Genomic DNA, 55,952 nt, shown 5'->3' with positions numbered 1-55,952 from the left:
GGACCGCGTCGGACGGTACGGCGGCCAGCACCTGGCCGCAGCCCCAGCCGCGCAGCACCTCCTCGGCGGCGAGCACCGCGACGGTGCCCCGGCCGCGTCTGCGGTCCGGTTCGTCGACGCGGAGGGCCTGGATGATCCCGGCCCTGTGCCCGAAGCCGGGGTCCGTGGCGAGTGCGATCGTGCCGACGGGACGGCTGTTCACGCAGACCTCGTAGGAGCGTGTTTTCCCGCCGTCGTCGGCCTGCTGAAGCGGCCCGGTCGGCCGCAGAGTGGTGGTCATCAGGGGAGTTGTACCCAACGCGTGGCGCGGAGTCATCCGCTTTACGGACCGGCCGCGCCGGTCACCGGGTCTCAGGGGTCCAGGTCGGCGCCGGCCCGCTCCTCGAAGACGCGCATCGCCTTGGTGGTCACCGGCCCCGGGGCGGCGGGCAGTTGACGGTCGTCGAGACGGTGGACGGCCTGGACGTCGCGCAGCGTGGACGTCAGGAAGATCTCGTCCGCACGCTCCAGGACGTCCAGCGGCAGATCCGTCTCATGGGCACCGCACCACTCGGCCGTCAGGGCCCGGGTGATGCCGGCGAGGCAGCCGGACGCGAGCGGCGGGGTGTGCAACTCGCCGTCGAGGACGACGAAGACGTTGGAGCCCGTGCCCTCGCAGAGGGCGCCGACCGTATTGGCGAAGAGCGCCTCGCTCGCGTCGCCCTCGCGCGCCCGCGCGAGGGCGACGACGTTCTCCGCGTACGAGGTGGTCTTGAGGCCGGTCACCGCGCCGCGCTCGTTGCGCGTCCACGGAACGGTGATGGCGGCGGTGGTGTCGGGGCGGCGCTTCGTCCCGCCGACGGCGACCACCAGGGTCGGCCCCGCCTCGCCCCGGTCGGAGCCGAGCGGGGAGAGCCCGCCGGTGTAGGTGATCCGCAGCCGCCCCAGCTCCACCGGGTTGGCGTCGAGAACGGCCGCGCAGGCGCGGCGTACCTCGTCGAGATCCGGCTCCGGCAGCCCGAGCCCTCGGGCGGAGCGGCTCAGCCGGTCCAGATGCCGGGTGAGGGCGAAGGGCCGGCCCTGGACGGTCTTGACCGTCTCGAAGATGCCGTCCCCCACGGTCAGTCCATGATCCAGCACGGACACGAGGGCACCCTCGGCCGTGTGGAGTGCGCCGTTGACCCAGATCTTCATCTACCCGGTCCTTCCACTCGCTTCGTACGCACCCGACGCTATCGCGAGCAGCCGGGCGGCCTTCAGCTCGGTCTCCGCCCACTCCCCCTCGGGGTCGGATCCCCAGGTGATGCCCGCACCGGCGCCGAAGCGCAGGACGGGTCCCGGGGCCGTGTCGCGGTCGATCCAGAAGGTACGGATCCCGACGGCCAGCGCGGCGGTGCCGCGGTCGGCGTCGACCCAGCCGATACCGCCGCAGTAGGGGCCGCGCGGGGCGGTCTCCAGCTCTTCGATGATCCGCAGGGCGCTGGACTTGGGGGCGCCGGTGACCGAGCCGGGCGGGAACGTGGCGGGCAGCAGCTCCGGCCAGCCCGCCTTCTCGGCGAGCTCGCCCCGTACGGTCGAGACGAGATGGACGAGTCCGGGGTGCGGCTCGACCGCGCAGAGCGCGGGGACCGTCACGGATCCGGTGGCGCAGACACGGCCCAGGTCGTTGCGGACGAGGTCCACGATCATCACGTTCTCGGCGTGGTCCTTCTCCAGCATCTCCTCCGCGCTTCGGGCGGTGCCCTTGATCGGACCGGACTCGACGGTACGGCCGGCCGTACTCAGATACAGCTCGGGCGAGGCGGTCGCGATCTCCACGCCGTGCGCGGGCAGCCGGATCGTTCCGGCGTACGGGGCGGGGTTGTCGCGCGCGAGCAGAGCCGTCAGCGCGTCGACATCGGCCGTGTCGGGAGCGGGCAGCGGCGCGGAGAGCACCCGGCAGAGGTTGACCTGGTACACGTCGCCCGCGGCGATGTACTCGCGGATCCGGCGGACGCCCTTGGTGTACGCGTCGCGGTCGAGCGACGACGTCCAGTCACCGGCGGCGGGCCCGCGCCACTGTCCCGGCACCGGTGCGGGCACGGGATCTGCTCGTACGTCGTCGAAGCGCGCGCAGGTGAGACGGCCCTCGAAGTCCGCGGCGACGGCCCAGAACCCGGCGGAGTCGAGCGCTTCCGGATCATGGGTGACGTCCCGCAGACCGGAGGCCAGAAGGCCGCCGAAGCGGGCCAAAGGAGCGAGGTCGTGCACGCTTGCGAGTCTAGAACAGCCCCCGTTGGGCCGCTCCGGGCTGAACGTACGGCGAACGCACCCCAGCACGCTGCGGAAACGCGTTTTTGTGCTGGCCCCGGAATCCGCTAGAGTTCAACACGTCGCCGGGCCGTACGAGGGTCCGGAAACGATACGCGGACGTAGCTCAGTTGGTAGAGCGCAACCTTGCCAAGGTTGAGGTCGCCAGTTCGAACCTGGTCGTCCGCTCGAATATGGGGGATCCTTCCCGAACCCCCGTACTCCTGGTGGAGTGGCCGAGAGGCGAGGCAACGGCCTGCAAAGCCGTCTACACGGGTTCAAATCCCGTCTCCACCTCCAAGGACGATTAGCTCAGCGGGAGAGCGCTTCCCTGACACGGAAGAGGTCACTGGTTCAATCCCAGTATCGTCCACTGGATCCACTTGGATTCGCGCGCGATTAGCTCAGCGGGAGAGCGCTTCCCTGACACGGAAGAGGTCACTGGTTCAATCCCAGTATCGCGCACGCAGCACGCACCACATGAGGTCCCACCCGCGCGATTAGCTCAGCGGGAGAGCGCTTCCCTGACACGGAAGAGGTCACTGGTTCAATCCCAGTATCGCGCACAGTCCGAAGCCCCCGGCCGTCTCCATGGCCGGGGGCTTCGTCGTCTGCCCTCGCGTCAGGCGGGTCTCAGAGGATCTCAGGAGGAGAAGAGCATCCGCCCGAAGCTCTTCTGACGGTGGTGCCCCCCGTGATGGCCCCCGTAGTGGCCGCCGCCGTGCTGCGGCGCACCCCAGGCGGGGGCGGGGGCGGCGGGGTACGCCTGCGGGGGCGGGGGCGGCGCCTGCTGTACGGGCGGCGCCTGCTGCGACCACTGCGACTCCAGGCGGGTCAGGGACTCCAGCTCGCCGTAGTCGAGGAAGATCCCCCGGCAGCCGCTGCACTGCTCTATCTGGACACCGTTGCGGTTGTATGTGTGCATCGCCGCGTGACACTTGGGACACTGCATGGTCTGCTCGCTCCTCGCCGTTCGTCCGGCCTCGCCGTAACACGCTCCCGGCGGCCGTGGGTTCATCTGTGGCCCCACCCTACGACGACGCCTCCGGCGACAACTCGGTTGCGACGTCCGCGATCCGGGCGCAGGCGTCGATCATCAGCAGCTCGACATCGTCCGGATCCCGGCCTTCGGCGGCCGACTTGGCGACGGCCAGCGCGGCGGTCTGCACGGTGAGGGCGCGGGCCGCGACGTCCAGCCGGGGCCAGGGATCCGCGTCGGGGGCGGCGGGCACGGCGGGGCCGTGCGCGGACCGGTAGGCGCCGAGGAAGCGCAGCCAGGCCTCGGGGGGCAGCAGTCCGGCGGCGTACCAGGCGGCCGGGCGGGCCAAGTCCCAGGCCGGGTCGCCGAGTCCGAGGTCGTCGATGTCGATGAGCAGCCAGGGGCCGTCGGGGGCCGGGTGGCGTACGAGCTGGCCCAGGTGCAGATCGCCGTGGCACAGGGCGTACGGCCCCGGAGCGCGCGCCTCACCACGGGCACAGGCGGGCAGGCACTGCCAGGCGCGCTGTACGGGAAGGGCGGCGGGGTGAGGTCCGGCGGCGCGCATCCGCGCGACGGCGCGGGCGGCCTTGGCGGGTCCCCGCATGTCCGGCAGCCCCGGACGGCCGCCCGCTTCCACGAGGGCTCCCGCCACGGCTCCGGTCCCGGCCACCGCTTCGGAGAGCGCCGCGAGCGGCAGGGTGTGCAGCCGGGCGAGGAGCGTGCCGGCCTGCTCCCAGGGGGCCGCGTCGGGGTCGGCGGGGTCGACCGGGGCGCCGTACGGCCACGCGGTCACCGGACGGCCGCCCACCTCCGCGGTGGCGGCCGGAAGCGGCGGCAGCAGTACGCCGGCGAGCAGGGGATGCGCGGCGACGGCCAGCCTGGCGCGGTGCCCGGCCCGGTCCGTACCGTCGGCATGGGCCTTGGCGACGACCTCGCCGTGCCGTACGACGATCCCGTCCGGCCGGTCGGCGAGGACGGTGCTCCCCCGGCCGCAGGCCCGGCAGCCCGCCGGGTCCGCCGCGCGCAGCGCCGGATGGGCGGTGTCACGGGCGACGCGGCCCAGCGCGCGTACGACGGAAGCGGTCACGGAGGCCCCTCTGATGCGTGGTGTTCCGTGGCGAGCGTACGGCGACGGAGCCCGGGGCGTGCCGCGCGGATCGGTCCGGACAGCGCGATGGCCGGTCAGCTCCCCAGCTGACCGGCCAAACGCTGCCGTCCGCCGCACCCCCGTCCCCACGGGGTTGTTGGCCGGATGTCCCCGATCCGGGCCGCTCTCCCGGATCCGAAGCGCCGCTCAGCGCCCCAGCATCACGCCCACGGACGACGCTTGTGTCACCACTGCGTCCCAGCCGCCGAAGGCGACTACCAGCAGGGCTGCCAGAGGAAGGACCATGGCGGTCGCCACCAGGGGGTGACGCGTACCGGACCGGCGCCCGCCGAACACGGCGAACGCCTTGCGTCCCTGCGTGCGGATCATCGCCCGCGATGCCGTGTCCGCCATGGTCCTTCTCCTGTCCTGTTCCAAGAGCGGCGAGTGTCCGACCTCGGGGGACGAGCACCGCACCCGCCGCTTGACCTCAACATTAGGGAGCGGGCGCGCCCCGGTCGTCATGCCCGCGTACCCATTGCCGGGCCTCCCGGAGGATGAGCCGGACGCCGGTACGTACTCCCCTGGGTGGAGAGCCCCCTAGTACCCGGGGTCGTCCCGGACGGGACGCTCTTCGGAGCGCTCCGAGGACTCCACCCGGGGCACCGGCTGCTCGACCAACGCGAGGACCCGCGTGGCCATGAAACGCGCCGTTCTGACCACCCCTCCGCCGCGGGTGACTTCGCTCACTTCCACCACTCCCCGGCGCACCGCGGTCTCCACTCTGCGGCCCGCCCGGCTCGCCACCACTTCGTAGGTCCGTGTCGTGTCCCCCGCGTCCACGACTATCTCCACCCGGTCACCCTTCACGATCCAATCCCCCTTCTGCGTCGGACCTTTGAGATCACGCACCGGCCGGAGGACCTGGGCTCCGCCACTCCCCTGACCACTGCTCAAGTTTCCCACCCGGCACTGACAATCGGTCCGTGCGCGAGGGCGCGGCCTATGAGCGCGCCGGGGCGCGGGTACGTAAGCTGTGCCACGTCACACGGACGACCGGGCAGCGGGGATGGACATGGCGATGATGCGGCTCCGGCGCGAGGACCCGCGTGTCGTCGGTTCGTTCAGGATTCACCGGCGGCTGGGGGCCGGCGGTATGGGGGTCGTGTATCTGGGCTCCGACCGGCGCGGTCAGCGGGTCGCGCTGAAGGTGATCCGGCCGGATCTGGCCGAGGATCAGGAGTTCCGGTCGCGGTTCGCCCGCGAGGTCTCCGCGGCGCGGCGGATCCGGGGCGGCTGTACGGCACGGCTGGTGGCCGCGGATCTCGACGCGGACCGTCCGTGGTTCGCCACCCAGTACGTGCCGGGCCCCTCACTGCACGACAAGATCAACGAGGAGGGGCCGCTCTCGGCGGCCGAGGTCGCCTCCGTGGGCGCCGCGCTCTCCGAGGGGCTGGTGGCCGTGCACGAGGCGGGCGTCGTCCACCGCGATCTCAAGCCGTCGAACATCCTGCTCTCCCCCAAGGGCCCGCGCATCATCGACTTCGGCATCGCCTGGGCGACCGGCGCGAGCACGCTGACCCATGTCGGTACGGCCGTCGGGTCGCCGGGCTTCCTCGCCCCGGAACAGGTGCGCGGCGCGGCGGTCACCCCGGCCACGGACGTGTTCTCGCTGGGCGCCACGCTGGCGTACGCGGCGACCGCCGACTCCCCGTTCGGACACGGCAGTTCCGAGGTCATGCTCTACCGGGTGGTGCATGAGGAGGCGCATCTCGACGGGATGCCGGACGCGCTCGCTCCGCTGGTGCGGGCCTGTCTGGCCAAGGATCCGGAGGAACGTCCCAGCACGCTCCAGCTCTCGATGCGGCTCAAGGAGATCGCGGCGCGCGAGGCCCAGGGGCTCTCGGACAGCCGGCCGCCCGTACAGCGGACGCGGAACGGGCAGGAGCTGCCGACCGGCCGGCTGACCGAGCGTTACACGGAGCGGAGCGCCGGACTCGGCGCGCCTGGCCGTGCGCCGGGAGCGTCCGGTGGCCAGGTGTCGCGTCCCGGGCCTTCCCGGAGTACGGGGGCCTCCCCCCGTACCGGCGGTTCCTCCCCCCGCAACGGCTCGCCGCGCCCGCCGCGGTCCCGGGGCGCCGCGCGTACGGGCGGCGGCCGTCCGAAGCCCGGCCCCCGGACGGGCTCGGGCAAGCTGCGGCCCGCCAACCCGCGCCTGCTGCGGCAGCGGCTGATCGTCTTCGTCGTCGTGACCCTGATCGTCGCGCTGGGCATCGCCGCGGCCCAGCAGCTCTGAGCCGTACGGCCTCCGCCGTACGGCCCGGTCGTCAGCTCTCCGGCCGGCCCGTCGTGACCGCGTAGAAGGCGACCGCCGCCGCCGCGCCGACGTTCAGCGAGTCCACTCCGTGCGCCATGGGGATACGCACCCAGGTGTCGGCCGCGCCCAGCGCCCGCCCGGACAGCCCGGCGCCCTCCGCGCCGAGCATCAGCGCGACACGCTCCAGCCGGTGCGGAGCGACCTCGTCCATCGGGACCGCCCGCTCGTCGGGGGTGAGCGCCAACAGCCGGAAACCGGCCTCCCGTACGGTGTCCAGCGCCCGTGGCCAGCCTTCGAGCCGGGCGTACGGCACGGAGAACACCGCGCCCATCGAGACCTTCACCGAACGGCGGTAGAGCGGATCGGCGCAGTCCGGGGAGAGCAGTACGGCGTCCATCCCGAGCGCGGCGGCGCTGCGGAAGATCGCGCCGATGTTGGTGTGGTCGTTGACCGCCTCCATGACGGCGACGCGGCGGGCCTTACGGAGCACCTCGTCCACCATGGGCAGCGGTTTACGGGCCATGGAGGCGAGGGCGCCGCGGTGCACGTGGTAGCCGGTCACGTGCTCGGCCAGCTCGGGGCTGACCGCGTACACCGGGGCCGTGACCTCGTCGATGATGTCCCGCATGGTGTCGACCCACTTGGCCGACAGCAGCATCGACCGCATCGGGTAGCCGGCCTGCCCGGCCCGGCGGATGACCTTCTCGCCCTCCGCGATGAACAGCCCTTCGGCCGGCTCGCGCCTGCGGCGCAGCTCGACATCGGTCAGACCGGTGTAGTCGCGCAGACGGGGGTCGTCGGGGTCGTCGACGGTGATGAGTTCAGCCACGGGGTGACACTGCCTTGTCGGTGAGTGGTGTGCGGGGCGGACGGCCAGGGCCTGTCCGACGGATCATCGCGGATCGGCCGCGGCGGTCCGGTGCAGGGGGTACCCCCGCGCTGTTCCGGCTGCGGGGAGCATCGCACGGTGGATCACCCACGCTGCACACACGTACTGCATAGATATGGACGATTCCGGCACTGCGGACGGCGGCTGGGGTTTCAGGCGGAGGTGCCGGGCCACGGAGCGGGAGCGGGACGAGTCCGTGAACGTGGGGGGCTCTGGCAGTACCCGCAACCACAGGAACTCCCTGGTGAGAGGCCATGAGCCGCAGCCCGTGCCACGGTGGGGAGTGTGAAGGCGACCGCCTTCACGGAGCACGTGCACACGTCCACATCACCGGGCAGGAGCAGGCCATGGAGTACACGCGCTTGGGAACGTCAGGGCTCAGGATCAGCCGGATCGCCCTGGGCTGTATGAGCTTCGGCGACCCCGCCAAGAGGGACCCCTGGGTGCTCGACGACAGCGCGGCCGAGCCGGTCTTCCGCCAGGCCGTCGAGCTCGGCATCACGTTCTGGGACACCGCGAACATCTACGGCCTGGGCACCTCGGAGGAGATCGTCGGGCGGGCGCTGCGCACGTACACCCGGCGCGAGGACATCGTTCTGGCCACCAAGTTGTGGGCGCCGATGCACCAAGGCCCGGGCGGGGCGGGTCTGTCCCGCAAGGCCATCATGGAGCAGATCGACGCCTCGCTGCGGCGCCTCGGCACCGACTTCGTCGACCTCTACCAGATCCACCGCTTCGACCCGCAGACGCCGGTCGAGGAGACGATGGAGGCGCTGCACGATGTCGTCAAGGCGGGCAAGGCCCGCTATATCGGTGCTTCGTCGATGTGGGCCTGGCAGTTCGCCGCGATGCAGCAGGCCGCGCAGGCCCACGGGTGGACCCGGTTCATCTCCATGCAGGACCAGTACAGCCTGATCCACCGCGAGGAGGAACGCGAGATGTTCGGCCTGCTCGCCCACCAGGGCGTGGGAAGCATCCCGTGGAGCCCGCTGGCCGGGGGACTGGTCACCCGCCCCTGGGGCGAACGCTCCACGCGGCGCGCGGAGATCAACCGGAGAGTCGACCAGCAGGGCCGGCCGATTTTCCTCGACAGCGACCGGGCCGTCGTCGAGGCCGTCCAGCGCATCGCCCTGGCCCGCGGCGTGTCGATGGCGCAGGTCGCGATGGCCTGGGTGCTGAAGAACCCGGTGGTCTCCGCCCCGATCGTGGGCGCGACCAAACCGAACCATCTCCCCGACGCCGTCGCCGCGCTCGACATCGAGCTCACCGCTGAGGAGATCGACTCCCTCGAAGAGCGCTACGTCACGCGCCTGCCCACGTTCTTCTGACCCGTCCCCGCTTTGATCGCACAGCACGTGTGACACGGCGGATCGCGTCACTCCGTGCCGGTCCCTCCACGACTCGACCGGGGCCCGGCCGACGGGATCACGAGGTGCCGTCCCCCAGGGCGACGACATCGCCGACGACGATGACGGCCGGAGGCCGGATCTCCTCGGTCCGCACGACCTCCGCGACCGTCGCGAGCGTGGCGTCCACCCTCCGCTGGGCGGCCGTGGTGCCTTCCTGCACCAGCGCGACCGGGGTCCCGGGAGCCCTGCCGTGCTCGACGAGCGCCTGGGCGATCGCGCCGATCTTGTCCACGGCCATCAGCAGGACGAGGGTGCCACGGAGCCGGGCGAGCGCCGCCCAGTCGACGAGCGAACGGTCGTCGTCCGGGGCGACATGGCCACTGACGACGGTGAACTCATGGGCGACGCCCCGGTGTGTGACGGGGATTCCGACCGCGCCCGGCACACTGATCGAGCTGGAGATACCCGGTACGACAGTGCACGGGATACCGGCCGCGGCCAGCGCGTGCGCCTCCTCCATGCCCCGCCCGAAGACGAACGGATCGCCCCCCTTGAGCCGGACCACGGCCTTGCCCGCCTTGGCATGCTCGATCAGCGCGTCGTTGATCGCCTCCTGGGCCATGGCACGGCCGTACGGGATCTTCGCCGCGTCGATCACCTCGACGTGCGGCGGCAGTTCGTCCAGCAGATCGCGCGGGCCGAGACGGTCGGCGATCACGACATCCGCCTCGGCGAGGAGCCTGCGGCCGCGCACCGTGATCAGGTCCGGGTCGCCGGGACCACCGCCGACGAGGGAGACGCCGGGGGTACGGCTGCGACGGTGCGGGGCGGCGAGCGTGCCGTCGCGCAGCCCCTCCACGATGGCGTCCCGCACGGCGGCGGAGCGACGCGGGTCGCGCCCGGTGAGCACGGCGACGGTGAGGCCCTCGCTGCGGCCGGTGGCGGGCGTCCAGGCGGTGGCGGCCTCCGCGTCGTCGCTGCGTACGCACCAGACGCGGCAGCGCTCGGCCTCGGCGGACGCGGTGCGGTTGGCGTCCTCGTCGCTGGACGCGACGAGGACGTACCAGGCGTCGGCGAGGTCGCCCTCTTCGTAGCGGCGGCGCTCCCAGCGGATCTCGCCGGCCGCCGCCATGGCCTCGACGGAGGGCTTCGCGGACGGCGACACCAGCACGATGTCCGCGCCGGCCGCGATGAGCGCGGGCAGCCGGCGCTGCGCGACCTGCCCGCCACCGACGACGACGACGCGCCGCCCGGCGAGGCGGAGTCCGACGGGGTAGGCGGGATGCGGGTGCGCTTGCTGGTTCGCGTGCTCGTGCGCGTGCGCCTGCTCGTCGTGCGCGTGCTCGTCGTGCTCGGGCATGTGGGTGGGGGCTCCTCGGGCGGGCGGGGTGTGAAGTGGCTGGTGGGGTGCCGTGCGGTGGGGCGCGTCCAGCTTACGGCGGGGCGGTGCGGCTCCGGCGGGGGCGGTGTGCGGTGCGGGTTGCGGGGTTGCGGTTTCGTACTGCTGGTGCCGGGGGCCGGGGCCTCCGGAGGCACATGTCCGGGAGCGCCACCCGGCGACAACCCGCCCCCAGACCCACCGGCCCCCGCCGAAACGCACCCTTGACGGCGCACCGCCGGAGGCTACTTCTCCGTTACGCCCGCCGAGTCGAACGTCGCCACCTCATGCATCGCCCGCGCCGCGCTCTGTACCACCGGCAGCGCCAGCAGCGCGCCCGTGCCCTCGCCCAGGCGGAGGTCCAGGTCCACCAGCGGGCGCAGGCCGAGTTTGTTGAGGGCCGCGACATGGCCCGGCTCCGCGCTGCGGTGGCCCGCGATGCAGGCCGCCAGCGCCTCCGGGGCGATCGCCCGTGCGACCAGCGCCGCCGCGCCGGCGCTCACGCCGTCCAGGATGACCGGCGTACGCAGCGACGCGCCGCCCAGCAGGAATCCGACCAGCGCCGCGTGCTCCAGGCCGCCGATCGCCGCGAGGACGCCGACCGGGTCGGACGGGTCGGGCTGGTGGAGGTCGAGACCCCGGCGGACGACGTCGACCTTGCGGGCGTGCATCTCGTCGTTGATGCCGGTCCCCCGGCCGGTGACCTCCGCCGGGTCCTGGCCGGTGTAGACGCAGATCAGCGCGGCCGACACGGTCGTGTTGGCGATGCCCATCTCGCCGGTGAGCAGGGCCTTGTTGCCCGCGGCCACCAGATCGCGCGCCGTCTCGATGCCGACCTCGATCGCGGCGAGGACTTCCTCGCGGCTCAGCGCGGGGCCCGTCGTGAAGTCGGCCGTACCGGCGCGGACCTTGCGGGGCACCAGGCCGGGTGTCGCCGTGAGTTCGCCCGCGACGCCCACGTCGATGACGCAGACCTCCGCGCCCACCTGGTTCGCGAACGCGTTGCACACCGCGCCGCCGCCGAGGAAGTTGGCGACCATCTGGCCGGTCACCTCCTGCGGCCACGGGGTCACCCCCTGCGCGTGTACGCCGTGGTCGCCGGCGAAGATCGCGACGGCCGCCGGTTCCGGGATGGGTGGCGGGCAGAGCCGGGACAATCCGCTGAGCTGGGCGGAGATGATCTCCAGCATGCCGAGCGCGCCGGCGGGCTTGGTCATCCGCTTCTGCCGCTCCCACGCCTCGCCCAGCGCCTTGGCGTCCAGCGGGCGGATACCGGCGATGGTCTCCTGGAGGAGGTCGTGCGGCTCCCCGCCCGGCAGGGCGCGACGGCCGTAGGTCTCCTCGTGGACGACCCAGGAGAGCGGCCGGCGCTTGGACCAGCCGGCCTGCATCAGCTCGGGCTCGACGGGGAATTCGTCCACGTATCCGACGCAGAGATACGCCACGACGTCGAGATGTTCCGGCAGCCCCAGCGCGCGTACCATCTCGCTCTCGTCGAAGAAGCTGACCCAGCCGACGCCGAGGCCCTCGGCGCGGGCGGCGAGCCACAGGTTCTCCACGGCGAGCGCCGAGGAGTACGGGGCCATCTGCGGCTGGGTGTGCCGGCCGAGGGTGTGCCGGCCGCCGCGCGTGGGGTCCGCGGTGACGACGATGTTCACCGGGGTGTCGAGGATGGCCTCGATCTTCAGTTCCTTGAACTGCTTGGCCCGGCCCTTGGGCAGTGCCTTGGCGTACGCGTCACGCTGACGCTGCGCCAGCTCGTGCATGGACCGCCGGGTCTCGGCGGAGCGGATGACGACGAAGTCCCAGGGCTGGGAGTGGCCGACGCTGGGCGCGGTGTGCGCGGCTTCCAGGACGCGCAGCAGGACCTCGTGCGGGATGGGGTCGGAGCGGAAGCCGTTGCGGATGTCCCGGCGCTCGCGCATCACACGGAGCACGGCGTCGCGTTCGGCGTCGTCGTAGCCGGACGGGGCCGCGGTGCCTTCCTGCGCGACGGGCGCGGGCTCGGGCGCGGCTTCGGCCTCGGCCTGCGGCTCGGGCTCCGGTACGGCGGCGGGCTCCGGCGCCGACTCGGGGGCGGGGTCCGGGGCGGACTCCGCGAGGGGTTCCGGCTGCGGCTCGGGGGCAGGCTCGGGCGCCGGTTCGGGCGTGGATTCCTGGACGGGTGCGGGCTCCGGCTCGGCCTCGGGGGCGGACTCCTGGACCGGCTCGGGTTCCGGCGCGGCGGCTTCCGGTTCCGGGGCCGGTACAGGTACGGGCTCTTCCGCCGGCTGCTCGGCGGCGGGAGCCGGTTCCTCCTGCGCTTCGGCCGGCTCGGCCACGACGGCGGCCGGGGCCTCGGCCACGGGCTCGGCCTCGGCCACGGCCACGGCCTCGGGCTGCGGTTCCGGGGCGGGCGCCGGCTCAGGGGCGGGCTCCGGCTGGTACTCCGCGGCGGGCGGTTCGGGTGCGATCGGCTCGGGTCGCGGTTCCGGCTCGACGGCCGCCTCCGCCTCGGGCTCCGGCTCCGGCTCGGCCGGAACCGGGACGGGTACGGCGACGGGCTCGGCGTGGGCCTCCGGCTCCGGGACGACCGTTTCTGCTGCCGCCTCCGGCGCCGCCGCCACGGGCTCGGCGGCCGGCGGCTCGGCCGACCACGGGGCCCCGGCCTGCGGCGGGATCTCGCTCAGCTGCGGCCCCGCGAGGAGGGCGGACTCCTCACGCGGGACGTCCAGATACTCCGGACCCGTGGTGGCAGGTCCCTGCGCCTGGGCGCGTACCCGGACGGCCTGCGTCGGCGAGCCCGCGGGCCCCCGGTCGGCGAGCGAACGCACCACGCCGCCCGTCGGGTCGGGCACCGGCGGGCCCATGTGCAGCGGGCGGCGCATCGGCGCCTGGGCAGGGGCGGGCGCGGGAGCCGGTACGGGCGGTGGCATGCGTACGCCGGTGAGATCCACCGAACCGGAGTCCCGGCCCCCGGCCTCATGGGCACCCGGCTGGTGCGATGTCCGCGCAGGCTGCGCGAGGTCCGTCGCCTCTTCGGGCACGACCGGGGCAACGGGCTCCACGGGGGCGGCGGGCGGTGCGAACTCGGCCTCCGCGGCCAGGGCCTGCTCCGGCTGCGCAGGCTCGGCGGCGAACTCCTGCTGCGGCTGGTACCCGTCCGGCGCCTCGGCCTGGACCTGCGCCACCGGCTCCTGGATCGGCGCCGGCTGTTCTATGGGCGGCATCTGCTGCTGGATCAGAGCCTGCTCGGGAACGGCGTACCCCTCGGGCGCCGCCGGGGCGTAGCTCTCCGGCGCGGCGGCGTACCCGTCGGGCGTGGCGTACCCCTCGGGCGCGGCATAGGCGACGGGCACCTCGCCCGGCACCACCTGGGGGTCGTTCCAGCCGCCCTGGGCGCTCGGCATGAGGAGGAGGTCTTCGTCCTCGGTGACGGGTGCGGAGGGGTCGAGGTAGGTGTACGCGCCGGGAACGGGGATGCCCGGCTGCTCCACCATGCCTGCGTTCTCCGGCAGTCCCTCGACCGGGACCTGGCCGGTGTCAGTCATGTGCGTACCCCTCGCCCATTGGTTCTGCTCCTTCAGCCCTTCCACCGGGGCGCCCGATCCGCGGCGCTTCCGGCGCCCGTCATGCACAACGAGCGTGGGCGCCGGGCGGCACGAAAGCCCGCGTCGGCCCTGATGTCCGGGCTCCCGCGGTCTTTCAGGGCCCTGGCGGTGGTGTCCGCCACGGCCCGCTGTGGACTGCGCCACGTCGCGCGTCCCCCGGTTGTCGCCGTACCACATCAGGGCTCAAAACGGGCCCCTTTTCCGGACATTGACGAACGAAGTGACGAACGCCCGGCTGCTGTACAACGATCGGCCAGCCTACCTCGCGCGGCGCGGAAGCAGGGTCAGGGGCCGCTTTCCGGACGCCGGCCGGAGACGAGGAAGACGACGGAGCGCTCGCGCTCGGACCAGTCGCCGGTGTCGAGGCCGACGGACTGGAGCAGTGCGCACTCCACCTCATATCCGCCTGCCGCCAAGGCCGTTCCGACCGCCTCGGCCTCGTCCCGGGTGGCCGCGTGGGTGACGATGCGCTCGGGCCTGCGGTCGGCGCAGGCGGTGACCACATCGACACCGCCGCCGCCGATCCGTACGACATCGGGCTCGGGCAGCCGCTCCAGTGCGTGCGGCGCCCGTCCCTGGACGACCTGGAGCTGTACGCCGGCGCGGCGGGCGGCGGCGGCCGTGCTGGCGCAGGCTCCCGGCTCGTCGTCGACGGCGATGACGGCCGCGCCGAAGCGGGCCGCCTCGGCGGCGAGGGCTCCGCTGCCGCAGCCGATGTCCCAGACGAGATCGCCGGTACGGGCGCCGAGCCTGGCCAGCTGGGCGGCGCGCAGCCAGGTCGACTCGCCCTCGTCCAGCTCGATGCCGTACTCCTCGGTGGGCAGCGCCCAGCCGCGTGCGGCCGGCGGGTATCCGGGGTCGCGGCCGGCGATCCAGCCGCTGCCCGGGGAGACCGCGGTGCCGACTCCGCCGATGACGATCACCACGTTCGGGTCGCGCCAGACGTGGTCGGCGGCCTTGTCGGAGGTGAGGACGGTGACCTGTTCCCGTTCGGTGCCGAGCTCCTCGCAGATGACGAAGGTGCGGTGGACCCCGTCGAGGAGCAGCGCGAGTTCGGCGGGGCCGGCGCCCGGGGAGGTGAGGACGGCGACCTTGGTGTGCGCCCGGCAGACGTTGACGGCGCGGCGGAGCGTACGGCGTTGGGCGACGACGACTTGGGCGTCGTCCCAGGCCATCCCGGCCCGCGCGAAGGCGCCGGCCACGGCGGAGACCGCGGGGACGACTTCGACCTCCAGGCCGTGTTCCGGGGCGCGCAGGGTGCGTACGACTCCGAAGAAGCCGGGGTCGCCGTCGGCGAGGACCACGGCGCTGCCGCGGTGTCCGGCGATTCTGCGGGCCGCGAGGTCTATCGACCCGAGGCGGATGCGCTCGGCGCCTTGCGGCACCTCGGGGAGCGCCAGATGGTGGGCGGCTCCGGCCACCAGAGTGGCGGCGGAGAGCGCGGACTTGGCCGCGGCGGTGAGGGGCGAGCCGTCCCAGCCGATCACCGTGACGCGGTCGGCCATCGTCGTCAGTCTCCGTAATGTCGTCAAGCGGGCGGAAGCGGGGCAGAGGGGGAGATCGCTGCCGGTGGTCGTCGATCGCGGCCGCCGCACGGAGCACTGCCCGTACGGTCGCGAGCGCACGGTGAGAGTACCTGGCCGGGTCGGGAGGCGGCCGGGCGGTGCGGGTGGCGGCCGGGTGATGGCCGGGCGGTGCGGGTGGCGGCGGTCAGTTCCAGTCGGTGAAGGACGCGTAGCCCGTCGCGTCCGCCATCTGTTCGGCGACGCCTTCGAGGTCCTCGGGCAGCAGGCTCCAGACGATCAGGTCGGTGCGGATGTCGGTCCAGCCGCCGTCCTCGGTCTGGGTGCGCGCTATCCAGGCGTTGCGCAGGACGCCCTCGCTGATACAGCCGATCTTCTGCGCGACCTGCTGGGAGGCGGTGTTGCCGGCGGGGGTGCGCACCTCGATGCGTTCGAACTTCTGGTCGCGGAAGAGCCACTGGGCGACCGCGAGCACCGATTCGGTGGCGTATCCCTCACCTCGCGCCCAGGGCGCGGTCACATAGGCGGCCTCGGTGGCGAGTGCGTGCCAGTTGGTGTTCCGCAGCCGTACGACGCCGACGAGCCGCTGGGTGAGGAACTCGGTGACGGCGAACGCGATCCCGCGCCCTTCCAGGCGTTCGGCGGGGGCGATCCCGCCGATCCACTTCTCGGCGTCTCTTCTCGTATACGGATGGGGGACGGAGGTCCAGGCCGTGACCATCTCGTCATTCATCATCTCGATGTGTGCCGGGATGTCCGCCGGCTCGAAGGGGCGCAGCACCAACCGCTCCGTGCTGATGGAAACGTCCGGAAAGGTGGTAGTCATGCACAGCTCCATGCCTCAGTCCGTCGTAAATGCACAGCATGCAGCATCGGGTGGAGGATGCGCATGGCCGGGTCCGTACGGATGCGGAAGCCCCGTACACGACGGGCGTGTACGGGGCTCTCGCCGACAAGAACGTTACTGCGGTGACTACTTGACCGCACCGAAAGCGGGCACGATCGAGCCCTGGTAGGTGTCCTCGATGTACTTCTTCACCTCGGGCGAGTTCAGGAGCTTCGCGAGCTTCTCCACCCGCGGGTCCTTCTCGTTGCCGCGCTTGACGGCGAGGAAGTTGGCGTACGGGTTGCCGTCGGGCTTCTCCAGGGCCAGCGCGTCCTCGGCGGGCTTGAGGTCGGCCTCGATGGCGTAGTTGCCGTTGATGACGGCGGCGTCGACATCGTTCAGGGCGCGGGGCAGCGTGGCGGCCTCCAGCTCCTTGAACTTCAGGCCCTTGGCGTCCTTGACGTCGGCGAGGTTGGCGTCGGTGCCCGCGCCGTCCTTCAGCGTGATCAGGCCGTTGTCCGCGAGCAGCTTGAGCGCGCGGCCCTCGTTGGTGGTGTCGTTGGGGAGGGCGACGCTCTGGCCGGACTTCAGCTCCTTGAGGTCCTTGACCTTCTTGGAGTAGAGGCCGAGGGGCTCCAGCTCGACATTGACGACGGGCACGATGTCGGTGCCCTTCTTCTTGTTGAAGTCGTCCAGATAGGGCTTGTGCTGGAAGAAGTTGGCGTCGACCTCGCCGCTCTGGGTGGCGGTGTTCGGCAGGACGTAGTCCGTGAACTCCTTGACCTCCAGCTTGAGGCCCTCCTTGTCCGCCAGGTTCTTCTTGACGAAGTTCAGGATGTCGGCGTGCGGCGTCGGGGACGCGGCGACGACGAGCGGCTCGGAGCTGTCGGCGGAGGCTCCGGCGGCGGACGAGGCGCCCGGGTCGGAGGAGGTGCCGCAGGCGCTGAGGGCGAGAGCGGCGGTGGCGGCGGCTGCCGCGCTGAACTTGATGGTGGTACGCACGAAGAGTGCCTCTTTCCGGTGATGCGGGTGACGTGGCCCGGACAAGGAGTGCGGGCCGGAGGGTGGAATCGGGTCAGGTGGCGGTACGGCCGCGGCGGGCCAGCAGCCGTACGACGCCGTCCCCGAGCAGCTGGACCACGGTGACGATCGCGATCAGGAGGACGACCGTGGCGATCATGAAGCCGTTCTCGAAGCGCTGGAATCCATAGGTGACGGCCTTGGATCCGAGCCCCTCACCGCCGACCGCCCCGGCCATGGCGGAGTAGCCGATGAGCACGATGACGGTGGTGGTGACGGCGGACACCAGCGACGGCAGGGCCTGCGGCAGCAGCACCTTGCGGACGATGGTGGGGATCGAGCCGCCCATCGCCTGGACGGCCTCGACCAGTCCGTGGTCGACCTCGCGGATCGCCGTCTCGACGAGCCGCGCGAAGAACGGGATGGCGCCGATCGCCAGCGGCACGATCATCGCGGTGGGGCCGATGAAGGTGCCGACGATCAGGGTGGTGAACGGGATCAGCGCGATCAGCAGGATCATGAACGGCAGCGAGCGGCCGATGTTCACGATCACTCCGACGGCCTTGTTGACCGCGGCGTTCCGGAGCAGTCCGCCCTTGTCGGTGAGGACCAGCAGGATGCCGAGGGGCAGTCCGCCGGCGAGGGTGACGAGCGCGGACCACAGCACCATATAGAGGGTGTCGATGGTCCCCTGGGACAGCAGCGGCTGCATCTCCGACCAGGTCATTTGGCATCTTCCTTCACCGGTGCGGGGCTCTGCGCGGGGACGGTGGCCGCGGCGGAACGTGTGTCTGTGGCTGCGTCGGCGCCTGCGTCTGCGTCTGCGTCGTCCACGATCTCGGCCTGGAGTCCCTGCTCTCGCAGGAAGCCGATCGGTACGACGTTGTCCTCGTAGGCGCCGGGCAGTTCGATCCGCATCCGGCCGATCTGCCGGCCCCCGACGGTGTCCATCGCGGCACCCAGGATCGATATGTCGATGTTGTAGGTCCTGGCGAGCTGCGAGATCACCGGCTGGGTGGCCGCGGCGCCGTGGAAGGTGACGTCGAGGACCGTACGGCCGGGGCCCGTGGCCGTGCCGCCCACCGGGAACAGCTCCTGCGCCAGCTGCGAGCCGGGGGTGGCGAGCAGTTCGCCGACCGTGCCCGACTCGACGATCCGGCCCTCGCGCATCAGCGCCGCCGAGTCACAGATCGTCTTCACGACCTCCATCTCGTGCGTGATGAGCAGCACCGTCAGACCGAGCTGCCGGTTGAGGTCGCGCAGCAACTGGAGGATCGAGCGGGTGGTCTCCGGGTCCAGGGCGCTCGTCGCCTCGTCCGAGAGCAGCACCTTGGGGTTGCCCGCCAGCGCGCGGGCGATACCGACCCGCTGCTTCTGGCCGCCGGAGAGCTGGGCCGGATACGCCTTGGCCTTGTCGCCGAGACCGACCAGATCCAGCAGTTCCAGGGCGCGGCGCGTACGTTCCCGGCCCGCCACGCCGAGGATCTCCAGCGGCAGTTCGACGTTGTCCCTGACCGTGCGGGAGGACAGCAGGTTGAAGTGCTGGAAGACCATGCCGATCGAACTGCGCGCCCGGCGCAGATCCTTGCCTGCCCGCCGCCCGCGGCCGGCGAGTGCGGTGAGGTCCTGGCCGTCGACGGTGACCGTGCCGGCGGTGGGGCGTTCGAGGAGATTGACGCAGCGGATGAGCGAGGACTTCCCGGCGCCGCTCTGTCCCACGACTCCGAAGACCTCGCCCTCGCGGACATGCAGGTCGACGCCGTCGAGTGCGGTGACGTCGCGGCCGTGCGACTGGGCGGACCGGTAGATCTTCGTCAGGCCCGTAGTGGTGATCACAGGGGTTTCCATCACTGTCGAGTGCGCGGCGAGGAGTCCGCCGGGCACGGGGCATTCGTCATTCCGACATGGCGCGCTGACGCGGTGGGTGACCGGGAGGCGGCGCACGCGGGGGCGGGCACGATGCGCCGGCGGATCTTCGGGCCATGGCTCTCATGGCCTTCACAGGTCCGGACGCGGCTCGGCCGTCGGGTCTCGCTTCGGGGCGCGAGGCTCAGGCAGGGGCCCTCAGCCGGCGCACATTCGACACAGACAACGAGCACCGGGCGTGTGGTTCGCCTCGGTCGCGGGGACGCGGTAGCTCGTTGTGGTCATGTCGTCAGTAAAACAGACGTGCCTTCGGACCTCCGGGAGTTGTCCGTATAGCGGACAGTGCCGTCGCAGCATACGGACACGCCGTCGAGGTCCACGAGGCTGCGCGGAGTCGGTCACGGCCGGTCCCTATACCCACCGTACCCGCCGTGACCTGCACGGATGCCCCGGAGTGGAGAACGAAGGCAGCAGCCGGGTACCGGCCGGAGCGGTCGCCCTCTGTGGCCAAGGCCACCGTCCCCGGGGCGGTGCCCACCGCCCCGGGGACCGCCCGCGCGGGGCGGTGGCGCCGGCCCCACGGGGGCGGGCGCGGCGGGTCTTTCGCCCCGTAATACGCTCGGCCCATGCTTGTCGCCCTGACGGTCGCGGTCTCCGTGACCGCGCTCGCCCTCGCCGCCTGGTGCGGCTTCGCCGCCTACCGCGACCAGCCCACCAAGGACTGGCACTTCATCGGCATGGCCGTGGTGTCGGTGCTCGCGCTGGCGCAGCTCGTCGTCGGGATCGTCCAGCTGGCGCGCGGCGAGCAGGCCGACGAGGGCTCGGTGATCTTCGTCTCGTATCTGCTGGGCGCGCTGTTCGCGGTGCCCGCGGCCGGGTTCCTGTCGCTGAGCGAGCGGACCCGCTGGGGCTCGGTCACGGTCGCCGCCGGAGCGGTCGTCCTGGCCGTGCTGGAAGTACGGCTGCATGACATCTGGGAAGGCTGACGACATGACCACCGAAGGCGCCGACGGGGCTCCGGTCAGGCTGGTCCGGGGGCCCGGACTGCTGCTGGTCTGGCTGTACGGCGTGATGTCGGTCGGCGCGGTCTCCCGGTCCGCCTACCAGATCGCCACGGAATTCGACCGCGCGCCGCTGGCCTACGCGCTCTCCAGTGTCGCCGCCGTGGTCTACGCGTTCATCACCTACACGCTCGTACGCGGCGGGGAGACGGCGCGGAAGGCCGCTCTGATCTGCTGCGCCGCGGAGCTGGTGGGCGTACTGACCGTGGGGACGTGGACGCTGGCCGATCCGTCGGCCTTCCCGGACGCCACCGTCTGGTCGGACTACGGGATGGGCTATCTCTTCATTCCGGTGCTGCTGCCGGTCACCGGCATTCTGTGGCTGCGCACGTCCCGCCGCCAGGCGACCGCGCCGCCGCCCGCGCCGGGCGACCGAGCGGCGGAACACCGTCCCGGGTGATCGAGAAGCGGAACCCCCTTCGTACCCCTGAGGCCGTGCCACTGGAGTCGTGCCGCCGGGGATTCCGCCCTCACGTCAGGCGCTGGCGGCGTACGCCCCCACGGCCGCGGCTTCCTTCGCGGCGTCCTTCTCCAGGGTGACGAGCCTCAGGCGCGGACCCGCCTGCTCCGTCGACACCGGGGCGTAGCCACGGCTGCGGTAGAGCCGCAGATTGCCTTCGCTGCGGTGGCCGGTGAAGAGCTGGAAGCGCTGGGCGGCCGGCTGGGCCGCGAAGTGCGTCTCGATGGCGTCGAGCAGCCGTCCGCCGAGGCCGTGGCGCCGCATCCGGGGATGGACGATGAGCTTGGCTATCCGTGCGGTGCCCGTCGCGTCGATACTGCCGCGCACCGACGCCACCACTTCGTCGCCGAGCCTGGCCACCAGGCCGTGGCCCTCGGCGAGTTCGGCCCTCAGGTCGTCGAGCGTCTGGGTCAGGGGCTCGATGGTGTAGTCGCCGTACAGCTCGGCCTCGTTCTGGTAGCACAGGTACTGCAGCTTCAGGATCTGTTCAGCGTCCTGCGCTCTCGCCGCTGAGATGGTCACGCTCATGCCCATGTGTGCATGCCTCCCGCTCACTTGGTCCGCCGGTGGTCTACCGCTCCTTTCCCCCGAGTTCAGGAGCCGCAACCTCGGCGGCCAGCATTCTGCGCAGGCATCCCAGGCATCTGGAACGTAACGGTCCCAAACTGCCCTGTGACATACCCAACTCCCCCGCGATCTCGCGGTAGGTGAGATCCTCCGGCGACAGCATCGCGGTCAGGACCAGCGGACAGCGGCCGGGCGTACGGCCGATCGCCGCGTGGAGCGTCTGCCTCCGGTCGGTGCGCAGCGCGGCACCCTCGGGGTCGGACTCGGGTCCTGCGGCGGGTTCGTTGCGGTACGGGAGTTCGCGGACGGCGGTGCGCCGGGCTCGGCGGGCCTCCGCCCGTACGACGTCCCGTACCCAGCGCGCGGTGTCGCCGGGCCAGGGCTCGCCGGACGGCCGCTCCAGCAGCCGTACCCAGGTGGCCTGTTCGAGATCTCCCGGCTCGGCCCCGGCGCCCGGCGCCTCCGCCGCCGCCTCCGCGCGCACCAGCGGAAGCAGCGCGTGGACGAGAGCTGACGACCGCGCGGACTCCGACAGCCGTACGGACTCCGACGAGCGCGTGCCCGCCGGCGGGTACGTGCCCGCCGGCGGGCGGTGCGCCACGGGCAGGGGCGGTCGGGGAGCGGGGAGGGGCCGGGCGGCCCGGACTGACGTCATGCCCGCCGTGACGTCCGTGCGACGGCGGGCGGTTGCTCCCCGGCCGGGCGGTCACCCGACCGGGGCACGCGCGGTCAGCGGCTGACGAAGTCCGCCCGCGCCAGCAGACCGGTGTCCGGGTTGTCGGTGAAGATGCCGTCGATGCCCTGCTCGAAGTAGGCCCGGAACGCGCCGAAGGCGTCGCCGTACGCGTTCGGGTCCGTACCGCGCCGGAAGTCGGCCGGCAGGAAGGAGTTCTCGTCGCGCAGCGTGTACGGGTGGAGGATCAGCCCCTTGGCGTGCGCGTCCCGTACGAGCGTGGTGGGCGTGCCCAGCTTGCCCGCGGCGTCCTTCGGGATGATCAGGTCGAGCGTCGGGCCGATGCCCTGCGCGAAGGACGCGATCCACTTCAGGCCCTCGGGCTTGACCAGATCGGCGACGGTACGCGGGTCGTTCGCGACCTTGAAGTCCCACGGGCGGGTGCCGGCGGCGTCGAGCAGGACGACGCGCGGCGAGGAGACCAGCTTCGCCATCCGCTGCATGCTGCTCGGCTCGAAGGACTGGAGGAATATGGCGGAGTCCTTGCGGTCGCGCCCGTAGCGGCGCAGCAGCTTCGCGAGGGGCTCCTCCAGGCCGAGGCCGAGACCGCGGAAGTAGGTGGGGTGCTTGGTCTCGGTGTACAGCCAGATCTTGCGGCCGAGGCGGCGGCCCTGCTCGTCCGCCCAGCGCAGCACCTCCTCGAAGGTGGGGATCTCCCAGCGGCCGTCGTAGAGGGTGTTGCGCTGCCGGACGCCGGGGATGCGCTCCTTGGCGCGCAGCGTCTTCAGCTCGGCGAGCGTGAAGTCCTCGGTGAACCAGCCGGTGAGGCTGACGCCGTCGACGCTCTTGGTGGTCTTGCGGCCCGCGAACTCCGGGTGGTCCGCGACATCGGTCGTGGCCGTGATGTCGTTCTCGTGACGGCACACCAGATGGCCGTCCTTGGTGGGCACCAGGTCCTGCTCGATCACATGCGCGCCGAGGTCGAGGGCGAGCTGGTACGAGCCGAGGGTGTGCTCGGGACGGTAGCCGCTGGCGCCGCGGTGGCCGATGATCGTGGGTACGGGCAGGGCCGGCCTCGCCGGTCCGTGGCCGCCTCGTCCGCGTTCGGCGGCTTGCTCGGCCGCCTGCGCCGAGGCGGGCAGCGCCACGGCCGCCGAGCCGAGCACCGCCGCTCCCAGTACGGTCCGCCGTCCGGGCGTATTCCGCGCACCCTGTGTCATGAACGCTCCTCGATGTGATGTCCCGCACCTGTCAACGACTGCCAAACGAGGGCCGAGCGTAGGCGGCCTCGCCTTCCGTACGGGAGACCCTGGGCGAACGTGGCGAAAACTCACGTCAACAGCGCGTATCGGGTCGGTGAACCCGATGTGCGCTCGTGTGGAGTTGCGAGTACCGTCCTCACCTGCAGAGATTTACTCGGCCGTCCAACAACATCGCACGACACCGGAGGACCCGTTGTCCCGCTTCGCGCTCATCAAGGCAGCGCTCGGACCGATCATGCGCCTGATGTTCCGCACCCGTGTGGAAGGCGCCGAGAACATTCCGGGGAGCGGGCCGGTGATCCTCGCAGGCAACCATCTCACCTTCATCGACTCGATGATCCTGCCGCTGGTCTGCGACCGTCAGGTCTTCTTCATCGGCAAGGACGAGTACGTCACGGGCAAGGGCCTCAAGGGCCGGCTGATGGCCTGGTTCTTCACCGGTGTGGGCATGATCCCGGTGGACCGCGACGGCGGCCGGGGCGGGGTGGCGGCGCTGATGACGGGCCGTCGGATCCTGGAGGGGGGCAATATCTTCGGTATCTACCCGGAGGGCACCCGCTCCCCCGACGGCCGGCTGTACCGGGGCCGTACGGGCATCGCGCGGCTGACGCTGATGACGGGCGCCCCGGTGGTGCCCTTCGCGATGATCGGTACGGACAAGCTCCAGCCGAACGGCTCGGGCATGCCCAGGACGGGCAAGGTGACCGTGCGCTTCGGCAAGCCGATGGAGTTCTCGCGGTACGAGGGCATGGACCGCGACCGCTATGTGCTGCGGGCGGTGACGGACTCGGTGATGACCGAGGTCATGGGGCTGTCGGGGCAGGAGTACGTGGACATGTACGCCACGAAGGCGAAGGCGGCGTAACCCGCCGGGCGCGGCGGGAGAGCTCTCCCGCCGCGCCCGACACCCCGACACCCCGTCAGCGCTCCGCGTCTTCGCGGTGACCTCGCTGGTGCTCCACGCCTTCCTCCAGCTTCTGGCCGCGCAGCAGGAACCAGGCCGCCACCGACGTGGCCAGCAGCACCACCGCGCCCGCCCCCGCCGCGAAGCGCAGGCCGTCCACGAACGCCTCCTGCGCCGCCGCCACCAGCGCCGCGCCGGAGTGCCCGGGGAGTCCGGCGGCCGCCTCGACGGCGCCGCCCAGGGACTCGTGCGCGGCCGAGGCCGCGTCGGCCGGGATACCTGACGGAGTGGGGAAGCCCCGGTAGACGCCGGTGACGATCGAGCCGAGCACCGCGATGCCGAGCGCCGCGCCCAGTTCGTACGCCGTCTCCGACACGGCGGAGGCGGAACCGGCGTGCTCCTTGGGGACGCTGGAGAGGATGACATCGGCGGTGACGGTGAACGAGAAGCCCGCGCCTACGCCGACGACCAGCAGGACGGCGCCGAGGAGCGGATAGCCGGTGGACTGGCTGATCGTGACCAGCGCGGCGAGGGACAGCCCGATCGCCGCGAGCCCGCCGGCCACCACGGACCGTACGGAGTAACGGCGTGCGACGTTCCCCGCGAGGAGTCCGGCCACCACCGCGCCGACGGCGGCGGGCAGTTCGGCGAGCCCCGCCTCCAGCGGCCGGCGGCCCTGCACGAGCTGGAGATACTGCGACAGGAAGAAGACCAGCCCGGAGAGGCCGAGGATGGTCAGCAGGTCGGCCAGTACCGCGCCGGAGAAGCCCCGGTGGTGGAAGAGCCGTATGTCGAGCAGCGGGGCGGGCAGCGTGAGCTGGCGCCGTACGAACCAGTAGAGCGCGCCCGCGCCCAGCAGGCCCACGACGAGGACGTTCCAGCCGGGCCCGTGCGCCGCCCCTTCCTTGATCGCGTAGACCACGCCGACGATGCCGACCAGCGAGAGCAGCACGCTGGTCAGGTCCCAGGGACCCGGCGCGGGGTTCTTCGACTCGGGCAGCGTCTTGATGCCGACGATCACCAGGACGGCCATCACGGGCAGGTTGATCAGGAAGACCGAGCCCCACCAGAAGTGCTCCAGCAGGAAGCCGCCGACGACCGGACCGACCGCCGCGCCCGCCGAGGCCATCGCGCCCCAGATACCGATGGCGAGGCTGCGTTCCTTGGGGTCGTGGAAGATGTTGCGGATCAGGGCGAGGGTGGCGGGCATCAGCGTCGCGCCCGCGACACCCAGCAGGGCCCTGGCCACGATCATCATTTCGGGGGTGGTCGCGTAGGCGTTGAGTACGGAGACCCCGCCGAACGCGACCGCGCCCGTCAGCAGCAGCTTCTTGCGGCCGATCCGGTCGCCGAGGCTGCCCATGGAGACCAGCAGACCGGCGATGACGAAGGAGTAGATGTCGCCGATCCAGAGGAGCTGGGTACCGGTCGGCTTCAGGTCCTCGCTGAGGAACGGGGTGGCGAGGCCCAGTACGGTGGCGTCGACGGCCACCAGGAGCACGGCCAGGACGAGCACGGAGAGCGCGATCCAGCGGCCGGGACGGGGCGTCTGATCGCTCTCCGTCACGGTGAGATGGCTGCTGGTCATGACGTCACACTCCGTCGCGCTCCGCCGAGCAGCAACTCGGCGATCATGTACTGGAAATCCTTGGGTGCGGCCCGGCCGTCGTGCACGGTCCAGGCACCGGCGCTGATCAGTCCGTAGAAGGCGTCCGTCAGCCAGGCGTGGCTGAGGTCGATCCGGAACGCGCCCTCCTCCTGCCCGCGCCGGAACACGGCGGAGATCCGGGCGTCGGCGCGGTTCCAGCCGTCATAGACGTCGCCCTCGAAGAGCTGGTTCTCGGTGAGAAGGAAGGCGAGCAGTCCGGCGGAGGGCTCGACGCAGGCGATGAGCCGGCGCAGCGCCTCGTCCGCCGGGCCCTCGTCGAGCCGGGCGCCGTCGAGGGCCGTCTCCAGTTCCCTGAGGCCCAGCTCCTCCAGCGCCTTGATCAGCGCGTCGCGCCCGGCGAAGTGCCGGTGCAGGGTGGCTCGGCCTATCCCCACGGAGCGGGCGACCTCGTCCATGGTGGCGGTTGCCCTGCGCGTGAGAAGGGCGGCAGCGGTGCGCAGCACCTGTTCACGATCGACCGTCATGAGACGACCATAACCCATATGAGACATGAATGTCTCATTCGATACAGCGCTGAACCACTGCCAGGACGCCCCGGGGGCACTACCCAGAGGGAGAGAACCCGCGTATGAAGTCGCGTATGGACTCGCGTGAGCGCTCGCGTACGAAACCGCTGCTGCTGATCGATGTCGACGGTCCGCTGAACCCGTATCTCGCCCTCACGGCCGAGCGGGCGCCGGAGGGATACACCCGGCACTGGATGCGGCCCTCGGGCTGGCCCGAGGACCAGCCGCTGGCCGTGCTGCTCAACCCGGAGCACGGGGCGGAGCTGCTGGCGCTCGCCGACCGGTACGAGCTGGTCTGGGCCACCACGTGGGAGGACGACGCCAACGCGTGGATCGGGCCGGTCCTCGGGCTGCCGGAGCTGCCGTACGTCGAGTGGTCCGGCCCGGAACGCAGGGGCGCCCCTCTCGGAACCTTCTGGAAGACGCCGTACGTACTGGAGTACGCGGCAGGACGGCCCTTCGCCTGGGTCGACGACGAGATCACCTCGTACGACCGCGCGTGGGCGGACCAACGCCACCTCGCCGCCGCCCTGTTGCTGTGTGTCGATCCCGGGATCGGGCTGACCCGTCCGGACTTCGACACGCTCGCGGAGTGGGCGGCGGCGTTGTAGTGGCTGGTGGCCCGCGGCACGTGGCCGGCGGCCGGGGAGGTTCCGGAGGAGCCGGTTACTTCTTGGCGTCGGCCCAGGCGTGCTGTATCACCAGATCGGCCTTGACCTCGGAGAGCTGGACGGCGACGGCCGACGGGGCCGTGCCGCCCCGGCCGTTGCGGGAGGCCAGCGAGCCCGCCACATCGAGCACCGTCCGCACGTCGGGGGTGAGGTGCTCGGAGATCTTCGCGAACTGCTCGTCCGTCAGCTCGGCCAGCTCGATACCGAGCGTCTCGCACTCCTTGACGCACTCCCCCGCGACCTCGTGCGCCACCCGGAACGGCACGCCCTGCCTGACCAGCCACTCGGCGATGTCCGTGGCGAGCGAGAAGCCGGCCGGTGCCAGCTCCGCCATCCGCTCCCGGTTGACGGTGAGCGTCGCCATCATGCCGGTGAAGGCGGGCAGCAGGACCTCCAGCTGGTCGCAGGAGTCGAAGACCGGCTCCTTGTCCTCCTGGAGATCGCGGTTGTACGCGAGCGGCAGCGCCTTCAGCGTGGCCAGCAGCCCGGTCAGATTGCCGATCAGCCGGCCGGACTTGCCCCGCGCCAGCTCGGCGATGTCCGGGTTCTTCTTCTGCGGCATGATCGAGGAGCCGGTGGAGAAGGCGTCGTGGAGGGTGACGAAGGAGAACTCCTTCGTGTTCCAGAGAATGATCTCCTCGGCGATCCGCGACAGGTTGACGCCGATCATCGCGGTGACGAAGGCGAACTCCGCGACGAAGTCACGGGAGGCCGTGCCGTCGATGGAGTTCCCCACCGAGCCGCGCTCGAAGCCGAGATCGGCGGCGACCGCCTCGGGATCGAGCCCGAGCGAGGACCCCGCCAGCGCGCCGGAGCCGTACGGGGAGACCGCCGTGCGCTTGTCCCACTGCCGCAGCCGCTCCGCGTCCCGCGACAGCGACTGCGCGTGCGCCAGCACATGGTGGGCGAAGAGGACGGGCTGGGCGTGCTGGAGATGCGTACGGCCGGGCATCGCCACGTCCGGGTGCGCTTCGGCGAGACCGACCAGCGCGTCCTGGAGGTCCGCGATCAGTGCGCCGATGATCCGGGCGTGGTCGCGGAGGTACATCCGGAAGAGCGTGGCGATCTGGTCGTTACGGGACCGCCCGGCGCGCAGCTTGCCGCCAAGGTCGGCGCCGAGCCGCTCCAGCAGCCCGCGCTCCAGCGCGGTGTGGACGTCCTCGTCGGCGACGGTGCCGGTGAACGAGCCGTCGGCGACATCGGCCTCCAGCCGGTCCAGACCGGCCAGCATGCGGGTCAGCTCATCGGCGGTGAGCAGCCCGGCCTTGTGCAGCACACGGGCGTGGGCGCGGGAGCCGGCGATGTCGTACGGCGCGAGCCGCCAGTCGAAGTGGACGGACGCGGACAGGGCTGCCAGCGCTTCCGACGGCCCGTCGGCGAACCGGCCGCCCCAGAGCCGGACATCACCGTTGCTGCTGCTCACTGCTGCTCCTCAGAAGGGATCGGGAAGTGCGACCGCCTCCCCGCCGCGGAGGAACGGGGAGGCGGACTGTCAAACGGCTCGGATCAGGCGAGGTCACGCCGGGCGGCGATCTTCGACGAGAGGCCGAAGATCTCGATGAAGCCCTGCGCCTTGGACTGGTCGAAGGTGTCGCCCGAGTCGTAGGTGGCGAGGTTGAAGTCGTACAGCGACTCGTCCGACTTACGGCCGGTGACGACGGCCCGGCCGCCGTGCAGGGTCATCCGGATGTCGCCGGTGACGTGCTGGTTGGCCTCGTTGATGAAGCCGTCCAGGGCGCGCTTGAGCGGGGAGAACCACAGGCCGTCGTAGACGATCTCGCCCCAGCGCTGCTCGACCTGCCGCTTGTAGCGGGCCAGCTCGCGCTCGACGGTGACGTTCTCCAGCTCCTGGTGGGCGGTGATCAGCGCGATGGCGCCGGGGGCCTCGTAGATCTCGCGGGACTTGATGCCGACGAGCCGGTCCTCGACCATGTCGATCCGGCCGATGCCCTGGGCGCCCGCCCGCTCGTTGAGCTGCTGGATCGCCTGGAGGACGGTGACGGGCTTGCCGTCGATGGCGACGGGCACGCCCTCCTTGAAGGAGATGATGACCTCGTCGGCCTCACGGGGCGTGGCCGGGTTGGAGGTGTACTCGTACACGTCCTCGATCGGGCCGTTCCAGATGTCCTCCAGGAAGCCCGTCTCGACGGCGCGTCCGAAGACGTTCTGGTCGATGGAGTACGGGGACTTCTTGGTGGTCGCGATCGGGAGGTTCTTCTCCTCGCAGAAGGCGATCGCCTTGTCACGGGTCATCGCGTAGTCGCGGACCGGGGCGATGCACTTCAGGTCCGGGCCGAGCGCGGTGATACCGGCCTCGAACCGCACCTGGTCGTTGCCCTTGCCCGTGCAGCCGTGGGCGACGATGCCGGCGCCGTGCTTCTTCGCGGCGGCGACGAGGTGCTTGACGATCGTCGGCCGGGAGAGTGCGGAGACCAGCGGGTAGCGGTCCATGTAGAGGGCGTTGGCCTTGATCGCCGGGAGGCAGTACTCCTCGGCGAACTCGTCCTTCGCGTCCGCGACCTCGGCTTCGACGGCACCGCAGGCGAGCGCGCGCTTGCGGATGACGTCCAGGTCCTCGCCGCCCTGGCCGACGTCCACGGCAACGGCGATGACCTCGGCGCCCGTCTCCTCGGCGATCCAGCCGATGGCGACGGAGGTGTCCAGGCCGCCCGAGTAGGCGAGTACGACGCGCTCGGTCACGGGTTTCTCCTTACGGTGCATTCACTGACAGGTATAACTATGCGATGCACCGTATTGTTTTGTCAATGTGCTCCCCCGCGGACCTCCGCGGCGAGCAGGAGGGCATGGCTGTACCGGGTGTCCTTGGTGGCCGTGAGCAGGGTGAGGGTGTCCTCGGCGGCCAGTTCACGCAGCCGGGCGAGGGCCCGCTCGGGGCCGGGTCCGGCGAGTTCGGCGGCGTACCGGCCGGCGAACTCCCCGAAGCGCTCCGGATCGTGTCCGTACCACTTCCGCAGCTCCGCCGTGGGCGCGGCGTCCTTCAGCCACTCGTCCAGTGCGGCCTCGCTCTTTGCCAGTCCGCGCGGCCAGAGCCGGTCCACCAGTACCCGGATCCCGTCACCGGGCTCCGGCGCTTCGTACACCCGGCGCACGCGTACCTCGTGCCCGGCGGTGCCGTGCTTGGTCTTCCGCCCTGTCGTCATCGTTCCATCGTGTGGCCGTCCGGGCCGTCCCACCCGTTGGAAACGGCCTTCCCTCCCGGCCCCCGGCGCCGATAATCCAGCACATGGGTAAGCGCTACGAACGGATCGACGGCAGGATCAGGACCTTCATCGAGGAACAGCCCGTCTTCTTCACCGCCACCGCGCCGCTCGCGGCCGACGGGCATGTCAATCTCTCGCCCAAGGGGCGGGCCGGGACCCTCGTCGTGATCGACGAGCTGACCCTCGCCTATCTGGACTTCGGCGGCAGCGGCGCCGAGACCATCGCGCATCTGCGGGAGAACGGCCGCATCACGCTGATGTGGTGCGCGTTCACCGGACCGCCCAAGGTACTGCGGGTGCACGGACGCGGGGAGCCGGTCTTCCGGGACGACCCGCGCTGGAGCGAGTACATCCGCCTCTTCGCGGACGCCGACGGGCCCGGTGCCCGCGCGATCATCGTGATCCACGCCGAGCGCGTCAGTGACGCCTGCGGTTTCGCCGTCCCCTTCATGGACTACCGGGAGGAGCGCACCCAGCACGCCGAGCACTTCGGCCGGAAGACGGACGAGGAGTTCGCCGCGTACTGCGCGAAGAAGGACCACGTCGGAGTGAGCGTGGACGGACTGCCGGCGCTGCCGCTGCCACTCCCGGCACGCGCGGACTGATGGTCGGTCGGACACGCAGACGGGCAGACGGACGGACGGGCAGACGGAACGACCGTTCGACGGCGGCGTCGGTGCGCCGTTCGGAGCAGCGGAGAGGCCGGATCCAGCCCCCGCGGCGTACGGTCCGGGCATGCGCATCGCTCTCGTGCTCGGTTCCGTCCTGCTCACCGTCGCCTCGCTCACGGCCGCGTCCCCCGGGACGCCCTCCGCCGAGGTGCCGCTTCCCGAGCGCATGGCGGACACCGGCGGCGGCAGCCAGCTGATCACCGCCGAGGCCCCGGAGCGCGGGGCGACCACCGGCCGGGTGACCTGGTGGGACCGGCGCGGCACACGGTGGGTGGCGGCCGGTTCCGTCAAGGCGCGCTTCGGGGCGGGCGGGCTGACCGAGGGCCGGTCGCGCACGCAGGGCACCTCGACCACCCCGACCGGGCTGTACGACCTGCCGTACGCGTTCGGCCTCGCGCCCGCGCCGGACGGGACGCGCGTTGGCTACCGCCCGGTGACGAAGGAGTCCTGGTGGTGCCAGGACAATGAGTCGCGCGCGTACAACCGCTGGGTGGAGGGGCTGCCGTCGGACTGCCGGGCGACGGAGTCCGAGCGGCTGGCCGACTACCCCTCCCAGTACCGCCTCGCTCTGGTGATCGGCTTCAACTACGACCAGCCGGTGCGCGGCCGGGGCGCCGGGATCTTCCTGCACGTCAACGGCGAGGGCGCGACCGCCGGCTGTGTCTCCGTACCGTCCGGCGCGATGAGCGCCGTCCTGGCCTGGGCCGATCCCGGCCGCCGTCCGCATATCGCGATCGGCACGGCCTCGGGACCGACGGCGATCACCTCCGTGAGGGCCGCCGAGAGCGCCTCCTGACCGGCCCCGGCAGCTGCCCCCGGCAGTTCTGCCGGCCTTCCGTTGAACCCTCCGCCGCTCACATCCGTATCGCCGGGCACGGAGGCAACGGAGGAGCAGTCCTGTGGCGATGTTGCACAACGGCCGGGCCGCCAGACGGCAGACCCTGCGCGCGATCCGCCCGCGGCGGTCGGGCGCGCTGCCCGTGCTGGCGGTCTGCTGGGCGGGGGCGGCGGCCGTCCTGGCGCTGTGGTGGCAGAACACCCCGGTCGTCCATCTCGACGCGGCGGAGTGGCTGACCGGAGCGGGCCGGCTGACCGGGCTGCTCGGCGGATACGCGATCGCGATCGTGGTGCTGCTGATGGCCCGGATCCCCGCGCTGGAGCGGCGGGTGGGCTCCGACCGGGTGACGCGCTGGCACGCGAGGGCCGGACGGTACGCGGTCGGGCTGGTGCTCGCCCATGTCCTGCTGACCGTCTGGGGGTACGCGGTCCGGGCCGGCACCGGATTCGTGGAGCAGGGCGTCGATGTCGTCCTCGGCTACCCGAGGATGGCCGAGGCGGCGATCGGGACCGTGGTCTTCCTGGTGATCGGCGGCGTCTCGGCGGGGGCGGTGCGCCGCCGGGTGCGCTACGAGACCTGGTACTACCTCCATCTGCTCACCTACGTCGCCGTCTATCTGACGTTCTGGCATCAGCTCGCCACCGGGGCCGAGTTCGTCGGGAACCCGACGGCCCGCACCGTCTGGTACGTGCTGTACGGCACGGCGGGCGCGCTGCTGGTCCGGTACCGCGTACTGGCCCCGGTCCAGCTCAACCGGCGGCACCGGATGCGGGTCGAGAAGACCGTGTACGAGTCGCCCGGCGTGGTCTCCGTACTGATCACCGGCCGACGGCTGCACCGGCTCGGTGCCCAGCCCGGCCAGTTCTTCCGCTGGCGGTTCCTCACGGACGGGCTGCGCTGGAGCTCCAATCCGTACTCCCTGTCGGCGGCGCCCCGGCCCGATCTGCTGCGCATCACCGTCAAGGCGAACGGCGGGCACAGCGCGGCCCTGGCCCGGCTGGAGCCGGGCACCCGGGTCTGGGCGGAGGGCCCGTACGGCGCCCTGACGGCGGCCCGGCGCAGCAGGGAGAAGGTGCTGATGATCGCGGGCGGCGCCGGGATCACCCCGATGCGGGCGCTGTTCGAGACGCTGCCCGGTGGGCCCGGTGATCTGACGCTGCTCTACCGGGCGGGCAAGACCGAGGACCTGGCGCTCTGGGCGGAGCTGCGGGAGATCGCGTCGGCGCGCGGCGCCCGGCTGCTGTACGCGGTCAACGGGCCGGACGGTGTCCGGCCGGAGATCACCCCGCGGCGGCTGCGGGAGCTGCTGCCGGACATCGAGGACCACGATGTCTATCTCTGCGGGCCGGCCGGGCTCGCACGTCAGTCGTACGAGGCACTGCGCGAGGCGGGCGTGCCCACCCGTCGTATCCATCACGAGTCCTTCGAAATGTGAGGCAGCCGATGAAACCGATGGCCACGCGGCATCCGCTCCGGCGGACCATGATCGGTGTCGCCGCGACCGTGTCGGGCGTTGTCCTGCTGCTGGCCCTGAAGCAGCCCGGCGGGTCGCCGGTGGCGGCGGGCGCGGGGGCAGGAGCGGGCGCGGCGGGGGCGGGCACCGGGGTGTCCGCCACGGCGGGCGCCTCCGGCCCCGGGGGCGGGGAGTCCGCCGCCGGGGGCTCGCGGGCCGTGGTCGGGGATGCCGTGGACACCCAGTACGGGCCCGTCCAGGTCCGGATCACCCTGGACGGTTCCACGATCACCGGCGCCGAGGCGGTCCAGGCTCCCGGCGCCGACGCGCGCAGCCAGTCGGTCACCGCCGACGCCGTCCCCCGGCTCAACCAGGCGGCCGTCACCGCCCAGAACGCGCGGATCGACGCCGTCTCCGGAGCCAGCTACACCAGCCGGGGTTACCGGGACTCCCTACAGAGCGCGCTCGACAAGGCGGGTGTCTGATGGCGCACGACACCGCCCGGCTGCGCCATGTCGAGGAGTCGATGGGCACGGTCTTCTCGTTCGACATCCGCGGGGTACGGGACGAGCCCCGGGTCCGCGCGGGACTGCACGCGGCCGTGGCGTCGCTGCACCGCGCCGACGAACTCTTCTCGGCCTTCCGGCCCGACAGCCAGATCCTGCGCCTGGGCAGGGGAGAGCTGGCCCTGTCCGCGTGCGCGCGCGAGGTCGTCGAGGTCCTGGAGCTGTGCGCGGCGGCGGAGCGGGAGAGCGCGGGCTGGTTCACCTCCCGCTACGCGGGCGGCCTCGATCCGACGGGGCTGGTGAAGGGGTGGGCGGTGGAGCGCGCGGTACGGATGATCGCCTCGTCCGGGGCCGGTTCGGTGTGTCTCAACGGCGGTGGCGACATCCAACTGCTCGGCGGACCCTGGCGGGTGGGGATCTCCGACCCGCTGCGCCCCGGCGGGCTGGCCACGGTGATCGAGTCCGGGGAGGGGCTGGGCGTGGCCACCTCGGGGCCCGCCGAGCGCGGCTGCCATGTCATCGATCCGTACACGGGCCGGCCGCCGGTCGGCGGGCTCGCCTCGGTCACCGTGGTCTGCCCGGAGGGGCTGACCACGGCCGACACCCGCGCCACGGCCGCGTACGCGATGGGCGAGCGGGCGCGCGGCTGGCTGGAGGCGCTGCCGGGCGCCGAGGGCTTCGCCGTCATGCCCGACGGCCGTACGTGGACGACGAGCGGCTTCCACCGCTATGTCGCCAAGGTCAGCGCCTGAACGGAACCGGATCCACGGCCGGATCGTGGAACGGCCCCGCGAGCGGGGCTCTGAACTCCCGTGCCGTCAGCGGACGTTCTGGGCGAGCTTCAGCAGATGGTCCGCGAGCGCCTGGCCGCCCGCCGGGTCGCGGCTGATCAGCATCAGGGTGTCGTCCCCCGCGATGGTGCCCAGGATGTCGCTCAACTCCGCCTGGTCGATGGCCGAGGCGAGGAACTGGGCCGCGCCCGGCGGTGTACGCAGCACGACGAGATTGGCCGACGCCTCGGCGGAGATGAGCAGTTCACCGGCGAGCCGGCGCATCCGCTCCTCCTTCGCCGACTCCCCGAGCGGGGCGTGCGGGGTACGGAAGCCGCCCTCGCTCGGGACCGCGTAGATCAACTCACCGCCGGTGTTGCGGATCTTGACCGCGCCCAGCTCGTCCAGGTCCCTGGAGAGCGTCGCCTGTGTGACGCTCAGCCCGTCGTCCGCGAGCACCTTCGCCAGCTGGCTCTGGGAACGCACCGGCTGCCGGTTGAGGATGTCGACGATCCTGCGGTGGCGGGCGGTTCTGGTCTGCGGTACGGACTGCCCGCCGTGCTCGGTGTCCTGGGCCTCGGTCATCGTCGTCTCGTTTCTCAGGATCTTCCGTCCCCGTCGGCTGTGCCGAGAACGCCGGGCAGCGCGCCCAGGAACGCGTCCACCTCGGTGTCGCCGATGATCAGCGGGGGCATCAGCCGTACGACGTCCGGAGCGGGCACGTTCACGAGGAACCCGGCACTCTGAGCCGCCTGTTGCACCTGGGGCGCGAGTGGCTCGGTGAGCACGATACCCAGGAGCAGGCCCGAGCCGCGGACATGGGAGACCAGCGGATGGCCGAGACCCTCGATACCGTTCCGCAGTTTCTCGCCGAGCCGCTTCACCTGGTCCAGGAGTCCGCCGGCGGCGAGCGTGTCGAGGACGGCGAGTCCGGCGGCGCAGGCGACCGGGTTGCCGCCGAACGTCGTACCGTGCTGGCCGGGCCTGAGCAGCTCGGCCGCGTCCCCGAAGGCGACGGCCGCGCCGAGCGGCAGACCGCCGCCGAGGCCCTTGGCGAGGGTGACGACATCGGGCTCGACGCCCTGGTGCGCCTGGTACTCGAACCAGTGCCCCGTCCGGCCGATGCCGGTCTGGACCTCGTCCAGGACCAGCAGTGTGCCGGTGGCGCGGGTGATCTCCCTGGCCGCCTCCAGATAGCCCTTGGGCGGGACGACCACGCCGTTCTCGCCCTGGATCGGCTCGATGATCACGAGGGCCGTCTCCTCGGTGACCGCGGCGCGCAGCGCCTCGGCGTCCCCGTACGGGACATGGGTGACATCACCGGGCAGCGGCCGGAAGGGCTCCTGCTTCGCGGGCTGGCCGGTGAGGGCCAGCGCGCCCATCGTCCGGCCGTGGAAGCCGCCGTCGGTGGCGACCATGTGCGAACGGCCCGTCAGCCGGCCGATCTTGAAGGCCGCTTCGTTCGCCTCCGCGCCGGAGTTGCAGAAGAAGACCCGGCCGGGGCGGCCGAAGAGCTGGATCAGCCGCTCGGCGAGCGCGACCGGCGGCTCGGCGATGAAGAGGTTGGAGACATGGCCGAGGGACGCGATCTGACGGGAGACGGCCTCGACGACGGCGGGGTGCGCGTGGCCGAGGGCGTTGACCGCGATCCCGCCGACGAAGTCGGTGTACGCGACACCGTCCGCGTCCCGGACCGTGGCTCCCTCTCCGTGGACGAGAGACAGCTTCGGCGTACCGTAGTTGTCCGCCATGACGCTCCGCCAGCGCTGCGCGAGGTCCTCGTTGCCGGTCACTTCGTAGCCCCTTCCTGTCCGTCGGGCACGACCATCGTGCCGATGCCCTCGTCGGTGAAGATCTCCAGCAGGATCGAGTGCGGGACCCGGCCGTCCAGGACGCGCGCGGTCGTGACGCCGTTGCGTACGGCGAACAGACAGCCCTCCATCTTCGGCACCATGCCGCTGGACAGCTCGGGCAGCAGCTTCTCCAGCTCGGTGGCCGTGAGCCGGCTGATCACGTCGTCGCTGTTCGGCCAGTCCTCGTACAGCCCCTCGACATCGGTGAGGACCATCAGCGTCTCGGCACCCAGCGCGGCGGCGAGCGCGGCGGCGGCGGTGTCGGCGTTGACGTTGTAGACATGGCCGTCGTCGGCGCTGCGCGCGATGGAGGAGATGACCGGGATCCGGCCGTCCGCCAGCAGCGCTTCGATGGCGCCCGTGTTGATCGCGGTGATCTCGCCGACCCGGCCGATGTCGACCAGCTCTCCGTCGATCCGCGGCTGGTGCCGGGTGGCGGAGATGGTGTGCGCGTCCTCGCCGGTCATCCCGACGGCGAGCGGGCCGTGCTGGTTGAGCAGTCCGACCAGCTCGCGCTGGACCTGCCCGGCGAGGACCATCCGTACGACGTCCATCGCCTCGGGCGTGGTGACCCGCAGTCCGGCCTTGAACTCGCTGACCAGACCGTGCCGGTCGAGCTGGGCGCTGATCTGCGGACCGCCGCCGTGCACGACGACCGGCTTCAGGCCGGCCTGCCGCAGGAAGACGACGTCCTGCGCGAAGGCGGCCTTCAGGTCCTCGTCGATCATGGCGTTGCCGCCGAACTTGATGACGACGGTCTTCTCGTTGTGCCGGGTGAGCCAGGGCAGCGCCTCGATGAGGATCTGCGCCTTGGGCAGCGCGGTGTGCTTACGGGCGGTCATGAGCTGTACGCGCTGTTCTCGTGGACGTACTCGGCGGTGAGGTCGTTGGCCCAGATGACCGCGGAGTCCGTGCCCGCGGCGAGGTCGGCGGTGACCCGTACCTCGCGGTACCGCATGTCGACGAGGTCGCGGTCCTCTCCGACGGAGCCGTTCCGGCAGACCCAGACGTCGTTGATGGCGACATTGAGCCGGTCGGGCTCGAAGACGGCGCCGGTGGTGCCGATGGCGGAGAGCACCCGGCCCCAGTTGGGGTCCTCGCCGTGGATGGCGCACTTGAGGAGGTTGTTACGGGCGATGGAGCGGCCCACCTCGACGGCGTCGTCCTCGGTCGCGGCGTTGATCACCTCGATGCGGATGTCCTTGGAGGCGCCCTCGGCGTCGCCGATCAGCTGGCGCGCCAGATCGGCGCAGACCGTACGGACCGCCTCGGCGAACTCCTCGTGGCCCGGCGTCACCCCGGACGCGCCGGAGGCGAGCAGTAGCACGGTGTCGTTGGTGGACATGCAGCCGTCGGAGTCGACGCGGTCGAAGGTGGTACGGGTGGCGGCGCGCAGCGCGGTGTCCAGGCCGGGCGCCTCGACGTCGGCGTCGGTGGTGAGGACGACGAGCATGGTGGCGAGGCCGGGGGCGAGCATGCCCGCGCCCTTGGCCATGCCGCCGACCGTCCAGCCGTCCCCCTGGACCACCGCGGTCTTGTGCACCGTGTCGGTGGTCTTGATGGCGATGGCGGCCTTCTCGCCGCCGTGCGCGGAGAGTTCGGTGGCGGCCTTCTCGATGCCGGGGAGCAGCTTGTCCATGGGGAGCGGCAGGCCGATCAGCCCGGTGGAGGCGACGGCGATCTCACCGGCGCTGTGGCCGTCCGTGCTCAGGCCGTCCGCGCTCCGGCCGTCCGTGCTCAGGCCGCTGAGGACCTCGGCGGCCTTCTCGGCGGTGGCGTGGGTGTCCTGGAAGCCCTTCGGCCCCGTACAGGCGTTGGCTCCACCGGAGTTGAGGACGACGGCGGTCACCGCGCCGCCCTTGAGGACCTGCTCGGACCAGAGGACGGGAGCGGCCTTGACACGGTTGGAGGTGAAGACGCCCGCGGCGGCGCGGCGCGGACCGTTGTTGACCACGAGGGCCAGGTCCGGGCCGCCGTTCTCCTTGATTCCGGCGGCGATGCCCGCCGCCGTGAACCCCTTCGCTGCGGTGACGCTCAAGGTGCCACTCCGATCGTGGAAAGTCCGGTGTCCTCGGGGAGTCCGAGGGCGATGTTCATGCTCTGCACGGCGCCGCCGGCGGTGCCCTTGGTGAGGTTGTCGATGGCGCTGATCGCGATGATGCGGCCCGCGGACTCGTCGTACGCGACCTGGATCTGTACGGCGTTGGAACCGTGGACGGACGCCGTGGCGGGCCACTGCCCCTCGGGGAGCAGCCGGACGAAGGGCTCGTCCGCGAGGGCCTTCTCGTACGCGGCCCTGACCTCCTGCGCCGTGGTGCCGGGCTTCGCCTTGGCGGAGCAGGTGGCGAGGATGCCGCGGGGCATGGGGGCGAGGGTGGGTGTGAAGGAGACGGTGACGCGCTGCCCCGCGGCCTCGCTCAGGTTCTGGATCATCTCGGGGGTGTGCCGGTGTCCGCCGCCGACCCCGTACGGGCTCATGGAGCCCATGACCTCGGAGCCGAGCAGATGCGGCTTGGCCGCCTTGCCGGCGCCCGAGGTACCGGACGCGGCGGTGATCACGGCCTCGGGCTCGGCCAGCCCCGCCACGTACGCCGGGAAGAGCGCGAGCGAGACGGCGGTGGGATAGCAGCCGGGCACCGCGACGCGCTTGGACCCCTCCAGCGCGGCGCGGGCGCCCGGCAGCTCGGGAAGGCCGTACGGCCAGGTCCCGGCATGTGCGGACCCGTAGAACCGCTCCCAGTCGGCCGCGTCCTTCAGCCGGAAGTCGGCGCCCATGTCGATGACGAGCACCTCGTCGCCGAGCTGCTCGGCGACGGCCGCGGACTCGCCGTGCGGCAGCGCGAGGAAGACGACCTCATGGCCGGCGAGCACCTCGGACGTGGTCTCCGCCAGCACCCGGTCGGCCAGCGGCAGCAGATGCGGCTGAAGTCCACCGAGCCGCCGGCCCGCGTTGGAGTTGCCGGTGAGGGCTCCGATCTCGATCCCGGGGTGGCCGAGAAGCAGACGGAGCAGCTCCCCGCCCGCGTACCCACTGGCCCCCGCCACCGCGGCGCGCACCGAACGTACAGCCATCGAAAAACCCTCCTCAGTGATGGCATGACTATACGTTTCTCCGCAGCTTTATGCAATGACTGATCGGGAGGGCGCCGTGGCCGTCGGTCGCGACCCGTGCCCCGGGCCGACGGCGGGTCTCAGGATTCCGTGATCTCGCCGTCGCTCAGTTCCACCACCCGGTCGGCCAGATCGAGCAGCTGGGGGTCGTGCGTGGCGACGAGCGCGGCGACGCCCTCGCTGTGCACCACGGTGCGCAGCAGTTCCATCACCGCGAGGCCGGTCTGGGCGTCCAGCTGTCCCGTCGGCTCGTCCGCGATCAGCAGCGCGGGCCGGTTGGCGAGGGCGCGGGCGATGGAGACGCGCTGCTGCTGGCCGCCGGAGAGTTCGCCGGGACGCTGCGCCGCGTGATCGGTGAGGCCCACGAGCGAGAGCAGCAGCGCCACCCGCTCCTCGCGTTCCCGCGGATCGGCCTTGCGCAGCCGCAGCGGTACGCCCACGTTCTCCGCCGCGCTGAGGATGGGGATCAGGCCGAAGGACTGGAAGATGAAGCCGATGCGGTCGCGGCGCAGTTCCAGCAGCCCGTTCTCGCCGAGCGTGGCGAGGTCGGTGCCATCGATGACGACCCGGCCGCGGTCCGGGGAGTCCAGACCGCCGACCAGGTTGAGCAGCGTGGTCTTCCCGGCGCCGGAGCGGCCCTTGAGGGCGACCAGTTCGCCGCGCGCGACGTCGAGGGAGGCACCGCGCAGGGCATGGACGGCCGCGGGACCGGTGCCGTATGAACGGTGCAGGTCCTCCGCCCTGACCATGGGTCCGCCGGACCGTTCGGCCAGGACGGCGGCGGCGCCGGCCCGGGTGCTGCTGTGCTGCGTCATTGGTGCGCCCCCCGTGCGTGATCGGTCCGGTCACAGTATGTGCGGACATTCACCGAGCGGGCAACGGAGACGAACTTCTTTTCGATGGAGTGCTGTTTCCTGATACAAAGCCATATCGAATGGCGTTGACCTGAAGCGGGCGGGGGAACGGGTGGCGGGCTTCATATTTCTGCGCGCGGCGGGGCACCGGCTGCTCCTGGCGGCCGCGCTGCTCGCGGTGGTGCTGACCACCTGCGTGCTCGCCGCCCTGACATCGTTTTCCGGTTCGCTCGCGGACACGGCGCTGCGGGAGACGCTGCGCGGCCGGGGCGCCGCCTCCGCCGTGCTCGCCGTCCGAGCGGACATCCCGCCGCAACGGAGCGACGCCGCCCAGGAGGCGGCGGTCCGGGGAGCGCGGCGGGCCTTCGACGGACTGCCCGTGACACTGCGGAAGCTGGCGCGCTCGGGAACGTACGCGCTCCCCGCGTCGCTCCGGGCGTCCGGCGCCACTGAGGACAAGCCCGACCTGACGCACTTCGCCGCGCTGGACCGTTCCCGGCTCACCCTGGTGTCGGGCGCGTGGCCGGGCGCCGGAAGGGCCGCCGACGGCGCCGTCCCCGTCGCCCTGCCCGAAGTCGCCGCCACCCAGCTGACGTTGCGCGCGGGGGCGCGCGTCGCGCTCACCGACCGGCTGGCCGGCACCCGGCTGACCGTCCGCGTCACCGGCGTCTACAAGGCCACCGACCCCGCCGATCCGTACTGGCAGCTGGACACGCTCGGCGGCCGGGGAGTCCGTGACGTCGACTTCACCACCTACGGTCCGCTGCTCACGGACCCGGCCGCCCTCGCCTCCGGATCCGTCTCCCGCGGCGACAGCGCCTGGCTGGCCACCGCCGACTTCCGGAGCGTCACCACCGACCGGATCGGCGCGCTGCGCACCACGTCCGCACGCGCCCCCGCGCTCCTGCGCGAGGAGCCGGCGCTCGGGGCCGGCGCGACCGTGAGCACCGCGCTGCCGTCCCTGCTGGACCGGACCGAGCGGGCGCTGCTGGTGTCCCGGTCCACGCTGCTGATCGTCGCTCTGCAACTGCTCCTGCTGGCCGGGTACGCGCTGCTGCTGGTCGCCCGGGTCCTCGGTGCGGAACGGGCGGGCGAGACCGCTCTGCTGCGGGCGCGCGGTGCCTCGCGCGGCCGGCTCGCCGCTCTCGCCGTGATGGAGGCACTCCTGCTCGCGGCTCCGGCCGCCCTCTGCGCCCCGCTGCTGTCGGGTCCGCTGACCGGCCTGTTGATACGGCGCTCCGCGCTGGACGACGGCGCCGGACGGCGGTTGGGCGACCTCGCGGCCGGACCGGTGTGGCTCGTCTCGGCGGCGGTCGCCGTCTGCTGTGCGGCGGCGGTCGTGTCACCCGCGCTGGCGGCGACGTCCGGCGGGATGCGGCGTGGCCGCGCCGCCGCGCTGCCCGGCCCCGTACGCGCCGGGGCGGACGTCGGCCTGCTGCTGATCGCGGCGGTCGCCTACTGGCAACTCGACCAGCAGACCCGGACGTCCGGCAGCGGAGCGCTCAGCGGCGACCGCGAGGGCGTGCTGGGCGTCGACCCGCTGATGGTCATGGCGCCCGCGCTGGCGCTGCTCGCCGGCACCGTGCTCACGCTGCGGCTGCTGCCTCCCGCGGCGCGGCTCGCGGAGCGGCGGGCCGCGAGCGGCCGTGGTCTGCCGGCCGCGCTGGCGGGCTGGCATTTCAGCCGGGGGGCGCTGCGCGGCGCCGGGCCCGTGCTGCTGCTGGTACTGGCCGTGGCGATGGGCATGCTCGCGATCGGTCAGAGCGCGTCGTGGGACAGGTCCCAGCGCGACCAGGCCGACTTCGGCACGGGTGCTTCGGTACGGGTGCTGGACGGCAGGCCCGCCGGTCCCGGTCAGGCCGGCCTCTACGCGTCGCTGCCGGGGGTGCGGCAGGCGGCGCCCGCGCACCGTACGGTCACGGATCTGTCCGGCGGCCGTACGGCGACGGTGCTCGCGCTGGACACGGCGCACGCCGACGAGCGGCTGCTGATGCGCGGCGATCTCGCCGACGAGCCGGCGGAGGGGCTGCTGCGGGCGGCCGCGCCGCGGAAGGCCCCGCCGAGGGCCGTGGTGCCGCTGCCCGACGGCACGCGCCGGCTCGCGCTCGACGTGCGTATCGCGCGTGAGGAGGCGGCGCGGGGCCGGGCCTCCGGGTTCGCGCCCGTGCTCCAGGTCCTGGTCGAGGACCGGTACGGGATTCCCTACCGGCTCGGCGCCGGGACGGTGCCCGTCGACGGCCGCGCCCACCGGGTCGTCGTCGATCTCGACGTGGCCACCTCGGGAACGCGTGGCGCCCCCGCGGGGCCGCTCGGCGTGACCGGGTTCCAACTCGGCGGGGAGGCCCCGGCCACGGGATCCGAGCGGCACCGGCTGACCGTCGAGCGGCTGCTGGCCACGGGCCCCGGAGACGCCGAACGCCCCGTGTCCGTACCGGGCGACACACGCTGGCGGGGCAGCGCGAGCGTGACGGAGAACGAGGAGGAGGGCGCGCCCGTCACCCTGAGCCCGGCCGCGTCACCGACCGCGCCGCTGACCGTCTCGTACGGCACCCCGAGTGTGGGCGAGAGCGGCGGCCATCTCTCCGTACGGCTCGACATCGCGCGCCCCTCCGCCCAGAAGCGGATCCCGGCCGTCGCCACGGACGGCTTCCTGCGCGCGTCGGGGGCCGGGATCGGGGAGAGCGTCGACCTGACGCTGGCCGGGGAGCAGCTCCGGGTGACGATCGTGAAGGCCGTACGGGAACTGCCGACGACCGGAAGGGCGGCGGCCTCGGGATCCGGGAGCGACGCCGGACCCGTGACCGCCGAGGGGGAGAGCGAGGCGGCGGACGGCGGTGCCCTGCTCCTCGATCTGCGGGCCGTCAACGCGGTGCTGGCAGACCGCGCGAGCGGCGCTCTCACCCCCAACGAGTGGTGGCTGAGCACCGCCCCCGGCACGTCCGCGGACGTGGCGTCGGCGCTCCGGGCCCGCCCGGACAGCACGCCCGGACAGGTGCTCGTGCGCGACGAGGTCGCGGCCGGGCTGTCGGACGACCCGCTCGGCAGCGGGCCCCGCTCGGCGCTGATGGCCGTCGCGGTGGCCGCCGCCGCGCTCGCCGCGGTGGGTTTCGCGGTGAGCGCCGTCGGTTCCCTGCGGGAGCAGTCCGCCGAACTCTCCGTCCTGCGTGCCCTCGGGGCGTCGCGGCGGAGTCTCGCCCGGCTGGTCGCGACGAAGCAGGGGCTGCTGATCGGCATCGGGCTGCTGGCGGGCGCGGTGCTCGGGACGCTGCTGACGCGGGCCGTGGTGCCGCTGGTCGTCCTGACCCCGCAGGCCGCCCAGCCGGTCCCCCGGGTGCTCGTGGAGCTCCCGGTGTCCCAGGTCGCCCTGTTCCTCGCGGGCGTCGCCGCCGTTCCGCTACTGATCACCGCGGCCATCGCCGCCCGGCGCGCCGATCCCGCCGGCTCGCTTCGCCACCAGGGGGACAACTGAGATGACACGCGGGCCGGTCGATGGACCCACGAACCACGCCGAACCGACGAAACGCGCGGAACGCACCGGGCGTGTGGTCGCGCCATGGGTGCGGACGCGGTTGCGGACAGCCCCCGGGGCGGCCGTGGCCTTCGGCCTTCTCGTGTTGGTCACGGCGTTCCTCGCCGCCGCGCTCCCCCGGGCCGTCGACGCCTACGAGACGGAGGGGCTGCGGCGGGAGATCGGCGCCGCGCCCCCGGGCGCGACGGTACTGGAGCTGACCGCGCCCCAGCCGGGACTGGAGATTCCGCGGCCCGCCCGCGAGGAGGAGATGCGGCCCGCCGCGCTCGCGGCCGTCCATCGCGCGGCGCGGGCGAGCCTGCCCGCGCCGCTGCGGGCGGACCCGGCGGAGTCGGCGTACGGGGTACGGACCGCCGACGGCCTCAGCGGCAAGGACACCTGGCTGCCGCGCCCCGATGGGGTTCCGCCCCGTTTCACGCTGGCCGCGCAGTCGGGAGTGGCCGCTCACGCGGCCGTGCGCGAGGGGCGGCTGCCCGCCACCGGCGGCCGGATCACCGCGGAGACCAGGGAGTTGGAGGCCGCCGTGACCGCGGCGACCGCCCGTGATCTGCGGCTGCGGGTCGGCTCGGTGATCCGCCTGAGTGACGCCACCGGCTCCACGGATCTGACCGTACGGGTCACCGGGATCATCGAACCCCGCGATCCGCTGGGCGCCTACTGGTCCGTCGAGCCGGTCCTGCGCACCCCCGGGCTGACCGCCCTGCCGAGCAACCCGCCGCAGTACCGCTGGGAGGCGGGCCTCCTGCTGGCGCCCGACGCCGGGCCCGCCCTCCTCGGCACGCAGTCGGCGCCGGAGAAGTACTGGCGCCTCGCGCCCGCCACCGCAGGGCTGACCGCACAGGACACGCCGGCGCTCCTCCAGCGGATCGCCTCCCTCGAAGGCGGGCCCGAACTGCTGGAGATGCGTGAGATCGCCGGTGGCAACGCGGTCCTGAGCACCGGTCTTGAGACGGTGATCGACTCGCATGTCGCGACACGTGAGGTGATCACCCGCATCGTCGTCGTCGCCGCCTTCGGCATCGGCTCCGTCGCCGCCGTCGTGCTCGCGATGGCCGGTGGTCTGGTCGCCGCGCGCCGCACCGACGAACTCGCCCTTCTGCGCTCCCGCGGCGGCTCCCTGCGCGGCATCGGCGGACGGCTCCTCGCCGAAACCGCCGTGATCGCGCTGCCCGCGTCCGGGGCCGGTCTGCTGCTGGCCCTGGTCGCGGTGGGCGAGGCGCGTGCACTGCCCGCCGTGTACGGCGCGAGCGCGGTGGCGCTGCTCGCCTGCCTCACCCTGCCGGTGCGGGCCGTCGTCCAGCACCGGCGGCCCCGGGCGCACGGCGACCGTGACGACCTCGCCCACGCCAGGCCCGGCAGACGGCGGACCGTCGCCGAACTCACCCTGCTGGTCATCGCCGTCGCCTCGGTGGTGACCCTGCGCCGTCGCGGCATCTCCGGAGCCGGTGACCTGCTGGTGAGCGCGGCTCCGGTGCTCGTCGCGCTGATCGCCGCGCTCGTGCTCATACGGCTGTATCCGCTGCCCCTGCGATGGGCGGCCCGTCCTGCCGCACGGCTGCGCGGCGCGATCGGCTTCCTGTCGCTGGCCCGTGCGGGCCGGTCGTCGGTGACGGGGACGCTGCCGCTGCTGGCGCTGCTCATCGCGCTGACGACGGCCGCGTTCGGTGGCTCCGTACTCTCCGGGGTCACGGAGGCCCGGGACCGGGCCGCGCTGCTGGCGGTCGGCGCCGACGCCCGGGTCGCGACCCCCGGCGACGTCATGCCCCTGCCGGCGGAGGCGGAACGGGCGGCGCGGAAAGTAGCGGGCGTACGGGACACGACGGCCGTACGCGTCGAGTGGTCGGCGGAGTTGGCGCGCGGCGAGAGCGGCGGCACAGCGCAGCGGAAGCCGCTCACGCTCATCGGGGTCGAGCCGGAGTCGTACACACGGCTGGCCCGGCAGCTGGGCTTCGAGGCGTTCCCCGCCGACGCGCTGAAGAGCACGGGCGGGGTGTTCGACGCCGTCGCCTCACCGGGTCTCGCCGGGCGGCTCGGTACCGCACCGCGCCGGATCAGCTCGCCCGCCGGTGAGGTCACCGTACGGATCGCCGCCGTACGGCCCCAGACGCCGGCCGCCCCCCGCTCCGAGTTCCTGCTGGTCGACCGTAAGGCGCTGAAGCACGCCGATCCGACGACGCTGCTGGCCACGGGCGAGGGGATGGACGCGTCGGCGCTGCGGGCCGCGCTCGACGCCGGCCCCGGGCAGGAGATCGAGGTGTCGCTCCGGAGCGAGGAACGGGCGGCACTCACCGGTTCGCCGCTCCAGTCGGGCGCCGAGCGGATCTACGCCGTCGCCGTCGCCGCGGGCGCGGCCTACGCCCTCTTCGCCCTGCTGCTCTCGCTGCTGCGATCGGCGCCGGAACGGGCCGCGCTGCTGGCCAGGCTGCGCACCATGGGCCTGACGACCCGTCAGAGCCGTCAGTTGCTGGGCCTTGAGGCCCTGCCCCAGGCGCTGCTCGCCGCCGGGGGCGGGATCCTCGTCGCCTGGGCCACCATCCAGTTGCTCGCTCCCGGCGTCGACCTGGCCCGTCTCGCGCTGAGCGCCGCTTCCGGCCTCACGCCCGCGGGCGGCGTGTCGCTGCGTACCGACGTGTGGACGCTCGCGCTGCCCGCGGCCGGCGTGATCGCGCTGACGGGGGCCGTGGCCCTCGGCCAGGCCTGGTGGGCGGGGCGGCGCGGATCGATCACCGAACTCAGAGCAGGAGACTCGCGATGACCGACACGACGACCGATCCGGCGGCCGGAACCCCGGGCGCGCGGCCGACCCTCGCGGAGCTGGAGCGGCGCGCCGCCGCGCGCGGCGACCGCCCCTCGTACGGTCATGACGCGCTGATCGCCTGCGACCGGCTGGTCCGTATCTTCACCACGGACGGGGTGGAGGTGCAGGCCCTCCAGGGGCTCGACCTCACCGTCCAGGAGGGCGAGCTGATGGCCCTGGTCGGCGCTTCCGGCAGCGGCAAGTCGACGCTGATGAACATCCTCGCGGGCCTGGACGTCCCCACGGCGGGCGCGGCCAAGGTCGCGGGCCGTGATCTGCTCACGATGGACGCCAAGGCCCGGCTGGACTACCGCCGTCATGTGGTCGGTTTCGTCTGGCAGCAGACGGCCCGCAATCTCCTCCCCTACCTGACGGCGGCCCAGAACGTGGCGCTCCCCATGCAGCTGCGGGGACGCGCCGGGCGGGGAGGTACGAAGCGGAAGGCCGAGCGGGCGACGGAGCTGCTGGCGATGCTGGGGGTGGCCGACTGCGGCGACCGCCGGCCGCACCAGCTGTCCGGTGGACAGCAGCAGCGCGTCGCGATCGCCGTCGCTCTCGCCAACGCCCCCTCCGTCCTGCTCGCCGACGAACCGACGGGCGAGCTGGACTCGGCGACGGGTGAGCAGGTCTTCGCGGCGTTCCGGCGGGCCAACGAGGAGCTGGGCACGACGATCGTGATCGTCACCCACGACCAGGCCGTCGCGGACGAGGTGCGCCGTACGGTCGCGATCCGGGACGGCCGCACCGCGTCGGAGGTACTGCGCCGTACGGAGGTCGACGCGGAGGGCCGGGAGTCGGTGGTGGCCCGGGAGTACGCGATGCTGGACCGGGCCGGACGGCTCCAGCTGCCCGCGGAGTACGCCACGGCGCTGGGCATGGAGCACCGCGTGATGCTGGAGCTGGAGCAGGACCACATCGGGGTCTGGCCCGACGACGCGGGCGGGAAATAGCTCCCCGGGGAGCGGTGGGCACACGCACGGGTGAGGTTGTTCCGAACCGCTGCGTCCGCCGTACGGCCGCCGCTACGGTGACCGGCATGGACGCCAAGGACGCACCCCGCCCTGAGGAGGAGTGGCCGCTGCCTCCTTCCTGGATGTGGAGCTGCCACGAGTGCAACAGGCTGTACAAGGCGATGAAGCGCGCGCCCGAGGTCGTGGAGGCGGCGCGGGCGGCCGGTGAGCCGGGGGTGGATTACGACCCCTTCGACTCGGTGGTGACGACACAGATCCGGCTCGCCCAGCACATCGCCGCCGAGCACACACCGGAGGTACCCGCGGTCGATCCGGCGTGCGAGCGGTGCGTGTCGGACACGTCGGGCAGGCGGATGCGCGACGAGATGGTCCTGGAGCACCGGGCCCGCCATCTGTTCGCGCCGCCGCGCATCGTCGGCTTCATGTGACGGGAGCACCACCACGCGTGGCCGGGGGGGGGCGGCCCGGTCCGGTCCGGAAAAAATCTTGAAAGATTTCCGGAGCGGCTGTCGATCCGGCGGTGCCCCGTTCGACGCAAGGTTGTGAGAGGCGGGGACAGCCCCCGCCCTCCCGACCGAGGAGTCACCATGCCGCGTTTCCTGACGATGGTCCGCATCGACGAGCGCAATGCCCCCACCGAGGCCCCCGACCCCGACTTCGACGCGCGTATGGGCGCGCTGTTCGAGGAGATCAGCAAGGCCGGGGTCATGCTGGACACGGCCGGGCTCACCCCGACGTCCGAGGGCACCCGGATCACCTGGTCCGACGGCAAGCTCGGCTACACCGACGGGCCCTTCACCGAGAGCAAGGAAGTCGTCGGCGGCTACTCCCTCACCCGCTGCGAGAACAAGGCGGAGGCCCTGGAATGGGCGAAGCGGTTCCTTGAGGTCCACCCCAAGAACTGGACCGTCACCGTCGAGGTCCGCGAGATCGTCGAGGGCTGACCGGGCCGCGCTTGCCCCGTTCCGGCACGGCTGCTCTGATGGGTGGTCGTGACGTCAGCGAGTGCGACCGAAACGGTCGAGGCGGTATTCAGGATCGAGTCCGCGCGGATCATCGCGGGTGTCGCCCGCGTCGTGCGGGACGTCGGCATCGCCGAGGAACTCGCGCAGGACGCCCTGGTCGCCGCGCTGGAGCAGTGGCCGGAGTCGGGCGTCCCGGAGAAGCCGGGCGCTTGGCTCATGGCCACCGCCAAGCACCGCGCCATCGATCTCGTACGCCGCAAGGAGACGTACGCGCGCAAGCTGGCGGAGGTCGGCAGGGCGCTGGAGGACGTGGCGCCGCCACCCGAGCCCACGGGCGAGGACGACATCGACGACGATCTGCTGCGGCTGATCTTCACTTCCTGCCATCCCGTGCTGTCGACGGAGGCCCGGGTCGCGCTCACGCTGCGGCTGCTGGGCGGGCTGACGACGGAGGAGATCGCCCGCGCGTTCCTGGCCCCGGAGCCGACGGTGGCCCAGCGCATCGTCCGCGCGAAACGGACGCTCGCCAGGGCCGGGGTCCCCTTCGAGGTCCCCTACGGCGCCGACCGGGGAGCCCGGCTCTCGTCCGTTCTTGAGGTCATCTACCTCGTCTTCAACGAGGGCTACTCCGCGACGGCCGGGGACGATCTGGTGCGCCCGGCCCTCTGCGAGGACGCGCTGCGTCTGGCGCGTGTGCTGGCCGGGCTGATGCCCGAGGAGCCCGAGGTCCATGGCCTGACCGCGCTCCTGGAGCTCCAGAGTTCGCGGATCGCCGCCCGCACGGGCCCGGACGGCGAACCGGTGCTCCTCGCCGACCAGGACCGCCACCGGTGGAACCGCGTGCTCATCCTCCGCGGCGTCGAGTCCCTGCGGCGCGCGGGCACCGGCCCCTACTCCGTCCAGGCCGCGATCGCCGCGTGCCACGCGCGGGCGGTGCGCTACGAGGACACGGACTGGACGGCGATCGCGGCGCTGTACGGGCGGCTGACGGCGCTGACGCCGTCCCCGGTGGTGGAGCTGAACCGGGCGGTCGCCGTCTCGATGGCGGAGGGCCCCGCGGCCGGACTGAGACTGGTGGACGCCCTGGCGGAAGGACCGGCTCTCAAGGACTACCACCTGCTGCCGAGCGTCCGGGGAGATCTGCTGGAACGCCTGGGGCGCGGGGACGAGGCGCGCGCGGAGTTCGAGCGGGCGGCGTCCCTGACCCGTAACGCACGGGAACGGGGACTCCTCCTGGAACGGGCCGCCCGGTCCGCCCCCGGTCCGGAGTGACGAAACCTCCCGCCGCGCGGGATCCCCCGAATGGCCCCGGCAGGGCGAAAGGGAGGAGACTGGATACCGGCAGGAGGAGGTACGTCATGCGCAAGATAGCCGACTGCCGGGATTTCCCGAGCGAGACCAATTGCACCCTCGCCATCTCGGGCGAGGAGGAGGAAGTGGTCCGCGCCGCCAGCGAGCACGCTGTGTCCATGCACGGCCACAAGAGCAGCCCGGAACTGCGTGAGCAGATCCGCTCCGCGCTCAAGGACGAGATGCCGCAGCACGCCTGAGGCCCGGGGCCGGCCGTGACCGGCCCCGCAGGACGGCCACGACCGGCCCGGCCCCGGACAGGGCCCATGGCGGCACGCCCCACGCCCCGGACAGGGCCCTACGGCGTGTCCACCAGCCGGGCGCCCACCTCGAAGGCATTGCCGAAGGGGTCGGTGATCTTCGCCATCCGCGCGTAGATCGTGTCCGAGGGGACGCTCGCGGTGCCGCCGGCGGCCACCGCCCGCTCCGCCGCCGCGTCCGCGTCGGCGACCTCGAACAGGGTCTCCCACGCGGCGGACGGCGTCTCCGGAACCCCCATGATGCCGCCGATCTCATGACCGTCGGGCCGGCGCAGGAAGGTGAAGTCGACGCCGGGGAGATCGTCGTTGCCGTCCAGGGTGAAATCGAAGACCGCCGGGTAGAACCCCCGCGCCGGACCCGGGTCCGGGCTGGTCAGGTCGTTGCGCAGGAGGCTGCCCGGCTCGTTCACGCTCTCGCAGCCGATGAGCGCGCGCCCCTCCCAGAGGCCGAACCGGGCGCCGGACGGGTCCGTGGCGAGCGTGAGCCGGCCCTGGTCCCCGATCTCCAGCGGGCCCCGCGTCAGGGTGCCGCCCGCGTCGGCGATCCGCTTCACGGTGGCGTCGGAGTCGTCGGTCGCGAAGTACACGCACCACAGGCCGGGGAGCGCCGTGGCCCGGGGCTCCGGAGCGGGGACCTTCCGGAATCCGGCCACCGCCCGGCCGCGCAGCCGGCACACCGTATAGGCGGGCTCACCCGGCTCGTACTCCCAGCCGAACAGTGCGCCGTAGAATTCCTTCGCGCGCTCGACATCGGGTACGTCGAGATCGATCCAGGTGGGGGTACCGGCCGGCTGATTGCGGGTGACATGGCTCATCGTTCGCTCCTGATCGCTTCGTGCCCGGCGGTTTCCTCCGTGCAGGGTCTCCGACGCTAGAGGCGATGCAGGTCAGAACATGTCCTACACGGAAGATCGCGATCGGTCCGATCGATGTCGGTGGACCCTCGTAGAATCGGCGGATGAGCTCCCCGGAAACCGGCACCCCTCCCGAAACGCGCCCTGAAGCAGTTCCCGAGACCGCTCCTGAGGCGGGTCCCGAGACGGGTCAGGACAGAGGTCCCGAGACGGGTCCTGAGGCGGGTCCTGAGGCGGTTTCCGCGACGGGTCCGGCAACGGCGGGGCCGGCAACGACCGAGTCGCTCGAGGTACTGCGTCGCGTCTTCGGATACGACTCCTTCCGGGGCAGCCAGCAGGAGATCATCGAGCATGTGGTCGCCGGCGGCGACGCGCTCGTGCTCATGCCCACCGGTGGCGGCAAGTCGCTCTGCTACCAGATCCCCTCCCTCGTACGCAAGGGCGTCGGGGTCGTCGTATCCCCGCTCATCGCGCTCATGCAGGACCAGGTCGACGCCCTGAGGGCGCTCGGCGTACGGGCCGGATTCCTCAACTCCACCCAGGATCTCGACGAACGGCGCCTCGTCGAGGCCGAGTTCCTCGCCGGGGAGCTGGATCTGCTCTATCTGGCGCCGGAACGGCTGCGCGTCGAGTCGACCGTACGGCTGCTGGAGCGCGGCACGATCTCGCTGTTCGCCATCGACGAGGCGCACTGCGTCGCCCAGTGGGGACACGACTTCCGCCCCGACTACCTCGCCCTCTCCTCGCTGCACGAGCGCTGGCCCGATGTGCCGCGTATCGCGCTGACCGCGACCGCCACCGAGGCCACGCACGCGGAGATCGCGTCCCGGCTCGGCCTCCAGGACGCGCGGCACTTCGTGGCCAGCTTCGACCGGCCCAACATCCAGTACCGCATCGCGCCGAAGAACGACCCGAAGCGGCAGCTCCTCCAGCTGCTGCGCGCCGAGCACCCCGGTGACGCGGGCATCGTCTACTGCCTCTCGCGGGCGTCGGTGGAGAAGACCGCCGAGTTCCTGGTGAAGAACGGCGTCGACGCGCTGCCGTACCACGCGGGGCTCGACGCCCGTACGCGTGCCGGGAACCAGGCGCGCTTCCTGCGGGAGGATGGGATGGTGATGGTCGCGACGATCGCGTTCGGCATGGGCATCGACAAGCCCGACGTACGGTTCGTGGCCCATCTCGATCTGCCGAAGTCCGTCGAGGGCTACTACCAGGAGACCGGGCGCGCGGGCCGTGACGGGCTGCCGTCCACGGCCTGGCTGGCGTACGGACTCCAGGACGTCGTCCAGCAGCGCAAGATGATCGAGACGTCCGAGGGCGACGACGCGCACCGCCGCCGGCTGGGCGCCCATGTCGACGCCATGCTCGCGCTGTGCGAGACCGTCGAATGCCGGCGTGTCCAGCTGCTCGCGTACTTCGGGCAGCGGAGCACCGCGTGCGGCAACTGCGACACGTGTCTGACGCCCGCGGAGTCCTGGGACGGCACGGTCCCCGCGCAGAAGCTGCTGTCGACCGTGGTCAGGCTGAAGCGCGAGCGCAACCAGAAGTTCGGCGCGGGGCAGATCACCGACATCCTGCTGGGCAGGAAGACGGCCAAGGTCATCCAGTTCGACCATGACGCGCTGAGCGTCTTCGGCATCGGTACGGAGCTGCGCGAGGCCGAGTGGCGGAGCGTGGCGCGGCAGCTGCTGGCGCAGGGGCTGATCGCCGTCGAGGGCGACTACGGGACGCTGGTCCTCACCGACGAGAGCGGTGAGGTCCTCGGCGGGCGGCGCCCGGTCGTCCTGCGGCGCGAGCCCGAGAAGGCGGCCAGGCCGGCGCGGGCGGAGAAGTCGTCCAGGCAGCGTTCCGCGCCCGTGGATCTGCCGGAAGAGGCCGTGCCGGTGTTCGAGACGCTGCGTGCGTGGCGGGCGGCGTCGGCGAAGGAGCAGGGCGTCCCGGCGTATGTCATCTTCCATGACGCGACACTGCGCGAGATCGCGACGCTGGCGCCGTCGACGCTGGCGGAGCTGGGCACGGTCACCGGGGTGGGCGAGAACAAGCTGGCGAAGTACGGGCAGCAGATCCTGGAGACGCTCGGCATGGCGGCCGGTACGGCGGAATGAGCCGTTCCGCGTCGTCTCACGCACCACAGCCCCCGCTGCCGCACGTGCTCTGGATCGGCGGGCCGCCGGGGGCCGGCAAGACGACCGTGGCCCGGCTGATCGCCCGGCGGTACGGACTGCGCTGGTACAACGCCGATGCCCACACCTGGGAACACCGCGACCGCGCGATCGCCGCAGGGCACCCGGCGGCGATCCGGTTCGAGGCGCTGCCGCGCGCCGAGCGCTGGTCCGTGCCCGAGACGGAGCTGATCGCGATGTCCCTGCACCATGAGCGCGGGCGGATGATCGTCGACGATCTCCGCGCGCTGCCGGCCGCGCCGCTGATCATCGCGGAGGGCACCCCGGTCACCCCGGCGGTGGTCGCGACGATCCCCGGCGGCCCGGCCGCGTCCGTCTGGCTCCGGCCGTCGGCCGAGGTCCAGCGGGTCCGGCTGGCCGAGCGCGGGCTGTCCGACGGGCCGCTCACGCTCTACCGGTCGCTGGTCGGCGAGATCGAGGCCGAGGTGGCGGAGTACGGGGCCCGGAGCCTGCTGATCGACGGGGGCGGCGGGGTCGAGGAGACCGCGGCGGCGGTCGAGAAGATCTTCGCCGGGACTCTGGGCGGTGGACCGGTGGCGGAGACGGCCGGGGAGCGGGCGCGGCTGCTGCGCTACGCCAACCGGGCCACGGTCGCTCAGTACGAGGCGTTCTTCGCGCGCCCGTGGTCCCCGGGCGACGTGCGGACGGCCGTACACGCCTTCGCCTGCGAGTGCGGACGGGCGGACTGCCGGGACGACCTCGACGTCGCGATCGCCGATTTCCCGGCGCCGCCCGACGACGCCGCGTCTCCACCGGTCCTGGCCCCGGGGCACCGCCGGGCGCTGGACGGGTAAGTCCTGTCCGGCCGGCCGCTCAGTCGTCGCCGCCCAGCCGCAGACTCCACCGGCCGGGCGTGCCCGTCAGGGTGACCGTCGACAGCGGCTGGACATCCACGTACCAGTACGTGCGCGGCGGCGCCTTGAGCGCGTACACCAGCGCCGCCCGTACGACGGCCGGTTCGGCGACCGCCACAATCGCGGCGATGTCCTCGGCGGGCCGGGTGTCCAGCCAGCCCCCTATCCGGGAGATGAAGGCGAGCAGTGTCTCGCCGCCGTGCGGGGCGGAGCGCGGGTCGGCGACCCAGGCGTCGACGGCGGCCGGTTCGCGGGCCATCACCTCGGCGAGGGTGAAGCCGCGCCAGCGGCCCATGTCGCAGTCGCGCAGGGCGGGTTGCGCGAGCGGCGCGTAGCCGAGCGCGTCGCCGGTGGTACGGCTGCGCGGCGTCGGCGAGCAGTAGCGGAGGTCGGCGGCGGACAGCGGGACGAGGGCGTGGGCGACGCGCTGCATCTCGTACCAGCCGGCCCGGTCGAGGGGGCGGTCGTCGTCGAAGCGCTCGTCGTACAGGTCCGAGCTGCGCGCGGCGGCGACCAAAGTGACCCGAACACTCATGGCCGTGATCGTGCGGCCGAAAACCGGACCGGTCAAGAGGCAGCCGATGGCGGTCGGGAACCGCTTCCGGACAGGTGACCGGCGCGTGCCCCGCCCTGCCGGCCCGGCCGTCCGGTGCCGGTTCAGCCGACGGTCTCGTCCCAGGCCGTACGGAGCCGTCGTACGCCCTCGGTGATCTCCGCGGGCCCCGCCACCGCGGCGAAGCTCAGCCGCAGATGGGGCGCGGGCGGTTCGGCGCTGAAGTACGGGCGGCCCGGGGCGACCGCGACGCCCGCGCGCAGGGCGGCCGAGACGACGGCCTGTTCGTCCGTGCCGTCCGGGAGGCGCAGCCAGAGGTGGTACCCGCCGGACGGGACGTGCGGGAGCGCCGGCTCCGGCAGTTCTGTGCGCAGCGCGGTGGTGAGGGTGTCCCTGCGGGTCTTCAACGCGGCGGAGACGGACCGCAGATGGCGGTTCCAGGCGGCGGAGCCGACCAGTTCCAGGGCGGCTTCCTGGAACGGGCGCGGTACGAAGAAGGTGTCGACGACATGGATGGCACGCAGCCGTTCGAGGACCGGGCCCCGGGCGGCCAGGACGCCGACCCGCAGGCTCGGGGAGGTCGCCTTGGTGAGGGAGCAGACATGGACGACGACACCGTCGGGGTCGTCGGCGGCGAGTGGTCCTGGCAGCGGGCCCGCGTCCTCGTGCACCAGCCGCCGTACGAAGTCGTCCTCCACGACGAACGCCCCGGCCTCCCGTGCGATGCGCAGGACGTCGGGTCTGCGGGCCGCGGAGAGCACGGCTCCGGTGGGGTTCTGGAAGAGCGGCTGGCAGACGAAGACCCGGGCGCCGCTGGCCCGGAAGGCGGCGGCGAGGAGGTCGGGCCGTACGCCGTCGGGGTCCACCGGCACCGGTACGGGGCGCAGCCCGGCGGCGCGGGCGATCGCCAGCATCCCCGGGTAGGTGGGCGATTCGACCAGGACCGGCGCGCCGGGCGGGGCGAGCGCGCGCAGCGCGGTGGTCAGCGCGCTCTGGCCGCCGGCCGTGACCAGGACTTCGGCGGCGGTCCAGGTGTCCCCGATCCCCCGCGCGAACCAGTCGCGCAGCTCGGGCAGGCCGTCGGTGGGCGGTCTGCTCCAGGCGCCGGGCCGTCTGCCCGCCCGTGCCAGCGCGGCGGCCATCGCCTGCTCCGGCTGGAGCGAGGGGTGCAGATAGCCGCCGTTGAACTCGATGACGCCGGGCGGTGGCGCGGCGAGCGTGACCAGTACGCCGGTGGCGTCGACCGAGCGCGGTACGAGTTCGGTGGCGGCGTCGGCGCTGAGGGCGACCTCCTGCCAGGAGGTGTCGCCCGGCCGCACGGCGGCGTTCCTGGCGGGTGCGCGGAAGGCCCCGGCGCCGGGGCGGGTGACGACCAGCCCTTCGGCGGCGAGTCTGGCGAGGGCGCGGGAGACGGTCACCGGCGAGACGCGGTAACGGTCGACCAGCGCCCTGCTGGACGGCAGCTTTCCACCGGGTGAGTAGCGGTTCAGTTCC

Annotated in this window: 52 protein-coding genes and 5 tRNA genes (2 of these 57 only partly in view); 25 read left to right on the top strand and 32 right to left on the bottom strand. The window is 72.4% G+C overall.

Annotated features, from left to right (window positions below; all coding sequences use genetic code 11):
• The 3 genes from CU044_RS34665 to CU044_RS34655 all read right to left on the bottom strand — a co-directional run.
• Positions 1–280, bottom strand: the 5' portion of a protein-coding gene (locus tag CU044_RS34665; protein WP_129772704.1) for a GNAT family N-acetyltransferase. Its footprint begins 560 nt before the window's first position; 280 of the gene's 840 nt are visible here — the first part of the coding sequence; the start codon lies at positions 278–280; its stop codon lies off the left edge, out of view.
• Positions 281–351: 71 nt separating this feature from the next.
• A complete protein-coding gene (locus CU044_RS34660; RefSeq protein ID WP_129772703.1) occupies positions 352–1,173 on the bottom strand; it encodes an aminodeoxychorismate lyase in 822 nt (273 codons plus the stop codon).
• Positions 1,174–2,229 carry a chorismate-binding protein gene (locus CU044_RS34655; RefSeq protein ID WP_129772702.1) on the bottom strand — a complete coding sequence of 352 codons (1,056 nt, stop codon included), beginning with the start codon at positions 2,227–2,229 and terminating at the stop codon, positions 1,174–1,176.
• Positions 2,230–2,384: 155 nt separating this feature from the next.
• On the opposite strand from CU044_RS34655, the gene CU044_RS34650 reads away from it, so the two are divergent.
• The 5 genes from CU044_RS34650 to CU044_RS34630 all read left to right on the top strand — a co-directional run bounded on the left by CU044_RS34650 (position 2,385) and on the right by CU044_RS34630 (position 2,834).
• Positions 2,385–2,457 (top strand) — tRNA-Gly (locus CU044_RS34650).
• A 37-nt stretch (positions 2,458–2,494) separates the two neighbouring features.
• Positions 2,495–2,568, top strand: a tRNA-Cys gene (locus CU044_RS34645).
• 1 nt (position 2,569) lies between these two features.
• Positions 2,570–2,641 (top strand) — tRNA-Val (locus tag CU044_RS34640).
• 20 nt (positions 2,642–2,661) lie between these two features.
• A tRNA-Val gene (locus CU044_RS34635) sits at positions 2,662–2,733 on the top strand.
• Between the two features lie 29 nt (positions 2,734–2,762).
• Positions 2,763–2,834 (top strand) — tRNA-Val (locus CU044_RS34630).
• A 77-nt stretch (positions 2,835–2,911) separates the two neighbouring features.
• Here CU044_RS34630 and CU044_RS34625 read toward each other — a convergent pair.
• From CU044_RS34625 to CU044_RS34610, 4 genes are all read right to left on the bottom strand, one after another.
• Complete coding sequence (locus tag CU044_RS34625; protein ID WP_030355449.1) at positions 2,912–3,220, bottom strand: zf-TFIIB domain-containing protein; 309 nt, start codon at positions 3,218–3,220, stop codon at positions 2,912–2,914.
• A gap of 79 nt (positions 3,221–3,299) precedes the next feature.
• A complete protein-coding gene (locus CU044_RS34620) occupies positions 3,300–4,274 on the bottom strand; it encodes a phosphotransferase (RefSeq protein WP_240046023.1) in 975 nt (324 codons plus the stop codon).
• 267 nt (positions 4,275–4,541) lie between these two features.
• Entirely contained in the window at positions 4,542–4,748 is a 207-nt protein-coding gene (locus CU044_RS34615) for a hypothetical protein (protein ID WP_129772700.1), read from the bottom strand.
• A 186-nt stretch (positions 4,749–4,934) separates the two neighbouring features.
• Positions 4,935–5,204 carry a hypothetical protein gene (locus CU044_RS34610; protein ID WP_129772699.1) on the bottom strand — a complete coding sequence of 90 codons (270 nt, stop codon included), beginning with the start codon at positions 5,202–5,204 and terminating at the stop codon, positions 4,935–4,937.
• Between the two features lie 199 nt (positions 5,205–5,403).
• Here CU044_RS34610 and CU044_RS34605 point away from each other — a divergent pair, with 199 nt between their 5' ends.
• On the top strand, positions 5,404–6,630 hold the full coding sequence (locus CU044_RS34605) for a serine/threonine-protein kinase (protein WP_129772849.1): 1,227 nt from the start codon (positions 5,404–5,406) through the stop codon (positions 6,628–6,630).
• Between the two features lie 31 nt (positions 6,631–6,661).
• Here the strand turns inward: CU044_RS34605 and CU044_RS34600 are convergent, their stop codons facing one another.
• Positions 6,662–7,480 carry an RNA methyltransferase gene (locus tag CU044_RS34600; RefSeq protein WP_129772698.1) on the bottom strand — a complete coding sequence of 273 codons (819 nt, stop codon included), beginning with the start codon at positions 7,478–7,480 and terminating at the stop codon, positions 6,662–6,664.
• A 407-nt stretch (positions 7,481–7,887) separates the two neighbouring features.
• Here CU044_RS34600 and CU044_RS34595 point away from each other — a divergent pair, with 407 nt between their 5' ends.
• A complete protein-coding gene (locus CU044_RS34595; RefSeq protein WP_129772697.1) occupies positions 7,888–8,868 on the top strand; it encodes an aldo/keto reductase in 981 nt (326 codons plus the stop codon).
• Positions 8,869–8,965: 97 nt separating this feature from the next.
• Here CU044_RS34595 and cobA read toward each other — a convergent pair whose 3' ends face one another.
• The 7 genes from cobA to CU044_RS34560 all read right to left on the bottom strand — a co-directional run bounded on the left by cobA (position 8,966) and on the right by CU044_RS34560 (position 19,062).
• Positions 8,966–10,249 (bottom strand): uroporphyrinogen-III C-methyltransferase, encoded by a 1,284-nt coding sequence (gene cobA / locus CU044_RS34590; protein ID WP_129772696.1) that lies wholly within the window; start codon positions 10,247–10,249, stop codon positions 8,966–8,968.
• Positions 10,250–10,512: 263 nt separating this feature from the next.
• Positions 10,513–13,797: a nicotinate-nucleotide--dimethylbenzimidazole phosphoribosyltransferase gene (cobT, locus tag CU044_RS34585; RefSeq protein WP_129772695.1), complete on the bottom strand. Its 3,285-nt coding sequence runs from the start codon at positions 13,795–13,797 to the stop codon at positions 10,513–10,515.
• A gap of 344 nt (positions 13,798–14,141) precedes the next feature.
• On the bottom strand, positions 14,142–15,362 hold the full coding sequence (gene cbiE, locus CU044_RS34580) for a precorrin-6y C5,15-methyltransferase (decarboxylating) subunit CbiE (protein WP_129772694.1): 1,221 nt from the start codon (positions 15,360–15,362) through the stop codon (positions 14,142–14,144).
• Positions 15,363–15,567: 205 nt separating this feature from the next.
• Positions 15,568–16,206 (bottom strand): GNAT family N-acetyltransferase, encoded by a 639-nt coding sequence (locus CU044_RS34575; protein ID WP_129772693.1) that lies wholly within the window; start codon positions 16,204–16,206, stop codon positions 15,568–15,570.
• A gap of 147 nt (positions 16,207–16,353) precedes the next feature.
• Entirely contained in the window at positions 16,354–17,208 is an 855-nt protein-coding gene (locus tag CU044_RS34570) for a MetQ/NlpA family ABC transporter substrate-binding protein (protein ID WP_129772692.1), read from the bottom strand.
• Positions 17,209–17,281: 73 nt separating this feature from the next.
• Positions 17,282–17,953 carry a methionine ABC transporter permease gene (locus CU044_RS34565; RefSeq protein WP_129772691.1) on the bottom strand — a complete coding sequence of 224 codons (672 nt, stop codon included), beginning with the start codon at positions 17,951–17,953 and terminating at the stop codon, positions 17,282–17,284.
• Positions 17,950–19,062 (bottom strand): ATP-binding cassette domain-containing protein, encoded by a 1,113-nt coding sequence (locus tag CU044_RS34560; protein WP_129772690.1) that lies wholly within the window; start codon positions 19,060–19,062, stop codon positions 17,950–17,952. The genes CU044_RS34565 and CU044_RS34560 overlap by 4 nt, the downstream gene beginning before the upstream one ends.
• A 656-nt stretch (positions 19,063–19,718) precedes the next feature.
• Between CU044_RS34560 and CU044_RS34555 the strand changes: the two genes are divergently transcribed.
• Positions 19,719–20,078: a hypothetical protein gene (locus tag CU044_RS34555; protein WP_129772689.1), complete on the top strand. Its 360-nt coding sequence runs from the start codon at positions 19,719–19,721 to the stop codon at positions 20,076–20,078.
• 4 nt (positions 20,079–20,082) lie between these two features.
• Positions 20,083–20,553 carry a hypothetical protein gene (locus CU044_RS34550; RefSeq protein WP_129772688.1) on the top strand — a complete coding sequence of 157 codons (471 nt, stop codon included), beginning with the start codon at positions 20,083–20,085 and terminating at the stop codon, positions 20,551–20,553.
• Positions 20,554–20,628: 75 nt separating this feature from the next.
• On the opposite strand, the gene CU044_RS34545 is transcribed toward CU044_RS34550, so the two are convergent.
• The 3 genes from CU044_RS34545 to CU044_RS34535 form a co-directional block, all read right to left on the bottom strand.
• Positions 20,629–21,147, bottom strand: a complete 519-nt coding sequence (locus CU044_RS34545; RefSeq protein ID WP_129772687.1) for a GNAT family N-acetyltransferase — start codon at positions 21,145–21,147, stop codon at positions 20,629–20,631.
• A 37-nt stretch (positions 21,148–21,184) separates the two neighbouring features.
• Positions 21,185–21,715: a sigma-70 family RNA polymerase sigma factor gene (locus tag CU044_RS34540; RefSeq protein WP_129772848.1), complete on the bottom strand. Its 531-nt coding sequence runs from the start codon at positions 21,713–21,715 to the stop codon at positions 21,185–21,187.
• A gap of 194 nt (positions 21,716–21,909) precedes the next feature.
• Positions 21,910–23,073, bottom strand: coding sequence for a glycerophosphodiester phosphodiesterase (locus CU044_RS34535; protein ID WP_129772686.1), 1,164 nt, complete (start codon positions 23,071–23,073; stop codon positions 21,910–21,912).
• A gap of 277 nt (positions 23,074–23,350) precedes the next feature.
• Here CU044_RS34535 and CU044_RS34530 point away from each other — a divergent pair, with 277 nt between their 5' ends.
• Positions 23,351–23,980, top strand: a complete 630-nt coding sequence (locus CU044_RS34530) for a lysophospholipid acyltransferase family protein (RefSeq protein ID WP_240046022.1) — start codon at positions 23,351–23,353, stop codon at positions 23,978–23,980.
• A 55-nt stretch (positions 23,981–24,035) separates the two neighbouring features.
• Here the strand turns inward: CU044_RS34530 and CU044_RS34525 are convergent, their stop codons facing one another.
• Together CU044_RS34525 and CU044_RS34520 are read right to left on the bottom strand one after the other, a co-directional pair.
• Complete coding sequence (locus CU044_RS34525; RefSeq protein ID WP_129772684.1) at positions 24,036–25,607, bottom strand: MFS transporter; 1,572 nt, start codon at positions 25,605–25,607, stop codon at positions 24,036–24,038.
• Positions 25,604–26,152 (bottom strand): helix-turn-helix domain-containing protein, encoded by a 549-nt coding sequence (locus CU044_RS34520; protein ID WP_129772683.1) that lies wholly within the window; start codon positions 26,150–26,152, stop codon positions 25,604–25,606. The genes CU044_RS34525 and CU044_RS34520 overlap by 4 nt, the downstream gene beginning before the upstream one ends.
• A 116-nt stretch (positions 26,153–26,268) precedes the next feature.
• Between CU044_RS34520 and CU044_RS34515 the strand changes: the two genes are divergently transcribed.
• Positions 26,269–26,805, top strand: coding sequence for a hypothetical protein (locus CU044_RS34515; protein WP_129772682.1), 537 nt, complete (start codon positions 26,269–26,271; stop codon positions 26,803–26,805).
• A gap of 55 nt (positions 26,806–26,860) precedes the next feature.
• Here CU044_RS34515 and argH read toward each other — a convergent pair whose 3' ends face one another.
• From argH to CU044_RS34500, 3 genes are all read right to left on the bottom strand, one after another.
• On the bottom strand, positions 26,861–28,288 hold the full coding sequence (gene argH / locus CU044_RS34510; protein ID WP_129772681.1) for an argininosuccinate lyase: 1,428 nt from the start codon (positions 28,286–28,288) through the stop codon (positions 26,861–26,863).
• An 83-nt stretch (positions 28,289–28,371) separates the two neighbouring features.
• Positions 28,372–29,565 (bottom strand): argininosuccinate synthase, encoded by a 1,194-nt coding sequence (locus CU044_RS34505; RefSeq protein ID WP_129772680.1) that lies wholly within the window; start codon positions 29,563–29,565, stop codon positions 28,372–28,374.
• 62 nt (positions 29,566–29,627) lie between these two features.
• Positions 29,628–30,026: a DUF488 family protein gene (locus CU044_RS34500; RefSeq protein ID WP_129772679.1), complete on the bottom strand. Its 399-nt coding sequence runs from the start codon at positions 30,024–30,026 to the stop codon at positions 29,628–29,630.
• An 83-nt stretch (positions 30,027–30,109) separates the two neighbouring features.
• On the opposite strand from CU044_RS34500, the gene CU044_RS34495 reads away from it, so the two are divergent.
• The 5 genes from CU044_RS34495 (at position 30,110) to CU044_RS34475 (ending at position 34,306) form a co-directional block, all read left to right on the top strand.
• Positions 30,110–30,691 (top strand): pyridoxamine 5'-phosphate oxidase family protein, encoded by a 582-nt coding sequence (locus tag CU044_RS34495; RefSeq protein ID WP_129772678.1) that lies wholly within the window; start codon positions 30,110–30,112, stop codon positions 30,689–30,691.
• A gap of 130 nt (positions 30,692–30,821) precedes the next feature.
• The gene (locus CU044_RS34490) at positions 30,822–31,553 is read left to right on the top strand and encodes a L,D-transpeptidase family protein (protein WP_129772677.1); all 732 of its coding nucleotides are present in this window, start codon (positions 30,822–30,824) and stop codon (positions 31,551–31,553) included.
• A gap of 109 nt (positions 31,554–31,662) precedes the next feature.
• A complete protein-coding gene (locus CU044_RS34485; RefSeq protein ID WP_129772847.1) occupies positions 31,663–33,030 on the top strand; it encodes a ferric reductase-like transmembrane domain-containing protein in 1,368 nt (455 codons plus the stop codon).
• 17 nt (positions 33,031–33,047) lie between these two features.
• The gene (locus tag CU044_RS34480) at positions 33,048–33,533 is read left to right on the top strand and encodes an FMN-binding protein (protein ID WP_240046008.1); all 486 of its coding nucleotides are present in this window, start codon (positions 33,048–33,050) and stop codon (positions 33,531–33,533) included.
• The gene (locus CU044_RS34475; protein ID WP_240046007.1) at positions 33,533–34,306 is read left to right on the top strand and encodes an FAD:protein FMN transferase; all 774 of its coding nucleotides are present in this window, start codon (positions 33,533–33,535) and stop codon (positions 34,304–34,306) included. The genes CU044_RS34480 and CU044_RS34475 overlap by 1 nt, the downstream gene beginning before the upstream one ends.
• 66 nt (positions 34,307–34,372) lie before the next feature.
• Here the strand turns inward: CU044_RS34475 and CU044_RS34470 are convergent, their stop codons facing one another.
• The 6 genes from CU044_RS34470 to CU044_RS34445 all read right to left on the bottom strand — a co-directional run bounded on the left by CU044_RS34470 (position 34,373) and on the right by CU044_RS34445 (position 40,103).
• Positions 34,373–34,909 carry an arginine repressor gene (locus tag CU044_RS34470; RefSeq protein WP_129772676.1) on the bottom strand — a complete coding sequence of 179 codons (537 nt, stop codon included), beginning with the start codon at positions 34,907–34,909 and terminating at the stop codon, positions 34,373–34,375.
• 14 nt (positions 34,910–34,923) lie between these two features.
• Positions 34,924–36,117 carry an acetylornithine transaminase gene (locus tag CU044_RS34465; RefSeq protein WP_129772675.1) on the bottom strand — a complete coding sequence of 398 codons (1,194 nt, stop codon included), beginning with the start codon at positions 36,115–36,117 and terminating at the stop codon, positions 34,924–34,926.
• Positions 36,114–37,019: an acetylglutamate kinase gene (gene argB / locus CU044_RS34460; protein ID WP_129772674.1), complete on the bottom strand. Its 906-nt coding sequence runs from the start codon at positions 37,017–37,019 to the stop codon at positions 36,114–36,116. The genes CU044_RS34465 and argB overlap by 4 nt, the downstream gene beginning before the upstream one ends.
• On the bottom strand, positions 37,016–38,215 hold the full coding sequence (argJ, locus tag CU044_RS34455; protein ID WP_129772673.1) for a bifunctional glutamate N-acetyltransferase/amino-acid acetyltransferase ArgJ: 1,200 nt from the start codon (positions 38,213–38,215) through the stop codon (positions 37,016–37,018). Before argJ ends, argB begins: the two co-directional genes overlap by 4 nt.
• On the bottom strand, positions 38,212–39,249 hold the full coding sequence (gene argC, locus CU044_RS34450; protein ID WP_129772672.1) for an N-acetyl-gamma-glutamyl-phosphate reductase: 1,038 nt from the start codon (positions 39,247–39,249) through the stop codon (positions 38,212–38,214). Before argC ends, argJ begins: the two co-directional genes overlap by 4 nt.
• A gap of 119 nt (positions 39,250–39,368) precedes the next feature.
• Positions 39,369–40,103: an ABC transporter ATP-binding protein gene (locus CU044_RS34445; RefSeq protein ID WP_129772671.1), complete on the bottom strand. Its 735-nt coding sequence runs from the start codon at positions 40,101–40,103 to the stop codon at positions 39,369–39,371.
• Positions 40,104–40,254: 151 nt separating this feature from the next.
• On the opposite strand from CU044_RS34445, the gene CU044_RS34440 reads away from it, so the two are divergent.
• From CU044_RS34440 to CU044_RS34410, 7 genes are all read left to right on the top strand, one after another.
• The gene (locus CU044_RS34440) at positions 40,255–43,611 is read left to right on the top strand and encodes an ABC transporter permease (RefSeq protein ID WP_129772670.1); all 3,357 of its coding nucleotides are present in this window, start codon (positions 40,255–40,257) and stop codon (positions 43,609–43,611) included.
• 124 nt (positions 43,612–43,735) lie between these two features.
• Positions 43,736–46,426, top strand: a complete 2,691-nt coding sequence (locus CU044_RS34435) for an ABC transporter permease (RefSeq protein ID WP_240046006.1) — start codon at positions 43,736–43,738, stop codon at positions 46,424–46,426.
• A complete protein-coding gene (locus CU044_RS34430; protein ID WP_129772669.1) occupies positions 46,423–47,418 on the top strand; it encodes an ABC transporter ATP-binding protein in 996 nt (331 codons plus the stop codon). The genes CU044_RS34435 and CU044_RS34430 overlap by 4 nt, the downstream gene beginning before the upstream one ends.
• An 86-nt stretch (positions 47,419–47,504) precedes the next feature.
• On the top strand, positions 47,505–47,867 hold the full coding sequence (locus tag CU044_RS34425; RefSeq protein ID WP_240046005.1) for a hypothetical protein: 363 nt from the start codon (positions 47,505–47,507) through the stop codon (positions 47,865–47,867).
• Positions 47,868–48,026: 159 nt separating this feature from the next.
• On the top strand, positions 48,027–48,383 hold the full coding sequence (locus tag CU044_RS34420; protein WP_129772668.1) for a YciI family protein: 357 nt from the start codon (positions 48,027–48,029) through the stop codon (positions 48,381–48,383).
• Positions 48,384–48,431: 48 nt separating this feature from the next.
• On the top strand, positions 48,432–49,676 hold the full coding sequence (locus CU044_RS34415; protein ID WP_129772667.1) for an RNA polymerase sigma factor: 1,245 nt from the start codon (positions 48,432–48,434) through the stop codon (positions 49,674–49,676).
• 86 nt (positions 49,677–49,762) lie between these two features.
• Complete coding sequence (locus CU044_RS34410) at positions 49,763–49,954, top strand: DUF1059 domain-containing protein (protein WP_129772666.1); 192 nt, start codon at positions 49,763–49,765, stop codon at positions 49,952–49,954.
• Between the two features lie 98 nt (positions 49,955–50,052).
• Here CU044_RS34410 and CU044_RS34405 read toward each other — a convergent pair whose 3' ends face one another.
• On the bottom strand, positions 50,053–50,829 hold the full coding sequence (locus tag CU044_RS34405) for a VOC family protein (protein WP_129772665.1): 777 nt from the start codon (positions 50,827–50,829) through the stop codon (positions 50,053–50,055).
• 143 nt (positions 50,830–50,972) lie between these two features.
• Between CU044_RS34405 and recQ the strand changes: the two genes are divergently transcribed.
• The gene (gene recQ / locus CU044_RS34400) at positions 50,973–52,973 is read left to right on the top strand and encodes a DNA helicase RecQ (protein ID WP_129772664.1); all 2,001 of its coding nucleotides are present in this window, start codon (positions 50,973–50,975) and stop codon (positions 52,971–52,973) included.
• Positions 52,970–53,845, top strand: coding sequence for a hypothetical protein (locus CU044_RS34395; protein ID WP_193564140.1), 876 nt, complete (start codon positions 52,970–52,972; stop codon positions 53,843–53,845). The genes recQ and CU044_RS34395 overlap by 4 nt, the downstream gene beginning before the upstream one ends.
• A gap of 19 nt (positions 53,846–53,864) precedes the next feature.
• On the opposite strand, the gene CU044_RS34390 is transcribed toward CU044_RS34395, so the two are convergent.
• Positions 53,865–54,440: a histidine phosphatase family protein gene (locus tag CU044_RS34390; RefSeq protein ID WP_129772663.1), complete on the bottom strand. Its 576-nt coding sequence runs from the start codon at positions 54,438–54,440 to the stop codon at positions 53,865–53,867.
• A gap of 122 nt (positions 54,441–54,562) precedes the next feature.
• Positions 54,563–55,952, bottom strand: the 3' portion of a protein-coding gene (locus tag CU044_RS34385) for a PLP-dependent aminotransferase family protein (RefSeq protein WP_129772662.1). It continues 47 nt past the right edge of the window; the window shows 1,390 of its 1,437 coding nt (coding positions 48–1,437); the start codon falls outside the window, past its right edge; it ends in the stop codon at positions 54,563–54,565.

This window comes from Streptomyces sp. L-9-10 (assembly GCF_004151105.1).
Lineage (GTDB): Bacteria > Actinomycetota > Actinomycetes > Streptomycetales > Streptomycetaceae > Streptomyces.
This window is presented reverse-complemented; position numbering and strand designations above follow the sequence as displayed.

Excerpts from the sequence above, each read along its gene's own strand:
- CU044_RS34660 (WP_129772703.1), bottom strand. The coding sequence starts at position 1,173 with ATGAAGATCTGGGTCAACGGCGCACTCCACACGGCCGAGGGTGCCCTC.
- CU044_RS34625 (WP_030355449.1), bottom strand. The coding sequence starts at position 3,220 with ATGCAGTGTCCCAAGTGTCACGCGGCGATGCACACATACAACCGCAAC.
- CU044_RS34615 (WP_129772700.1), bottom strand. The coding sequence starts at position 4,748 with ATGGCGGACACGGCATCGCGGGCGATGATCCGCACGCAGGGACGCAAG.
- CU044_RS34605 (WP_129772849.1), top strand. The coding sequence starts at position 5,404 with ATGGACATGGCGATGATGCGGCTCCGGCGCGAGGACCCGCGTGTCGTC.
- CU044_RS34595 (WP_129772697.1), top strand. The coding sequence starts at position 7,888 with ATGGAGTACACGCGCTTGGGAACGTCAGGGCTCAGGATCAGCCGGATC.
- cobA (WP_129772696.1), bottom strand. The coding sequence starts at position 10,249 with ATGCCCGAGCACGACGAGCACGCGCACGACGAGCAGGCGCACGCGCAC.
- cobT (WP_129772695.1), bottom strand. The coding sequence starts at position 13,797 with ATGACTGACACCGGCCAGGTCCCGGTCGAGGGACTGCCGGAGAACGCA.
- cbiE (WP_129772694.1), bottom strand. The coding sequence starts at position 15,362 with ATGGCCGACCGCGTCACGGTGATCGGCTGGGACGGCTCGCCCCTCACC.
- CU044_RS34575 (WP_129772693.1), bottom strand. The coding sequence starts at position 16,206 with ATGACTACCACCTTTCCGGACGTTTCCATCAGCACGGAGCGGTTGGTG.
- CU044_RS34565 (WP_129772691.1), bottom strand. The coding sequence starts at position 17,953 with ATGACCTGGTCGGAGATGCAGCCGCTGCTGTCCCAGGGGACCATCGAC.
- CU044_RS34555 (WP_129772689.1), top strand. The coding sequence starts at position 19,719 with ATGCTTGTCGCCCTGACGGTCGCGGTCTCCGTGACCGCGCTCGCCCTC.
- CU044_RS34550 (WP_129772688.1), top strand. The coding sequence starts at position 20,083 with ATGACCACCGAAGGCGCCGACGGGGCTCCGGTCAGGCTGGTCCGGGGG.
- CU044_RS34545 (WP_129772687.1), bottom strand. The coding sequence starts at position 21,147 with ATGGGCATGAGCGTGACCATCTCAGCGGCGAGAGCGCAGGACGCTGAA.
- CU044_RS34535 (WP_129772686.1), bottom strand. The coding sequence starts at position 23,073 with ATGACACAGGGTGCGCGGAATACGCCCGGACGGCGGACCGTACTGGGA.
- CU044_RS34530 (WP_240046022.1), top strand. The coding sequence starts at position 23,351 with ATGCGCCTGATGTTCCGCACCCGTGTGGAAGGCGCCGAGAACATTCCG.
- CU044_RS34525 (WP_129772684.1), bottom strand. The coding sequence starts at position 25,607 with ATGACCAGCAGCCATCTCACCGTGACGGAGAGCGATCAGACGCCCCGT.
- CU044_RS34520 (WP_129772683.1), bottom strand. The coding sequence starts at position 26,152 with ATGACGGTCGATCGTGAACAGGTGCTGCGCACCGCTGCCGCCCTTCTC.
- CU044_RS34515 (WP_129772682.1), top strand. The coding sequence starts at position 26,269 with ATGGACTCGCGTGAGCGCTCGCGTACGAAACCGCTGCTGCTGATCGAT.
- CU044_RS34500 (WP_129772679.1), bottom strand. The coding sequence starts at position 30,026 with ATGACGACAGGGCGGAAGACCAAGCACGGCACCGCCGGGCACGAGGTA.
- CU044_RS34495 (WP_129772678.1), top strand. The coding sequence starts at position 30,110 with ATGGGTAAGCGCTACGAACGGATCGACGGCAGGATCAGGACCTTCATC.
- CU044_RS34490 (WP_129772677.1), top strand. The coding sequence starts at position 30,822 with ATGCGCATCGCTCTCGTGCTCGGTTCCGTCCTGCTCACCGTCGCCTCG.
- CU044_RS34485 (WP_129772847.1), top strand. The coding sequence starts at position 31,663 with ATGTTGCACAACGGCCGGGCCGCCAGACGGCAGACCCTGCGCGCGATC.
- CU044_RS34480 (WP_240046008.1), top strand. The coding sequence starts at position 33,048 with ATGGCCACGCGGCATCCGCTCCGGCGGACCATGATCGGTGTCGCCGCG.
- CU044_RS34475 (WP_240046007.1), top strand. The coding sequence starts at position 33,533 with ATGGCGCACGACACCGCCCGGCTGCGCCATGTCGAGGAGTCGATGGGC.
- CU044_RS34470 (WP_129772676.1), bottom strand. The coding sequence starts at position 34,909 with ATGACCGAGGCCCAGGACACCGAGCACGGCGGGCAGTCCGTACCGCAG.
- argB (WP_129772674.1), bottom strand. The coding sequence starts at position 37,019 with ATGACCGCCCGTAAGCACACCGCGCTGCCCAAGGCGCAGATCCTCATC.
- argC (WP_129772672.1), bottom strand. The coding sequence starts at position 39,249 with ATGGCTGTACGTTCGGTGCGCGCCGCGGTGGCGGGGGCCAGTGGGTAC.
- CU044_RS34445 (WP_129772671.1), bottom strand. The coding sequence starts at position 40,103 with ATGACGCAGCACAGCAGCACCCGGGCCGGCGCCGCCGCCGTCCTGGCC.
- CU044_RS34430 (WP_129772669.1), top strand. The coding sequence starts at position 46,423 with ATGACCGACACGACGACCGATCCGGCGGCCGGAACCCCGGGCGCGCGG.
- CU044_RS34425 (WP_240046005.1), top strand. The coding sequence starts at position 47,505 with ATGGACGCCAAGGACGCACCCCGCCCTGAGGAGGAGTGGCCGCTGCCT.
- CU044_RS34420 (WP_129772668.1), top strand. The coding sequence starts at position 48,027 with ATGCCGCGTTTCCTGACGATGGTCCGCATCGACGAGCGCAATGCCCCC.
- CU044_RS34410 (WP_129772666.1), top strand. The coding sequence starts at position 49,763 with ATGCGCAAGATAGCCGACTGCCGGGATTTCCCGAGCGAGACCAATTGC.
- CU044_RS34405 (WP_129772665.1), bottom strand. The coding sequence starts at position 50,829 with ATGAGCCATGTCACCCGCAATCAGCCGGCCGGTACCCCCACCTGGATC.
- recQ (WP_129772664.1), top strand. The coding sequence starts at position 50,973 with ATGAGCTCCCCGGAAACCGGCACCCCTCCCGAAACGCGCCCTGAAGCA.
- CU044_RS34395 (WP_193564140.1), top strand. The coding sequence starts at position 52,970 with ATGAGCCGTTCCGCGTCGTCTCACGCACCACAGCCCCCGCTGCCGCAC.
- CU044_RS34390 (WP_129772663.1), bottom strand. The coding sequence starts at position 54,440 with ATGAGTGTTCGGGTCACTTTGGTCGCCGCCGCGCGCAGCTCGGACCTG.